45 protein-coding genes and 2 pseudogenes (1 of these 47 running past the window's edge) are annotated in these 57,671 nt (G+C 60.3%); 19 read left to right on the top strand and 28 right to left on the bottom strand.

Annotation, left to right across the window (positions count from 1 at the left end):
- Together UB23_RS05920 and UB23_RS05915 are read left to right on the top strand one after the other, a co-directional pair.
- Positions 1 to 1,553, top strand: partial view of a PqiB family protein gene (locus UB23_RS05920; protein WP_045058401.1) — the 3' portion only. Its footprint begins 103 nt before the window's first position; the window shows 1,553 of its 1,656 coding nt (coding positions 104-1,656); its start codon lies off the left edge, out of view; the stop codon is at positions 1,551 to 1,553.
- A gap of 17 nt (positions 1,554 to 1,570) precedes the next feature.
- On the top strand, positions 1,571 to 2,128 hold the full coding sequence (locus UB23_RS05915; RefSeq protein WP_045058400.1) for a PqiC family protein: 558 nt from the start codon (positions 1,571 to 1,573) through the stop codon (positions 2,126 to 2,128).
- Between the two features lie 129 nt (positions 2,129 to 2,257).
- On the opposite strand, the gene UB23_RS05910 is transcribed toward UB23_RS05915, so the two are convergent.
- Positions 2,258 to 3,109: a site-specific integrase gene (locus tag UB23_RS05910; RefSeq protein ID WP_412548503.1), complete on the bottom strand. Its 852-nt coding sequence runs from the start codon at positions 3,107 to 3,109 to the stop codon at positions 2,258 to 2,260.
- A gap of 427 nt (positions 3,110 to 3,536) precedes the next feature.
- Here UB23_RS05910 and UB23_RS05905 point away from each other — a divergent pair, with 427 nt between their 5' ends.
- The 3 genes from UB23_RS05905 to UB23_RS05895 all read left to right on the top strand — a co-directional run bounded on the left by UB23_RS05905 (position 3,537) and on the right by UB23_RS05895 (position 6,651).
- Positions 3,537 to 4,247 (top strand): HPP family protein, encoded by a 711-nt coding sequence (locus UB23_RS05905; protein WP_045058398.1) that lies wholly within the window; start codon positions 3,537 to 3,539, stop codon positions 4,245 to 4,247.
- Positions 4,248 to 4,389: 142 nt separating this feature from the next.
- Entirely contained in the window at positions 4,390 to 5,496 is a 1,107-nt protein-coding gene (locus tag UB23_RS05900; protein ID WP_045058397.1) for an enoyl-CoA hydratase/isomerase family protein, read from the top strand.
- A gap of 3 nt (positions 5,497 to 5,499) precedes the next feature.
- Positions 5,500 to 6,651 carry an acyl-CoA dehydrogenase family protein gene (locus tag UB23_RS05895; RefSeq protein ID WP_045058396.1) on the top strand — a complete coding sequence of 384 codons (1,152 nt, stop codon included), beginning with the start codon at positions 5,500 to 5,502 and terminating at the stop codon, positions 6,649 to 6,651.
- A gap of 86 nt (positions 6,652 to 6,737) precedes the next feature.
- Here the strand turns inward: UB23_RS05895 and UB23_RS05890 are convergent, their stop codons facing one another.
- The 7 genes from UB23_RS05890 to pssA all read right to left on the bottom strand — a co-directional run bounded on the left by UB23_RS05890 (position 6,738) and on the right by pssA (position 15,295).
- Positions 6,738 to 7,511, bottom strand: coding sequence for an enoyl-CoA hydratase (locus UB23_RS05890; RefSeq protein ID WP_045058395.1), 774 nt, complete (start codon positions 7,509 to 7,511; stop codon positions 6,738 to 6,740).
- 14 nt (positions 7,512 to 7,525) lie between these two features.
- Positions 7,526 to 8,653 carry an acyl-CoA dehydrogenase gene (locus tag UB23_RS05885; RefSeq protein ID WP_045058394.1) on the bottom strand — a complete coding sequence of 376 codons (1,128 nt, stop codon included), beginning with the start codon at positions 8,651 to 8,653 and terminating at the stop codon, positions 7,526 to 7,528.
- A gap of 122 nt (positions 8,654 to 8,775) precedes the next feature.
- Complete coding sequence (locus UB23_RS05880) at positions 8,776 to 9,969, bottom strand: acetyl-CoA C-acyltransferase (protein ID WP_045058393.1); 1,194 nt, start codon at positions 9,967 to 9,969, stop codon at positions 8,776 to 8,778.
- A gap of 11 nt (positions 9,970 to 9,980) precedes the next feature.
- The gene (locus UB23_RS05875; protein WP_045058392.1) at positions 9,981 to 10,742 is read right to left on the bottom strand and encodes an SDR family NAD(P)-dependent oxidoreductase; all 762 of its coding nucleotides are present in this window, start codon (positions 10,740 to 10,742) and stop codon (positions 9,981 to 9,983) included.
- A gap of 16 nt (positions 10,743 to 10,758) precedes the next feature.
- Complete coding sequence (locus UB23_RS05870; protein ID WP_045058391.1) at positions 10,759 to 12,423, bottom strand: AMP-binding protein; 1,665 nt, start codon at positions 12,421 to 12,423, stop codon at positions 10,759 to 10,761.
- Positions 12,424 to 12,681: 258 nt separating this feature from the next.
- Positions 12,682 to 13,698 (bottom strand): AraC family transcriptional regulator, encoded by a 1,017-nt coding sequence (locus UB23_RS05865; protein ID WP_045058390.1) that lies wholly within the window; start codon positions 13,696 to 13,698, stop codon positions 12,682 to 12,684.
- Between the two features lie 253 nt (positions 13,699 to 13,951).
- The gene (pssA, locus tag UB23_RS05860; RefSeq protein ID WP_045058389.1) at positions 13,952 to 15,295 is read right to left on the bottom strand and encodes a CDP-diacylglycerol--serine O-phosphatidyltransferase; all 1,344 of its coding nucleotides are present in this window, start codon (positions 15,293 to 15,295) and stop codon (positions 13,952 to 13,954) included.
- A gap of 168 nt (positions 15,296 to 15,463) precedes the next feature.
- Between pssA and UB23_RS05855 the strand changes: the two genes are divergently transcribed.
- The 4 genes and pseudogenes from UB23_RS05855 to UB23_RS30150 form a co-directional block, all read left to right on the top strand.
- Entirely contained in the window at positions 15,464 to 16,321 is an 858-nt protein-coding gene (locus tag UB23_RS05855; RefSeq protein ID WP_045058388.1) for an SDR family oxidoreductase, read from the top strand.
- A gap of 111 nt (positions 16,322 to 16,432) precedes the next feature.
- Positions 16,433 to 17,776: a cation:proton antiporter gene (locus UB23_RS05850; RefSeq protein WP_045058387.1), complete on the top strand. Its 1,344-nt coding sequence runs from the start codon at positions 16,433 to 16,435 to the stop codon at positions 17,774 to 17,776.
- A gap of 116 nt (positions 17,777 to 17,892) precedes the next feature.
- Entirely contained in the window at positions 17,893 to 18,180 is a 288-nt protein-coding gene (locus UB23_RS05845; protein ID WP_045058386.1) for a hypothetical protein, read from the top strand.
- A gap of 10 nt (positions 18,181 to 18,190) precedes the next feature.
- Positions 18,191 to 18,319: pseudogene (locus UB23_RS30150) on the top strand (hemerythrin domain-containing protein); the annotation flags it as partial.
- 55 nt (positions 18,320 to 18,374) lie between these two features.
- On the opposite strand, the gene UB23_RS05840 reads toward UB23_RS30150, so the two are convergent.
- From UB23_RS05840 to UB23_RS05825, 4 genes are all read right to left on the bottom strand, one after another.
- Positions 18,375 to 18,911 carry a hypothetical protein gene (locus UB23_RS05840; protein ID WP_045058385.1) on the bottom strand — a complete coding sequence of 179 codons (537 nt, stop codon included), beginning with the start codon at positions 18,909 to 18,911 and terminating at the stop codon, positions 18,375 to 18,377.
- 85 nt (positions 18,912 to 18,996) lie between these two features.
- Complete coding sequence (locus tag UB23_RS05835) at positions 18,997 to 20,919, bottom strand: hybrid sensor histidine kinase/response regulator (protein WP_045058384.1); 1,923 nt, start codon at positions 20,917 to 20,919, stop codon at positions 18,997 to 18,999.
- 85 nt (positions 20,920 to 21,004) lie between these two features.
- Complete coding sequence (locus UB23_RS05830) at positions 21,005 to 23,284, bottom strand: ATP-dependent DNA helicase (RefSeq protein ID WP_045058383.1); 2,280 nt, start codon at positions 23,282 to 23,284, stop codon at positions 21,005 to 21,007.
- Positions 23,281 to 24,963, bottom strand: coding sequence for a VRR-NUC domain-containing protein (locus UB23_RS05825; protein ID WP_045058382.1), 1,683 nt, complete (start codon positions 24,961 to 24,963; stop codon positions 23,281 to 23,283). The genes UB23_RS05830 and UB23_RS05825 overlap by 4 nt, the downstream gene beginning before the upstream one ends.
- Before the next feature lie 147 nt (positions 24,964 to 25,110).
- On the opposite strand from UB23_RS05825, the gene UB23_RS05820 reads away from it, so the two are divergent.
- Positions 25,111 to 25,335 carry a YgdI/YgdR family lipoprotein gene (locus tag UB23_RS05820; protein ID WP_045058381.1) on the top strand — a complete coding sequence of 75 codons (225 nt, stop codon included), beginning with the start codon at positions 25,111 to 25,113 and terminating at the stop codon, positions 25,333 to 25,335.
- A gap of 223 nt (positions 25,336 to 25,558) precedes the next feature.
- Here the strand turns inward: UB23_RS05820 and UB23_RS05815 are convergent, their stop codons facing one another.
- The 4 genes from UB23_RS05815 to UB23_RS05800 are packed head-to-tail and all read right to left on the bottom strand — an operon-like array spanning position 25,559 to position 29,328.
- Positions 25,559 to 26,644 carry a polyamine ABC transporter substrate-binding protein gene (locus UB23_RS05815; RefSeq protein WP_045058380.1) on the bottom strand — a complete coding sequence of 362 codons (1,086 nt, stop codon included), beginning with the start codon at positions 26,642 to 26,644 and terminating at the stop codon, positions 25,559 to 25,561.
- A 46-nt stretch (positions 26,645 to 26,690) separates the two neighbouring features.
- On the bottom strand, positions 26,691 to 27,032 hold the full coding sequence (locus UB23_RS05810; protein ID WP_045058379.1) for a cupin domain-containing protein: 342 nt from the start codon (positions 27,030 to 27,032) through the stop codon (positions 26,691 to 26,693).
- A gap of 28 nt (positions 27,033 to 27,060) precedes the next feature.
- Positions 27,061 to 28,467, bottom strand: a complete 1,407-nt coding sequence (locus tag UB23_RS05805) for an NAD(P)/FAD-dependent oxidoreductase (RefSeq protein WP_045058378.1) — start codon at positions 28,465 to 28,467, stop codon at positions 27,061 to 27,063.
- A gap of 48 nt (positions 28,468 to 28,515) precedes the next feature.
- A complete protein-coding gene (locus UB23_RS05800; RefSeq protein WP_045058377.1) occupies positions 28,516 to 29,328 on the bottom strand; it encodes a helix-turn-helix transcriptional regulator in 813 nt (270 codons plus the stop codon).
- Positions 29,329 to 29,601: 273 nt separating this feature from the next.
- Here UB23_RS05800 and UB23_RS05795 point away from each other — a divergent pair, with 273 nt between their 5' ends.
- On the top strand, positions 29,602 to 29,874 hold the full coding sequence (locus tag UB23_RS05795) for a DUF1652 domain-containing protein (protein ID WP_045058376.1): 273 nt from the start codon (positions 29,602 to 29,604) through the stop codon (positions 29,872 to 29,874).
- Between the two features lie 85 nt (positions 29,875 to 29,959).
- Here UB23_RS05795 and UB23_RS05790 read toward each other — a convergent pair whose 3' ends face one another.
- Positions 29,960 to 32,443: a UvrD-helicase domain-containing protein gene (locus tag UB23_RS05790; protein WP_045058375.1), complete on the bottom strand. Its 2,484-nt coding sequence runs from the start codon at positions 32,441 to 32,443 to the stop codon at positions 29,960 to 29,962.
- Between the two features lie 239 nt (positions 32,444 to 32,682).
- On the opposite strand from UB23_RS05790, the gene UB23_RS05785 reads away from it, so the two are divergent.
- The gene (locus tag UB23_RS05785; RefSeq protein WP_045058374.1) at positions 32,683 to 33,378 is read left to right on the top strand and encodes a pirin family protein; all 696 of its coding nucleotides are present in this window, start codon (positions 32,683 to 32,685) and stop codon (positions 33,376 to 33,378) included.
- A 76-nt stretch (positions 33,379 to 33,454) separates the two neighbouring features.
- Here UB23_RS05785 and pgm read toward each other — a convergent pair whose 3' ends face one another.
- The 4 genes from pgm to UB23_RS05765 form a co-directional block, all read right to left on the bottom strand.
- Positions 33,455 to 35,101 (bottom strand): phosphoglucomutase (alpha-D-glucose-1,6-bisphosphate-dependent), encoded by a 1,647-nt coding sequence (pgm, locus tag UB23_RS05780; RefSeq protein ID WP_045058373.1) that lies wholly within the window; start codon positions 35,099 to 35,101, stop codon positions 33,455 to 33,457.
- A gap of 108 nt (positions 35,102 to 35,209) precedes the next feature.
- Positions 35,210 to 36,610 (bottom strand): aminotransferase-like domain-containing protein, encoded by a 1,401-nt coding sequence (locus tag UB23_RS05775; protein WP_045058372.1) that lies wholly within the window; start codon positions 36,608 to 36,610, stop codon positions 35,210 to 35,212.
- A complete protein-coding gene (locus tag UB23_RS05770) occupies positions 36,607 to 38,061 on the bottom strand; it encodes a hypothetical protein (protein WP_082069132.1) in 1,455 nt (484 codons plus the stop codon). The genes UB23_RS05775 and UB23_RS05770 overlap by 4 nt, the downstream gene beginning before the upstream one ends.
- A gap of 566 nt (positions 38,062 to 38,627) precedes the next feature.
- Positions 38,628 to 39,650, bottom strand: coding sequence for a zinc-dependent alcohol dehydrogenase family protein (locus UB23_RS05765; protein ID WP_045058371.1), 1,023 nt, complete (start codon positions 39,648 to 39,650; stop codon positions 38,628 to 38,630).
- Positions 39,651 to 39,915: 265 nt separating this feature from the next.
- On the opposite strand from UB23_RS05765, the gene UB23_RS05760 reads away from it, so the two are divergent.
- The 4 genes from UB23_RS05760 to UB23_RS05745 all read left to right on the top strand — a co-directional run bounded on the left by UB23_RS05760 (position 39,916) and on the right by UB23_RS05745 (position 46,992).
- The gene (locus UB23_RS05760; RefSeq protein ID WP_045058370.1) at positions 39,916 to 40,845 is read left to right on the top strand and encodes a LysR family transcriptional regulator; all 930 of its coding nucleotides are present in this window, start codon (positions 39,916 to 39,918) and stop codon (positions 40,843 to 40,845) included.
- Positions 40,846 to 41,125: 280 nt separating this feature from the next.
- The gene (mexE, locus tag UB23_RS05755; protein ID WP_045058369.1) at positions 41,126 to 42,379 is read left to right on the top strand and encodes a multidrug efflux RND transporter periplasmic adaptor subunit MexE; all 1,254 of its coding nucleotides are present in this window, start codon (positions 41,126 to 41,128) and stop codon (positions 42,377 to 42,379) included.
- Between the two features lie 15 nt (positions 42,380 to 42,394).
- Entirely contained in the window at positions 42,395 to 45,574 is a 3,180-nt protein-coding gene (locus UB23_RS05750) for an efflux RND transporter permease subunit (protein WP_045058368.1), read from the top strand.
- Positions 45,571 to 46,992, top strand: a complete 1,422-nt coding sequence (locus UB23_RS05745) for an efflux transporter outer membrane subunit (RefSeq protein ID WP_045058367.1) — start codon at positions 45,571 to 45,573, stop codon at positions 46,990 to 46,992. Before UB23_RS05750 ends, UB23_RS05745 begins: the two co-directional genes overlap by 4 nt.
- A gap of 143 nt (positions 46,993 to 47,135) precedes the next feature.
- Here the strand turns inward: UB23_RS05745 and UB23_RS05740 are convergent, their stop codons facing one another.
- Genes UB23_RS05740 through UB23_RS05730 form a run of 3 tightly spaced genes read right to left on the bottom strand, consistent with a single transcriptional unit; the run spans position 47,136 to position 50,428 of the window.
- Positions 47,136 to 48,098, bottom strand: a complete 963-nt coding sequence (locus tag UB23_RS05740; RefSeq protein WP_045058366.1) for an HlyD family secretion protein — start codon at positions 48,096 to 48,098, stop codon at positions 47,136 to 47,138.
- 4 nt (positions 48,099 to 48,102) lie between these two features.
- A complete protein-coding gene (locus UB23_RS05735) occupies positions 48,103 to 48,303 on the bottom strand; it encodes a DUF1656 domain-containing protein (RefSeq protein ID WP_045058365.1) in 201 nt (66 codons plus the stop codon).
- Positions 48,293 to 50,428, bottom strand: a complete 2,136-nt coding sequence (locus tag UB23_RS05730; protein ID WP_045058364.1) for an FUSC family protein — start codon at positions 50,426 to 50,428, stop codon at positions 48,293 to 48,295. The genes UB23_RS05735 and UB23_RS05730 overlap by 11 nt, the downstream gene beginning before the upstream one ends.
- Before the next feature lie 150 nt (positions 50,429 to 50,578).
- On the opposite strand from UB23_RS05730, the gene UB23_RS05725 reads away from it, so the two are divergent.
- From UB23_RS05725 to UB23_RS05715, 3 genes are all read left to right on the top strand, one after another.
- Positions 50,579 to 51,634, top strand: a complete 1,056-nt coding sequence (locus UB23_RS05725; RefSeq protein WP_045058363.1) for a tetratricopeptide repeat protein — start codon at positions 50,579 to 50,581, stop codon at positions 51,632 to 51,634.
- Between the two features lie 233 nt (positions 51,635 to 51,867).
- Complete coding sequence (locus tag UB23_RS05720) at positions 51,868 to 53,370, top strand: ATPase domain-containing protein (RefSeq protein WP_045058362.1); 1,503 nt, start codon at positions 51,868 to 51,870, stop codon at positions 53,368 to 53,370.
- Entirely contained in the window at positions 53,367 to 55,037 is a 1,671-nt protein-coding gene (locus UB23_RS05715) for an ATP-binding protein (RefSeq protein ID WP_045058361.1), read from the top strand. The genes UB23_RS05720 and UB23_RS05715 overlap by 4 nt, the downstream gene beginning before the upstream one ends.
- 245 nt (positions 55,038 to 55,282) lie before the next feature.
- On the opposite strand, the gene UB23_RS05710 is transcribed toward UB23_RS05715, so the two are convergent.
- The 4 genes and pseudogenes from UB23_RS05710 to UB23_RS05695 form a co-directional block, all read right to left on the bottom strand.
- The gene (locus UB23_RS05710; protein ID WP_045058360.1) at positions 55,283 to 55,660 is read right to left on the bottom strand and encodes a response regulator; all 378 of its coding nucleotides are present in this window, start codon (positions 55,658 to 55,660) and stop codon (positions 55,283 to 55,285) included.
- Positions 55,661 to 55,737: 77 nt separating this feature from the next.
- Entirely contained in the window at positions 55,738 to 56,919 is a 1,182-nt protein-coding gene (locus tag UB23_RS05705) for a hybrid sensor histidine kinase/response regulator (RefSeq protein ID WP_045058359.1), read from the bottom strand.
- Positions 56,913 to 57,494 carry a chemotaxis protein CheB gene (locus UB23_RS05700; RefSeq protein ID WP_045058358.1) on the bottom strand — a complete coding sequence of 194 codons (582 nt, stop codon included), beginning with the start codon at positions 57,492 to 57,494 and terminating at the stop codon, positions 56,913 to 56,915. The genes UB23_RS05705 and UB23_RS05700 overlap by 7 nt, the downstream gene beginning before the upstream one ends.
- Positions 57,491 to 57,671: pseudogene (locus UB23_RS05695) on the bottom strand (CheR family methyltransferase); the annotation flags it as partial. The pseudogene UB23_RS05695 and the gene UB23_RS05700, both read right to left, overlap by 4 nt.

Genomic DNA, 57,671 nt, shown 5'->3' with positions numbered 1-57,671 from the left:
TACTGGTAGGTATTTCGCTGGTGGTGCACAGCATCCTGCAGCAAGGGCCGACCATCACCATCACGTTCAAGACGGGCGCCGGCCTCACCGCCAACAAGACCGAGGTCAAGTACCGCAACGTGGTGATCGGCCATGTCTCGGAAGTCGAACTCAGTGACGACCAGAAAAGTGTCAATGCCACGATAAAACTGGCCAAGCAGGCGGAAAGCTTTACCCGTGAAGACTCGAAGTTCTGGGTCGTGCGCCCGCGCATCGGGGCTGGCGGTGTGTCGGGTATCGACACCCTGCTGTCCGGCGATTACATCGGCGCTGATATCGGCCAGGCCAACACCCGGGCGAAGCGCTTCCAGGGCATGGAAAACCCGCCGCCGATCACCTACGGCGAACCGGGCAAGCGCTTTACCCTGCACACCCAGGACCTGGGCTCGCTGGACATCGGCTCGCCTGTCTACTACCGCAAGATCCCGGTCGGCCAGGTGGTGGCCTACGCCCTGGACCCCGATGGCAAAGGGGTGAACATCGACGTGTTCGTCCACTCGCCCAATGATGCCTATGTCACACAAAACACCCGGTTCTGGAACGCCAGCGGCATTGATGTAAGTGTCGGCGCCAACGGCTTTGCGCTCAAGACCGAGTCGTTGTCCTCGATACTGGTCGGCGGCATCGCCTTTCGCGCCCCTGAGTACAGCCCTGACGACAAACCCGCGGCAGAAGAATATGCCTACGAGCTGTTCCCTGACCAGCAGACCGCCCTCGCCCCGCCCAATGGCAAGGCGCAGTACCTGAGCCTGCGTTTCGATCAGGCGCTGCGTGGGCTGAAGGTCGGCGCCCCGGTGGAGTTCCTCGGTACGGAGTTCGGCAGAGTCGTTTCGGTCAACCTCGATTTCGATGCGCAGAAGCGCAGCTTTCCGGTGAATGTCGGCATCGTCATCTACCCGCAACGCCTCGGCACGGCGCATACCAAGATTCAAAAGGTGTTGAATCACGACTCCAACGACGAGGCCGCCGGTGTGCGCCTGATGGGCTCCTTCGTCGAGAACGGCCTGCGCGCCCAGGCCCGCAGTGGCAACCTGTTGACAGGACAGCTGTACATTGCGCTGGACTTCTATCCCAAGGCGCCAAAGGTCGCGTTCGATGCGACTGCCCGCCCCGTCAGCATTCCAACCATTCCGGGCAGCCTGGAGGAGATTCAGGGCAAACTGGAGGCGATGGTCGACAAGATCAACAAACTGCCGATCGAACGAATCGCCAACAACCTCGATGCCAATCTGGTCGAGCTGCGCAAGGGCCTGACCCAGTTCAATGCCAAGACGTTGCCCGGCGTCCAGAGCACCCTGGCCGACGTCAGCAAGACCTTGCAGTCGGCCAACTCGACATTGGCCGAGGACTCGCCGCAACGTGAGCAACTGTCCGAAACCCTGGACGATCTGGGCCGTACCTCGCGTTCCTTGCGCGACCTGGCGGATTACCTGGGACGCCACCCCGAATCGCTGATTCGCGGACGCCCCAATAATGCCGCGCCTATCGACCTGCAAGGGCCGCCGAGCAAATGACCACAGGAGCATCACCCATGGCTTTTCCGCTGAAGATCACCCTGCTCGCCGCGCTGTCATTGCTCGCCGCCTGCCGCAGTGATCCGATTCAGTTCCATACGTTGACCCCGGCGCAGTTGAACGCGAATTCGCAGTCCACGGCGCAGATCCAGATCGAATCACTCACGGTGCCGCCCCAGGTCGATCGTCCGCAGATCGTCGTGCGCCAGGGCAATACCGGGATCGCGATTCTTGAAACCCAATGGTGGGGCGCCAGCCTGGTGGATGAGTTACGCAGCGCGCTGGTCGACCAGATGGTCAACAGCAACCCCAGGCGCAATATCTCGGTGCGCCTTGAGGTGCAGCGGTTCGACTCGATTCCGGGTCAATATGGGCTGATCGACGTAAAATGGCGCCTGCGCGACGCAGGCGCCACTGAAAAGGGCACCCTCACCTGCCGCAGCACCTTGAAGACCCCTTCCGGGCCTTCGATTGACGACCTGGTTGATGCGCAGCAGAACAACGTCAAGCGTCTGGCCGCGCTGATCAGCCAGGCGGCAGGCAATCCGCAAACCACCTGCCCCACCAGCCTGTAAACACTGACAAATCCTGCGCCGGGCGTTGCCCCCACTGTATGTTCGGCACTGTTCAAGCGGGATATCAGGCTGCCAGGGCCATCGTTCAGGTGCACCCACTGTAGGAGCGAGCTCGCTCCTACAACGGCATCACAAATCGAAACGATCCACCGCCCGCCGCCGCTCGTTGTCGTCACGCACATCGTAGTTGGCGGTCGTCTGGATATTGCTGTGGTGCGCCAGCTTCTGCGCGATCGACAGGTCGTGCTCCTCGATCACCCGGGTGATGAACGACCGCCGAAAATCGTGGGGCATGATCTTCACGCCGACCTGCGCGCCACGCTGGCGGGCAATGTAATAGATCGCATGTTTGGTGATGCGCTCGCGCGTGATGTGGCTGCCTCGACGAATGCGGTTGAACAGGAACGGGTCATCCACCTCCCCCTCCTTGAGCTGCGAGCGGCGCAGTTCGAGCCAGGCGTCGAGCTTGGCAAAGGCCCAGGTGGGCGCATATTTGATCAACTGCTTGTTGCCCTTGCCCGTCACTCGCAGGCTGCGCTCGGCAAAATCCAACTGACTGAGGTCCAGGTTGACCGACTCCGACTTGCGCATCCCCGAGCCATACAGAATTGCAATGATAGCGGCGTCGCGCAGCCCCTGTGGCCTGGGGTCGGCGGCACACACCGCCATCAGTTCCTGGATCAGCGAACGGCGCAGGTTGCGCCCCTGGGACAGCCGCGTGCCGGCGATGCCCTTGACCGAGCGCATCTTCAACAGGTGTTCCTGGCTGATCAGGCTCATGCGCCAGGCTTCATTCATTACCCCGCGCACGGCGTTGACGTACAGCGATGAGGTGTTGGGCGCATAACCGTCCTCGCGCAGCGCTGCAACCAGCGCAACGACATCCTCTGGCTGTAATTGATGCCAGGGAATTTCCTCGACGTTCATGTCTTCGAAACCCAGGCGATCGGCGGCATCCTGCAGGACATAACGCATCGTCATTTGGCTGGAGGGTGCCAATCGCGCCAGGTAGACAGTGAGCGGATTAGCCTTGGAAGCGGGTAAGTCAGTCAAACGAAACGGCCTTGATTGAAATCGGTGTCATGGAGCAAAAAACAGCAATCGGCTGCCTTGCGGTGGTCAGGTGCGGGACGAATCACAAGCTCCATCATCTGACGTGCCCCGGTGGGGCTCCCAACCCTGCCGGCCGGGGCTGCAAAAGTCAAATCAGCTGTCATTTAAAAATCGCAACGCTCCAATTAAACTCATAATTAATGCATTCAACCTGCATTAATATGAATTTGTCAGTGACCGTATAGCGAGGCAAACTGTGCGCGTTCCTCCCCCAACAGAGGGAACACTTTCAAGGGCTTACTGGGTTTCCAGCCGAGCCTTTTTTTTCGCCTGCTTTTCACGGATCGTTTAATTCATGCTTGCTCGCTGGTTACCTGCCGCCATCAACACTCGCCCCACTGAATGGAGCCGCGCCGCGATTGGCATGGCCATAGGTACGATGTTCACCGTCTGGCTGTGCAGCCAGGTATTCGGCGTCGAAGTGGCCCAACACCTTATCGGGCCGCTGGGGGCTTCGGCCGTGCTGCTGTTTGCCGTGTCATCCGGTGCCCTCGCCCAACCCTGGGCGATCCTGGGCGGCTACCTGAGTGCTGCAGTGGTAGCTCTGCTGGTAGCGCACGTGCTCGGTCGCACGTTGACCAGCGCATGCCTGGCGGCGGGTGTTGCGCTGATCCTGATGTGCTGGCTGCGTTGCCTGCACCCGCCAGCCGGCGCCTTGGCCCTGACCCTGGTGCTGGCCGACCCTGCGACCATCGCCCTTGACTGGCAAGCTCTGGGGCCCGTCATGCTCGGGGCTGCCACCCTGTTGTTATGTGCCCTGCTCTACAACAACCTGACGCGCATCCGTTATCCCAAACGTGCAGGCGAGCCCCCGGTGGCAGTGACCGCCGGTCCCGCCGTGGTCGACAGCCAAGGCATCACCGCCCAGGATTTGAAGCTGGCCCTGGCAGACCTGGAGGCCTTCTACGACGTCACGCCCGAAGACCTCGAGCAATTGATCCATGCCAGTGAAGTGCACGCCCGGCGGCGTAGCATTGGCGACGTGTTCACTGAACGGTCCGCGTAGTCAGATTCCGCTCGCTGCATGCATATCTGCAGACTGGACCTGCAGATATCCCGGTTGTACATCACAAATTTGCACTGGTACGATCCTTGATCGCTCGCGTGCGAGCTTCTCTATAAAGAACAATAAAAGCAGGGAGTTAGTGATGACTGCTCAGGTTTCTTCTCCGGGGACTCAGTCCATGGATGCCACGCACAACGACGTGCTGGCCGAAGTACGCAACCACATTGGTCACCTTACCCTCAATCGTCCCGCCGGTCTCAATGCCCTCACTCTCGACATGGTGCGTAACCTGCAGCGCCAGCTCGACGCCTGGGCGCAGGATTCGACGGTACACGCCGTCGTATTGCGCGGCGCCGGAGAAAAAGCCTTCTGTGCCGGTGGTGACATCCGCTCGCTGTACGACAGCTTCAAGAACGGCGACTCGCTGCACCAGGATTTCTTCGTCGAGGAATATGCCCTGGACCTCGCCATTCACCACTACCGCAAACCGGTGCTGGCGCTGATGGACGGATTTGTCCTGGGCGGCGGCATGGGCCTGGTGCAAGGTGCCGACCTGCGGGTGGTCACGGAAAAAAGCCGCCTGGCGATGCCGGAAGTGGGCATAGGCTATTTCCCGGACGTCGGTGGCAGCTACTTCCTGCCTCGCGTGCCCGGCGAGCTGGGGATCTACCTGGGCGTCACCGGCGTGCAGATTCGCGCAGCCGATGCTCTCTACTGCGGGCTGGCCGACTGGTACCTGGACAGCAATAAAATCGCCATCCTGGACGAGCAGCTTGATCAGATGGCATGGCACGACACCGCGCTCAAGGACCTGCAGGGCGTACTGGCCCGGCTCGCGGTGCAGCAACTGCCCGAGGCACCGTTCATTGCGCTGCGCCCGGCCATCGATCACTTCTTCGCCTTGCCCGACGTGCCGAGTATGGTTGAGCAACTGCGTGCAGTCACGGTGGCTGACAGCCACGACTGGGCGCTGGCGACTGCTGACCTGCTGGAGACGCGCTCGCCGCTGGCCATGGGGGTCACCCTGGAAATGCTGCGCCGTGGTCGCCACCTGAGTCTGGAAGACTGTTTTGCCCTTGAACTGCACCTGGACCGCCAGTGGTTCGAGCGTGGTGACCTGATCGAGGGCGTGCGCGCCTTGCTGATCGACAAAGACAAGACGCCACGCTGGAACCCGCCCACCTTGCAGGCGCTGGGCGCCGGGCATGTGGAGAGTTTCTTTGAAGGCTTCGATCGGAGCGGGAGCTGAGCCATGCACGATATCGAATTGAGCGAAGAGCAAGTGATGATCCGCGACATGGCCCGGGATTTCGCCCGGGGTGAAATCGCGCCTCATGCCCAGGCCTGGGAAAAGGCCGGCTGGATTGATGACGCCCTGGTGGCGAAGATGGGCGAGCTCGGCCTGCTGGGCATGGTGGTACCCGAGGAATGGGGCGGCACCTATGTCGACTACGTGGCCTATGCGCTGGCGGTGGAGGAAATTTCCGCAGGTGACGGCGCCACCGGCGCCCTGATGAGCATCCACAATTCCGTCGGTTGCGGGCCCGTGCTGAACTTCGGCACCGAAGAACAGAAACAGGCCTGGCTGCCGGACCTGGCCAGCGGCAAAGCCATTGGCTGCTTCTGCCTGACCGAACCCCAGGCCGGTTCCGAAGCACACAACTTGCGCACCCGCGCGGAACTGCGCGATGGCCAGTGGGTGATCAACGGCGCCAAGCAATTTGTCAGCAATGGCAAGCGCGCCAAATTGGCCATCGTGTTCGCCGTGACCGACCCGGACCTGGGCAAACGCGGAATTTCCGCCTTCCTGGTGCCGACTGATACCGCCGGTTTCATCGTAGATCGCACCGAACACAAGATGGGCATTCGCGCATCCGATACCTGCGCAGTCACCCTGAACAATTGCACCATCCCCGAAGCCAATCTGCTGGGTCAACGCGGCAAGGGCCTGGCCATCGCCCTGTCCAACCTTGAAGGTGGACGCATCGGCATCGCCGCCCAGGCGCTGGGCATCGCCCGCGCGGCATTTGAAGCAGCCTTGGACTATGCCCGTGGTCGGGTGCAGTTCGACAAGCCGATCATTGAGCACCAGAGCATTGCCAATCTGCTCGCCGACATGCACACCCGGCTGAACGCGGCGCGCCTGTTGATCCTGCACGCGGCGCGCCTGCGCAGCGCCGGCAAGCCTTGCCTGTCGGAGGCGTCACAAGCCAAGCTGTTCGCGTCGGAAATGGCCGAGAAGGTCTGCTCTTCGGCGATACAGATTCATGGTGGGTATGGCTACCTGGAAGACTACCCGGTGGAGCGCTACTACCGCGATGCGCGGATCACGCAGATCTATGAGGGGTCGAGCGAGATTCAGCGGATGGTGATCGCCCGAGAATTGAAGAACTATCTGGTTTAGGGCCTGCAAGCACTGCGGGCAAGCCTTGCTCCCACAGTCACTGATAACCTGTAGGAGCAAGGCTCGCCCGCGATAGCCTTACGCGATTACTGGCCCTGGAACTGCGCCTCACGCTTGGCAATAAACGCCGCCATCCCTTCCTTCTGATCCTGCGTCGCGAACGCCGCATGGAATACACGACGCTCAAAGCGCACGCCCTCAGACAGGCTGACTTCGAACGCGCGGTTGACGCTTTCCTTGACCATCATCGCAATCGGCAGGGATTTAGCGGCGATCAACGCGGCGACTTTCAATGCCTCGGCCAGCAACTCATCCGCCGGCACGATGCGCGCCACGATGCCACAGCGCTCTGCTTCCACGGCGTCGATCAAACGTCCGCTCAGGCACATTTCCATGGCCTTGGCCTTCCCGACTGCGCGGGTCAGGCGCTGGGTGCCGCCCATGCCCGGGAGCACACCGAGGTTGATTTCCGGTTGGCCGAACCGGGCATTGTCGCCCGCCAGAATGAAGTCGCACATCAGTGCCAGTTCACAACCGCCACCCAAGGCAAAACCGTTCACCGCAGCAATGATGGGCTTGCGGCGATTGGCCACGCGGTCGCTGTCGCTGAACAGATCGTCGAGGTAGATCTGCGGATACGTCAGCTCGGCCATTTCCTTGATGTCGGCGCCGGCCGCGAAGGCTTTTTTTGAACCGGTGAGCACGATGCAGCCGATGTTCGAGTCAGCTTCCAGGCCATCGAGCGCCTGGTTCAGTTCGCTGACGATCTGCGCATTCAATGCGTTTAACGCCTGGGGCCGGTTCAGGGTGATCAGGCCAACACGACCGTGGATTTCCAGCAAAATCGTTTCGTAGTTCACAAATGGACTCCTGTTCAAAGGTTGCGCGAGATAACCATGCGTTGAATGTCGCTGGTGCCTTCGTAGATCTGGCACACCCGCACGTCGCGGTAGATGCGCTCCAGCGGGAAGTCGTTCAGGTAACCGTAGCCGCCCAGGGTTTGCAAGGCCGCAGAACAGACTTTTTCAGCCATTTCCGAGGCAAACAACTTGGCCATCGAGGCTTCGACCAGGGCGGGCTTGCCGCTGTCACGCAAAGCCGCTGCGTAGTGCACCATCTGCCGGGCAACGGCAATCTGGGTCGCCATGTCGGCGAGGCGGAACGCGACGGCCTGATGTTCGATGATCGGCTTGCCGAAACTTTCCCGCTCCCTTGCGTAGTCCCGGGCTGCTTCGAACGCGGCTCGGGCCATGCCCACCGATTGCGAAGCAATGCCGACACGACCGCCTTCGAGGTTGGCCAGGGCGATTTTGTAGCCTTCACCCTCCTCGCCCAAACGGTTGGCCACTGGCACCTTCACGTCTTCGAAGAGAATCTGGCAGGTGTCGGAGGCGTGCTGGCCGAGCTTGTCTTCGACCCGCGCGACTTTGTAGCCCGGTGAATCGGTGGGGACGATCAGGGCGGTGATCCCGCGCTTGCCTGCGCTCGGGTCCGTCACGGCAAACACGATCACCACGCCGGCATTCTGCCCGGAGGTGATGAACTGTTTGCAGCCGTTGAGCACGTAGTGGTCGCCTTCCAGGCGGGCACGTGTTCTCAGGCCACTGGCATCGGAACCGGCCTGGGGTTCGGTGAGGGCAAAAGCGCCGAGCATGTCGCCCCTGGCCAGGGGTTTGAGAAAGCGTTCTTTCTGCTCATCGGTGCCGTAATTGAGGATCGGCACGCAGCCCACCGAGTTGTGCACGCTCATGATGGTCGAGCACGCACCGTCACCGGCCGCGATCTCTTCCAGGGCCATGGCGTAGGCCAGGTAACCGGTGTCGCAGCCGCCCCATTTCTCCGGCACGAGCATGCCGAAGAAGCCCAGTTCGGCCATTTCGCCGATGGCTTCGGTGGGAAAACGATGCAGGCGGTCCCACTCGGCAGCGAACGGTTTCAGCCGTTCCTGGGCAAACTGCCGTGCCGCGTCGCTGATCTGGGATTGTTCGTCATTGGGAATCATGCCAAATCCTTGAATATGAAATACCCCGTATAGGAGCTGCCGCAGGCTGCGATCTTTTAATGATGATCTTCAAGGTCAAAAGATCGCAGCGTGCGGCAGCTCCTACAGGGGGTGTGCGGGTTTTAGTACAGGCATTCCACAGCCATCGCCGTGGCTTCACCGCCGCCGATGCAGATAGCTGCAACGCCGCGCTTCAAGCCTTTCTGGCGCAGCGCCGAGAGCAGGGTCACCAGGATCCGCGCGCCGGATGCGCCAATTGGATGGCCCAGTGCGCAAGCCCCGCCGTGCACGTTGACTTTTTCATGGGGGATTTCCAGTTTGGCCATGGTCACCAGGCTGACCACCGCAAACGCTTCGTTGACTTCAAACAGATCGACCTGGTCCAGGGACCAACCCGTCTTTTTCATCAACTTGCGGATCGCGCCCACCGGGGCGACCGGGAACAGGCCTGGGGTATCGGCAAAGGCAGCATGCCCGTGAATCACTGCCAGCGGCTTGATCCCCTGTTTTTCGGCAGCGGAGCGGCGCATCAACACCAGGGCCGCAGCGCCGTCGGAGATCGAGCTGGAGTTGGCCGCAGTCACGGTGCCACCGTCGCGGAACGCCGGCTTGAGTGAAGCAATCTTGTCCAGTTTGGCTTTCGGCGGCTGTTCGTCGTTACTGATTAGCACCTGTTCCTTGCCGACGGTAATGGTAAGCGGGACGATCTCGTCCTTGAAACTGCCGTCCTTGATCGCCTGCTGTGCACGGGTGGTCGAGGCAATGGCAAAGGCATCCTGGGCTTCTCGGCTGAAATCGTTGGTCTCGGCGCAGTCTTCGGCGAAGGTGCCCATCAGGCGTCCCTTGTCGTAGGCGTCTTCAAGCCCGTCGAGAAACATGTGGTCCATCACGCGACCGTGACCCATGCGGTAACCGCTGCGTGCGCGGTCCAGCAGGTACGGCGCGTTGGACATGCTCTCCATGCCTCCGGCGACGACCACCTCGGCACTGCCGGCGACGAGCATGTCGTGGGCCAGCATCGTCGCTTCCATACCCGAGCCGCACATTTTGTTCAGCGTGGTGCAGCGGGTTGATTTGTCCAGCCCGGCACCCAGCGCGGCCTGGCGCGCCGGGGCCTGGCCAAGGCCTGCGGAGAGGACGCAGCCGAACAGCACTTCCTCGACCAGAGCAGGGGCGATGCCGGCGCGTTCGACGGCGGCGCTGATCGCGGCAGCACCCAGTTGCGGTGCGGTGAGACTTTTCAGTTCGCCCTGGAACCCGCCCATGGGGGTGCGCACGGCGCTGACAATAACAATCGGATCGTTGGCAATAGTCATGACGAATTCTCCTACCTGGCGGCCATGCGCAAGGCACCGTCGAGACGGATCACCTCGCCATTAAGCATGCTGTTTTCAATGATATGCCTTACCAGCGCGGCATACTCGTCCGGTTTCCCGAGCCTGGGTGGAAACGGCACGCCAGCCGCCAGGGACGCGCGTACTTCAGGCGTCATGCCGGCCATCATCGGCGTCTCGAAAATGCCCGGGGCAATGGTCATCACGCGGATGCCAAAGCGCGCCAGCTCGCGAGCGGCGGGCAAGGTCAGGCTGACGATAGCGCCCTTGGACGCTGCGTAAGCCGCCTGGCCGATCTGGCCGTCGTAGGCAGCGGCCGACGCAGTATTGATGATCACCCCGCGCTCGCCGTCGCTATCCGCTTCAGTCTCGGCAATCGCCGCTGCCGCCAGGCGCAGCATATTGAAGCTGCCGATCAGGTTGACATTGATCACCTGGCTGAAGCTGGCCAGCGCATGCGGGCCGGTCTTGCCGAGGATTTTTTCGCCGCGCACGATACCGGCGCAGTTGACCAGGCCATTGAGGCCGCCGAAGGCTTTCACCGTGGCTTGCACTGCGGCTTCGGCGGCGGCCTCATCACTGATGTCGGCGACCACACTCTGCGCGCCAAGGCGCTGGGCCTGAGCGGCGACGGCGTCGGCGTTCATGTCTACCAGCATCACTTTGGCACCGGCGGCCACCAGCATTTCAGCGGTGGCGGCACCGAGCCCGGACGCACCGCCGGTGACGAGAAAAACCTTGTTTTCGATCTGCATCACAGTTTCCTTGGATTCAAGCTGAAACGTTCTTCGCGGCGGCCTCTTGAGCCTTGGCGATTTCCTGGTTGCGCAAGATAAAGCGCTGCAATTTGCCGCTTGGGGTTTTCGGCAATTCGCTGACAAATTCGATTTCACGGGGGTAAGAATGCGCGGCCAGTCGCTTGCGCACGTGCTGGCGCAGTTCTTCGGCAAGCGCCGGGTCGGCGCGGTATTGCGCACTGAGTACAACGAAGGCTTTGACCAGCTCGGTGCGCTCCGGATCAGGCTTGCCGACCACCGCCGCCTCGACCACGGCCGGGTGCTCGATCAGCGCGCTTTCCACGTCGAACGGCCCGACCCGGTAGCCGGAGGTGGTGATCACGTCGTCACTGCGCCCGACGAAGCTGATGCTGCCATCGGGGTTCCACTCGACGGTGTCGCCGCTCAGGTAGTAGTTGCCGACGAACGCTTTGGTGGGCGCGCCTTCGTAACCGGCGAACCAGCACATCGGTGACTGGCTGCGATCGATGGCCAGGATGCCCGGCTGACCGACGCTCAGTTCCTGGCAGGCTTCATCCAGCACCACAATGCGGTGGCCGGGCGAGGCAAAGCCGGCGGCGCCCATGTGAATCGCGTGTTCCAGGCCGTGGTGATTGCACAGCACCATGCCCAGTTCGGTCTGGCCATAATGGTCGTGGATGACCACGTTCAGGTTGTCGGCGAACCAGCGGATCACTTCCGGGTTCAGCGGTTCACCGGCACTGCTGACAATGCGCAACCTGCCTTTGATGGACCGGGCGAACTCGTCGCCGCCGGCGATCAGCAGTCGGTAGGCCGTTGGCGAGCCCGTGAGGTTGGTGATTCCATATTTGTTGATGACCCGGCAGGTACTTTCGAGGGTGAACGGGCCGTCGTAAAAGGTAATCGGATGCCCCATCGCCAGTGGCCCGGTCACGCCGAAATAGATGCCGTAGGCCCAGCCGGGATCGGCGACGTTCCAGAATGCATCTTCGGGGCGCAAGTCGACCGCATCGCGGGTGTAACTCTGGAACGCGACGATGGCCTTCAGGGGCACGGACAGGGCTTTAGACGGGCCGGTGGTGCCAGAGGTGAACATCAGCAGGAAAGGGTCTTCGCCAGTGAGCAGCAACGGTTCGCAGACAGCAGGGTAATTGGCCAGCTCAGCCCAGAAGCTGAAATCGCCACGAACAATGCCCTGGCCTTTTGGTCCTGCGACGGTAACGATGGTCGGGCAGTTCTCGACGTCGGCGAGCTTGCTGCGATTACCCGCATCGGTCACCACCACCTTGGCACCGGAACTGCCCAGACGGTGCTCGATGGCCTTGGGGCCGAAGGCGGTGAACAGTGGTTGATAGACCGCACCGATGCGCCAGGTCGCGAACACCGTGACCAGCAGTTCGATATTGCGAGGGAGCAAGCCGGCAACCTTGTCGCCTTTGCGCACGCCCTGCTCCAGCAGGAAATTGGCGAAACGCGCGGCTTTGTCCTGCAAGTCGCTAAACGTATAAGTCGCGCTCGAACCGTCGCGCCCCTCCCAGAACAGCGCAATGCGCCCGGGCAGTGCGTGCCGGTCGCAACACTCGACGCAGGCATTGAGCGCCGTGAGGTCGCCGGCCAGTGCGGCATCGACGGTGTGCTGATAATCGAACTGTGAAGTGGCAGTCAGGTAGTCGTGCATTGCCAGAATCCCTCTGTATTTTTATTAGGTTGGGGGGAACCGTAATCAACAGGAGAAATAGTCGCTCTGTGCGCCGGGCGGGACAATGGTCAAAGCTATCAAGTTGTCTGACTGGTTTGGCCAAGGTTAGGTAGGCGTTGCGGCTGCAATGGCCTAATCGCGGGCACGGTCACTCCCACAGGAGCTGTGTGCTGACGCTAAAACTGTAGGAGCGAGCTTGCTCGCGATGGGGCCAGTCAGGCCACTACACAATCCCGCTCAGTCCGGCTCATTCAGTATAAGACTGCGGTAATGCCCGGGATTGGACCCCGACCACTTGCGAAACGCCTTGTAGAACGAGCTGGCATCGGCAAACCCCAGGCGCGTGGCGATTTCGGCAAAGCTGATCGCCGGGTCCGCCAGCCAGACGATCGCCAGCTCCTTGCGCACGCTGTCCTTGAGCCCCTGGTAAGTCTGCCCCTCCTCCGCCAAGCGGCGGCGCAAGGTCGAGGCCGACATGCACAATTGTTGCGCCAGTGCCTCGGTCTCCGGCCAGTCCTGGGCGGTGATCTGCCGCAAATCGTGCTTGATCCGGCTGGCCAGGCTCTGTGGATCGCGGTATTTCACCAGGATATTGGCCGGGGCATGGGCCAGGAAGCGCTTGAGCTCCTCGGGACTGCGGCGGATCGGCATGTCCAGGCAATCGGCGGCAAAAATCATGCGAGTGCGGGGTCGATCGAAGCGCAGGTTCTCGGAAAACATCACCTGGTAGTCGTCCAGAAAATCCGGTGCCGGGCAGCGCAGTTCAATCGCCAGGATCGGTATTCGCCGCCCGGCCAACCAGCAGGCGACGCCGTGCACGATCATCCAGTAGGTAAAGTAGGTGAACGCGCGCTTGGCGGGTTGCTCATCCTCGATCAGCACGATTTCCGCCAGGCTCTGCTGACGCACCAGTTGCGCAGGCAGGTGCTGGAATATCAGCGAGAGAAAGTCCAGGCCGCAGGTCAGGCCCGTCATCAGGCTGGGCTGGGCCATGGCGCTGCGGCAGAGGAATTCGAAACTGCCGGAGCGCAGTGGGCGCGGATCCATGCCAAAAAACTCATCGTCGCCCCGTCGGGCCAGCAGCCGCCACAGCCGTGCATAGGCCGTCGCCGGCACCCGGGCATGCGCGGTACCGAGTAACGCCGGGGCAATGCCGACCTTTTCCAGTACTTCGGCGGTTGCCACGCCGGGCGCACAACTTTGCAACAGGGCTTCGCGCACCAGTTGGATGGAGATAGTGTCTTTTTCCGACATTAAATCAGGCAGGCCAGGTTGTTATTCGAATATCGCCATCTTACATGCAGGAGGCAGCTTGCTGGCGATGGTCGTTAACGATCACGCGGGGTGCCTGATGCCCCGAGGCGGCCTCTGGTTTTTCGCGAGCGAGCTCGCTCCTACACAGATTTGTAGGAGCCAGCTTGCTCGCGATGGGCGATAACGATAACGCGGGAAACCTGACACCCCGTGACGCACTCGGGTTTTTCGCGAGCGAGCTCGCTCCTGCAAGTTACAGGATCCGGTACAGCAGCCTCTCGATCCGCACGCGGCTGACGCGCTTGAGGAACTTGGCCACCGCTGCCGGGTATTCCACCAGCGTTTCCAGGTCCTGGTATCGGCCAATGCGCGTGGTGTGCTGGAAAATCTGCCCAAGCTCTTCCCTGCGCGGCGCCAGCAGCTCACCTTTGGGATCATCGATCAGCAAGGCGTTTTCCAGGTCGAGACGGAACGCCCGCGGGTTCAGGTTATTACCGGTGAGCAAGGTATAACGCTGGTCGACCCACATGCCCTTGAGGTGGTAAGTGTTATCGCCGTCCTTCCACAGGTGCAGGTTCAACTGGCCGCTGTCGATATAACGCTGATGACGCTTGGCGAAACGGCGCAGGCTGATTTCGTACAGGTATGGCAACGCCGCGATCACCTTGAACGGCTCGCTGGGTGGAATGTAGAAATCGTTGGCTGTCTTGTCCCCGACCACGATGTCGATCTTCACGCCCCGTGCCAGTGCCCGATTGATTTCCCGGGTCACGGCCAGCGGCAGGTTGAAATACGGCGTGCAGATGGTCAGCTGCTGCTGGGTGCTGGCGATCAACTCGCCAATCACCCGGCTCAGCGGATTGTTCTTGCCCACGCCGAGCAGCGGGCTGACCGACAGCCCGCCTTTGTCCGTAGTCCCACTGGTGGTGTCATACGTCGCGTGCTTGAGGCGGCTGCGCAGGTCACCGATATCGTTGCGCAGGCTGCGGGTGGTTGGCAGATTGGGCAAATCCAGGCGATTGACCGCCTTGGAGGCGATCAGGCCGTGCTGCACCAGGTGCTGCATCGAGTCCGCCAGGTCGCGGTTGTGCAACAGGTGATAACGGTCATAACGGTACTTGTCGAACTTGTGCAGGTAAACGTTGTTCAGACTGGCGCCGCTGTAGATCACGCAATCATCAATTACAAAACCCTTCAAGTGCAGCACGCCGAACAGCTCACGGCTCTGCACCGGCACGCCGTACACCGGCACTTCGCTGGCATGGGTGCGTGTGGTTTCCTGGTACCACGCCGAGTTGCCCGGCTGCTTGCCGGCACCGATCAGGCCACGCTGGGCGCGCAGCCAGTCGACGACCACCACAACATCCAGTTCCGGGCGTGCCAGTTTGGCGGCATGCAGGGCATCGAGGATCTCCTGGCCGGCTTCATCCTGTTGCAGGTACAGCGCGACGATGTAGATGCGTCGGGTTGCACTGGTGATCTTTTCCAACAGGCAGCGACGAAACTCGGCGGCGCCCGAGAGGATGGTGACGGCCTCGGCGGTCAGCGGGAAACTGCGCAGTTTTGGCAGCAGGGAGCGTTTGAAAAGCGACGGCATAGGGCTCGCAAAGGGTCGAATCCGAAGAGTCGCAGAGCTTACACCATGGCGTCGCGCCTGGCACAGCGTGTTGACCGTTCAACCCTTTCACCGAAAATCCAACCGAACCCACGCCAAAAGCCCAGGGTCCACCCTCTGACTCTTTCGCCTTGAGATTGGAGATTCACGATGAACGACTATCCAAAACCGCCCTTCCCCAAACAGGCACAACCCGTCCCCGGCTCCCAGAAAAAAATGGATCCCTACCCGGACTGCGGCGAGCAAAGCTACAAAGGCTCAGGCCGGCTGGAAGGCAAGATTGCCCTGATCACCGGCGCCGACAGCGGCATCGGCCGCGCCGTGGCGATTGCCTTCGCCCGCGAAGGCGCGGACGTGGTCATTGCCTACCTCAACGAACATGAAGACGCCGAGGAAACCGCCCGCTGGGTCGAACAGGCCGGCCGCCAGTGCCTGCTGGTGCCAGGCGACCTGGCGCAAAAAGCCCAATGCCAGGCGGTGGTCGACAAGACCGTCGAACGCTTCGGTCGCATTGACGTGCTGGTCAACAACGCCGCGTTCCAGATGACCCACGAGAATTTCGAAGACATCCCGGACGAGGAATGGGTGATGACGTTCGACGTCAACATCACCGCGATCTTCCGCATCTGCCAGGCGGCGTTGAAACACATGAAGCCCGGCAGCTCGATCATCAATACCAGCTCCATCAACTCGGACATGCCCAAGCCTACCCTGCTCGCCTACGCCACCACCAAGGGAGCTATCGCCAACTTTACCGGCGGCCTGGCGCAGATGCTCGGGCCGAAGAACATCCGGGTCAACAGCGTCGCACCCGGGCCCATCTGGACGCCACTAATCGTCTCGACCATGCCCGACGAAGAAGTGCAGAACTTCGGCGCCGAGACCCCGTTGGGGCGTCCCGGGCAGCCTGTGGAGGTCGCGCCGATCTATGTGCTGCTGGCCTCGGATGAAGCCAGCTACATCACAGGTCAGCGCTACGGGGTTACCGGTGGTAAACCAATGCTGTAACCGTCGCGCAGCCAGTCCTCGGGCTGTGCCTGCTGACCATCAACCGGCGCGCGAGCGTCGGTTGAGCATACTCCACGCTGTTTCAAGGCCACCTTCCTGCGGGACGCAAGCATGAGCTTTACCATTTGGATGGCCGTCCTGGGTGCCGTGTTGCTGACCCTGGCATTGACGTCGTCCTATCTGCGCTGGAAACCCGTTACCACCTCGGCGGTATGCCTGGCGCTGGGCGTTGGCATCGGCCCCACGGGCCTGGGCGTATTAAAACTGGATGTGGACGATGCATCAGTGTGGATGGAACACTTGACCGAAGTGGCGGTGTTGTTTTCCCTGTTCGTTTGCGGTTTGAAGCTGCGCGCTCCCTTCAGGCAAAAGAACTGGCGAGTGGCACTGGGCCTGGCGGGCCCGGTCATGATGCTGAGCATTGCCGGGGTTTGTCTGCTGCTGCACTTCGCGTTCCAGTTGCCTTGGGGTGTCAGCGCACTGGTTGGCTCGATCCTGGCGCCGACCGACCCTGTGCTCGCGTCTCTGGTGCAGGTTAACGATGCCCGCGACGACGACAGCGTGCGGTTCGGGCTGTCCGGCGAGGCCGGCCTGAATGACGGGGTCGCCTTCCCGTTCGTGATTCTTGGATTGCTCCTGCTGCAACAAGACGGTAATCCTGGCTGGCTCGGTGATTGGGCGCTCGGCCGATTGCTCTGGGCAGTGCCGGCGGGGCTGTTGATCGGGTACTGGATGGGCCGTGGAATCGGCCGGTTGACCTTGTCCCTGCGCATTGCCAACGAAGACAGCACACTCTCCCCCAACGACTATCTGGCCCTGGCCCTGATCGCATTGGCCTATGTCGGCGCCGAGTGGGTTCACGCCTACGGCTTCCTGTCTGTTTTCGCCGCTGGCCTGGGGTTGCGTCAGGAAGAGGTCAAGTCCACGGGCGATGCCCAGGTGCCGGCCGAACACCTTGTGCAGCCAGTGGTCGGTCACCAGAACGTAGATCCGCAGCAAGCGGTGCATGGCGACACCGATAATCTTGAAGATTCCCAAGTGGCCGCCGGCATCATGATGGGCGACATGCTGGCATTTGGCGGTCTGGTGGAGCGCGCCATGGAAGTATTCCTGGTGACCTTGCTCGGCGTGGTGCTGATTGCGCACTGGGACTGGCGCGCGCTGCCGATAGGTGGCGCATTGTTCCTGCTGATCAGACCGCTGAGTGTTCTGGCCATGCCCTGGGGCGGTCTGCTCGAAAGTCGCCAGCGCCGGTTGATCGGCTGGTTCGGGATCCGCGGGATCGGCAGCCTGTATTACCTGTTCTACGCCCTGAACCACGGACTGGACCCGTCAGTCGCGGCCTTGTGCACCAACCTGACGTTGTCGGTGGTGGCGTTGAGCATCCTCGTGCACGGGATCAGCACCCAACCCATCCTTGCTCGATACGAACAGCGTAAAAAACGAAAAAACTGATTTTTTGATCAGGCTTTTATCGTCGGAATAATCGAAATTTAACGCTCATAAATTTGAAATCCTTGGCCGGTGCCGCTGCCTATTAATCATTAACATTCCGAACAAAGGTGCCGGCCATGATCCACTACTCCACCCGTGATGAAATTTCAGCCTGCCGCGAGTTCGCCCTGGCACGCAACCGCCAGCTATTTGAAGAAGCCGAGACGCTGAATCAAGCCGCCTTCGCCCTCCTCGAAGGCAGCGAGCTGGATGGCGAGCAGTTCGACCGCTACCAGGCAATGCGCAGAAAAGCCGACTTGAAATTCGAAGAAGCCATTGAGCATCTGCGCCTGTTGAACGAGGACTTCCCTTCGATGCCGATGGCGGTCGCCAATACCCAACCCGCGCATGAATCCAGAGCTTGATATCTAATGCGAACAGGGTAGGTTCCCTGAAGCCCGGGAGCTGTTGGGCAAGGCTGAGCTGCAAGAGCTTGGGGCGCAGATGGAGAGTTTGAAAGCGCAGTACAAGAAAGAGATGAGCGCCGCTAATCTGGCGGCTTGATAGCCAATGCTAGGCTGTGGCGAGGGCAGGCCCCTCGCCACATCCCAAAGGCTGATCAACCACCAGGATTGGTCACCTGAATAAATACCGCATAAGTGCCCAGCAATACCCAAAACGTCGCAAAAATCCACGGGGTTCGCACTGAAAACAGTAGCGACTTGCGGTACCCCTTGTGCGAAGACTCCATCTCGCTGAATAAAGGCGATTCATCGTAGGCCAGGCCCATGAGGGGTTCACTTCTCAACAGTTCGCTCTGTTTGAAATGCCAGTGATCGATGATGTCGTACGCCGCCCTGATGCCGGGCCAGGCATTCAGGGAACTCAGCAACCCCAGCAGCGCCAGGAATGGCGGCACGACCAAGGTGAACAGCTTGCCCCACTCGGGGTTGAGGTTTGCCATACAGGATGCAAACGCAATGACCAGGAACGACTGCGCGGCCAGGTAGGCATCCGTGCGGTTGGCCAGGATGCTGGTCTCATACTGGATTTCCCTGCGGTAGAAATCCAGGCGTTCCTTGGGCGAACCGAACATTTTGGCATTGTGTTCGGTCAAGGCGTCTTCAGCCGGGGCTTCGGTCAATATTCTGGGCACGGGGGTTCTATCAGGTCGGAAAAAGAATTAGAAGATCCGGCTTGAAACTAGTTCAGCCGAATTTCGTTCCCTGGCCTGCACGCACTTACTTTAAGGTCGAGGCAATGATTTCTACCAGGTTGAGCTGGTTGAATGGCTTGGACAGGCGCGGCAGATTGGCAGCGAAACCTTCCAGTCGCTCGGCGAAGCCGGTGGCGATGATGATGGGGATGCCGGGGTTGATCTCCTGGATGGCATGCGCCAGTTGCGCGCCGCTCATGTGCGGCATGGCCATGTCAGTGATCACCAGGTCGAATGGCTGATCGGCGCTGAACAATTCCAGCGCCTTCGCTGCGCAGTTCGCACCTGTGACCTTATGGCCAAGGTCCTCCAGCAGTAGACAGGTGCTGGTCAGGACCAGGCTGTCATCGTCCACCACCAGTATGCTTATCCGTGAAACAGGCGCAGACGCTTGGGTTTCGGCCTGCGGTTGGGTTGTGCCGCTGGCAGCAGCCACCGGCAACCACAACTCGGCCGTGGTGCCTTTATCCTTGTGGCTCTTGAGGATGAAACGGCCACCCAGCTGTTCGATAAACCCGTGCACCATCGACAGGCCCAGGCCGGTGCCCTTGCCAAGCCCTTTGGTGGTGAAGAACGGGTCCATTGCCGAGGCGAGCGTGGCGTCGTCCATGCCTTCGCCGTTATCACTCACGCTCAGGCAGATGTATTGCCCGGCCGCCAGAGACAGAGTCGATTGCGCATGAATCTCCACGGCCTGGGCACTGACCAGAATTTCGCCGCCCTGGGGCATGGCGTCGCGGGCATTGGTTACCAGGTTCATCACGGTCAATTCAAGCTGGTTCATGTCGGCGAGGGCCGGCTGGAGTCCCGGCGGGAAATGGGTTTCCAAACGCACGGACGGCCCCAGCGCGCTGCGTAACAGTCCGGTAATCCCCTGCACCATTTCCGCAACCTGGACCGGCTCGGTCTTGAGCTCCTGGCGTCGGGCAAAAGCCAGCATACGCTGGGTCAGGGAAACCCCGCGCAAGGCACCTTGGGTAGCGTTGTCCACCAGGCGGGTGATTTTTGGTTCGTTGACTGCGCGTTTGCGAATGATCTCCAGGTTGCCCAGGATGACCGTTAGCAAATTGTTGAAGTCGTGGGCGATCCCGCCACTGAGTTGACCGATCGCCTGCATTTTCTGCGCCTGGAACAGCGCTTCGCGGGTTTGTTCCAGAGTGCGCTGTGCCGTGGTGGCCTCGGTGATATCACGCGTGATCTTGGCAAAACCCAGCAAGGTTCCGGTCTCACCCCAGATGGCGTCGACCACCACATGCGCCATGAACCGCGTACCGTCTTTGCGCATACGCCAAGCCCTGTTCTCGAACCGGCCTTCGCGCACCGCCGTGTCCAGCGCCCGTTGCGGTTCACCGGCAACGCGATCTTCAGGGGTATAGAACATCGAAAAATGCTGGCCCAACACCTCCTCAGGGGCATAGCCCTTGATTCGTTGAGCCCCTGGGTTCCAGTTGGTCAGGCGCCCTTGAGGGTCGAGCATGTAGATGGCGTAGTCAGTGACTGACTGCACCAGCAGGCGGAACTGTTGCTCGCTTTGCTTGAGGGTTTCCTCGGCCATCTTGCGGTCGGTGAGGTCGCGGGTGATCTTGGCAAAACCGAGCAATTGACCATCGGCGTCACGAATCGGGTCGATCACTACATGACACCAGAAGTGCGAGCCATCCTTGCGCACGCGCCAGCCCTCGCCTTCGAAACGGCCGTCGCGGATCGCAGTATCCAACGCTCGTTGGGGCAGGCCGGCGCGACGGTCGTCCTCGGTGTAAAACCGTGAAAAGTGCTGACCCAGGATCTCCGCCTCTTCATACCCCTTGAAACGCTTGGCCCCGGAGTTCCAACTGGCGATTGTGCCATCGGGATCGATCATGTAGATCGCATAATCGACCACGGCATCGATCAACAAGCGAAAGCGCTTCTCTTCGATGGCACCGGCTTTCCTCCGATCCTCGCTCATTCAATCCTCACGTGAATTTCGTTTTCGACGAGTATGGGACATCCGGCGAAATTGAAAAGCAGCAATCACAGGCAATCAATTGCCTTTATCCGCCAGCATGACAGGCGGCGGGACCTAGCGCCCACCAGCGTGGCAGCAATTGCTTGACCTTGCCCTGCGCGAAACGGTCATCGATCAGCATGACGACGCCTTGATCCTGCTGGGTGCGTATCACCCGTCCGGCCGCTTGAACCACTTTCTGCACGCCGGGATAGAGGTAGGTGTAGTCATAACCGGCGCCGAAAATCGCTGCCATACGATGCTTGAGTTGTTCGTTGATCGGGTTCAACTGTGCCAGGCCCAGGGTGGCGATGAAAGCACCGATCAAGCGCGCGCCGGGCAGGTCAATGCCCTCGCCAAACGCGCCGCCCAGCACCGCGAAGCCGATGCCCTGGCTGTCGGCGGTGAACTGGTCGAGAAAAGTCTGGCGCTGCCCTTCCCCCATGCCTCGCGATTGCGACCACAGGTTGATGTGCGGATGGGCCTCGGCCAGCCGCTGCGCGACTTGCTGCAGGTAGTCAAAGCTGCTGAAAAACGCCAGGTAATTGCCGGGACGCTCGGTGAATTGCCGGGCCATCAGCTCGACGATGGGCCCCAGGGACGCCTGGCGATGGACAAACCGCGTGGAGATCTGGCTGACGATATGGACTTGCAACTGGTCGGCGTGAAACGGCGATTCGACATCGATCCACACGGTGTCGGGCGGCGTGCCCAGCAGGTCGGCGTAATAGTGACGGGGGCTGAGGGTCGCGGAAAACAGCACGGCCGTGCGCGACGCTGTCAGGCGTGGGCGAATGAAACCGGCAGGCACCACATTGCGCAGGCACAGGGTCGAGAGGTTGTGCTTGCGCTCAAGGTCGCGCTTGCTGATATCGAAAAGGTACTGCTCATCGAAGAGTTCCGCCACTCGGCCAAATTGCAGCATGTCGAAATAGAAGTTCTGCAGGCCACTGTCGACCCCTTGGGGATGGTCGTTGAGGTAGTCGCCAATGCTCGCGCTGCAGGAAAACAGCGCCTGCAGGAGTTTTTCCGGAGCACGGTCATAAGCCTGATAGGCGCCCAGTTGCTGATTATGCAGGGCATTCCATTCACGATTGACTCGCTGCAGCGACTTCTTCAATGCCTCGGGCGCGGTTTTGCGCACCGCGTTCAGGGCCGATTGGTCGAGGCTGGCGCTATACATCTGGCGGCCCCGTTCGACCAGGTTATGCGCTTCATCCACCAAGGTCGCGACTCGCCAGTTATTGGCCTGGGCCAGGCCGAACAACAGTGCGCTGAAGTCAAAGTAATAGTTGTAGTCGGCAACCACCACATCGGCCCAACGCGCCATTTCCTGGCTCAGGTAATAAGGGCAGACGTCGTGTTCCAGCGCCACCTCGCGCAAGGCGGCCTGATTCAGCAGGGTCAGCTCGCTGGCAGCCTGGCGCGCGGCCGGCAGGCGATCGTAAAAGCCTTGCGCCAATGGGCAGGACTCACCGTGGCAGGCTTTGTCGGGATGCTCGCAAGCCTTGTCCCGGGCGATCATCTCCAGCACGCGCAACGGCGGCGCGTCGGCGCTGTCGATGATCACCTGCGCCGCGTCCAGTGCCAGTTTGCGCCCCGGGGTCTTGGCCGTCAGGAAGAAAATCTTGTCCAGTTGCTGAGGCGCCAGGGCCTTGAGCATCGGGAACAGTGTGCCGACGGTCTTGCCGATGCCGGTGGGCGCCTGGGCCATCAGGCAGCGCCCGGTGCTGACCGCCTTGAACACCGACACGGCCAGGTGGCGTTGCCCGGGACGAAAGCTGGCGTGGGGAAACGTCAACGCCTGCGCGGCGAGGTTGCGTGCCTCGCGATGGGCCACTTCCTGCTGCGCCCAGTGCAGGAACAGTTGGCAATGGTGCTCGAAAAACTGCTCCAGCTGTGCAGCACTGAATGCCTCGACCAGGCAGGTTTCCTTTTCGCTGACGATGTCGAAGTACACCAGGGCCAGGTTGATCTGCTCCAGGCCGGCTTTCTGGCACATCAACCAGCCATAGATCTTCGCCTGGGCCCAGTGCAACTGCCGGTGATTGGCGGGTTGCCTGCTCAGGTCGCCGCGGTAAGTCTTCACTTCCTCCAGGCAGTTTTGTACTGGATCGTAGCCATCCGCCCTTCCCTTGACGCGCAAGGTCCGGTAATGGCCTTCGAGCGCCACCTCGGACTGATAGTCCCCGCTGCGACGCGAAGCAACCGTGCGGTGACCGACGATGCCTTCCAGGGCAGTAGGCGACGGCGTGAAACGCAGGTCCAGGTCGCCGACCTTGGCGGTAAACTCGCACAACGCCCGCACTGCGATGCTATAGCTCAAGCGCCCTGCTCCGCCCACTGCACGTAACAGACGGCAATGGGCATCTGGTGCTCATGACAAAACTCCAGCCAGCGCAGTTGGTTGTCCTGCAGGCGGTCGCCGGGGCCTTTGACTTCGATCATGCGGTAGGTCTTGTCCTGCGGCCAGAACTGGATCAGGTCCGGCATGCCGGTGCGGTTGGCCTTGATATCCAGCAGCAGGCGATTAAACCAGTGCCGCAGGTGCTCGGCGGGCAGGCACGCCAGCGCCTGGTCGAGCAACTCCTCGCTCAACGCGCCCCAGAACACGAAAGGCGACTGCACGCCCCATTTACTGGCGTAACGCTCGCGTATGGTCTGCAGGTAGCGACCGTCTTCCAGTTCGGCCAGGCACGCGGCGAACAACTCGGCGCGCCGCGAATGAAAGTCTTCGTAGAGCAAGTCCGCCGGACCGCGCTGAAACGGATGGAAGAACGCGCCAGGCAAAGGCGCAAAAATCGCCGGCCAGCACAGCAAGCCGAACAGCGAATTGATCAGGCTGTTTTCTACGTAGTGCACGGGCGCCGTCGCCTCTGCCAGATGCACTTGAACGTAGCGTTCCACCGACAGTTCATCCGCCGATACTGCGGGATCAAACCTGGGCAATTGCAGGTCCAGGCGCAGCATTTGTCGCGGCGACGCCCGCTTCATGGGCGGTCCGCCGAGCTTGCGGCGCAGCCTGGGCAGTATCCTGAGCACATGCTGCTGCTCAGCGGCGCTATGCGGTAACTGCTGCGCATGCAGGGCCAGGTCCAGGGCCAGCTGATATTCGGCGCAGCGCTCCAGCACGCGAATCAGCCTGACTCGCGCACCTGGGTAAGTGCAGTGACGATAAAGGGTCACGGCGTTGACGAAATCTGCAATGCGTTCGCAGTGCTGGCCCATCTGGAACATCAACTTGCCGCGGCGCCTCGACAGCCAGGGGTTGGTCAGCGTGAGACTGTTGATCTGTTCGACGATCTCCGACAGCGCTTCACCCGCTTCGAAGCGCATCTGGCAGTCGTGCAGGTAAAGACAGGCATCCACGTCCTCGCGACTGCACAACCCGCGCGAGTCGGCGCCGATTTCGATTTTCTCGTAGGTGAAGATGCCCAGGTCGGCCAGCACGAATTCGGACCAGTCCTGGTAAAGATTGCCGAAAAACATCAGGCGCAGGCGATCGCACAGGCCCATGATGGTCAAGGTGAACAAGCGATCCCCGAGGGGCGCGCACCATTGGTTGAAGCTCTGGGCCCCGGGGTGCAGCTCAATCAGGGTCGGCAACCAGTCGTTCTTCTTGCCCCTGGGCTGAGTGATCGCGCTTGCAAAACACTGCAGCACTTCGGTCTTGAGCAACACCGGGAACAGGGTTTCGATGGGCAGCGCACTGTGCTCGTCGATCCAGCCCAGCGTGATCAGCCGCGCGGCAGCCTGGGCAATGTCGCCTATTTCGACGTACTGCAATTTGCTGGCGCGAAAATGAATGCCCTTGCGCATGATCAGCCTCACCAGCAGTGCCCGGGATTCACGGGGCAGCTGGGTGAATTCGCCAATGAAGCGCTGCTCCTCGTCACTCAACACGTCTGCATACCGATGCTCAAGCCAATCAAGCACTTGCATGAAGTTGTTAAGGTAATAGAACGGATCGTCGAGGGGGTTAGCAGTCACAGAATCAGGCGCCATGGCAATACAAGTACTGGTTATGCGTACAGATAACAGCTCTGGGCGGTTAGGCGCAAATGGAAAAAGATAAGCGGCTGGCGAACTTTTCAGCGTTCCACTGCACCAACGCCGATAGGGATACGCTTTTTTGCAATTCGAGAGGTGAATATGAACATCAAGACCCTGGGCCTGCCACTGGCCGTTGCGGCCCTTCTGGCGCTGGCAGGTTGCTCCACCGCCACGGTGGTGACCCTGCAGAACGGCACTCAGTACCTGACCAAGGACATGCCGAAAACCGAAACAAAGGATGGTTTTTACGAATTTGAAGATATTTCCGGGTCGAAGGTAAAAGTCCGCGCGGCGGAAGTGGCCACGGTCCGCGAGGAAGATTAAACAAGAGCAAAGAGCAAAGAGCAAAGAGCGAAGAGCGAAGAGCGAAGAGCAAACAGGGTGATTGTGGCCGATGTTTGCTCTCTGTCGAGTCGGTTACTTGCAGCGGCTTGTGCTGGCTTTGGAGTAGTAATTAACCAGGGAAACGCACACAAACACCTGTCAGGAATGACAGGCCGTTTGTGTGGGGGTGGGTCGATAAACCCCTCAGGTAATCGATTCGCGCTTAACTCCCCGTACGAATCTTGTTCCACACCCGCGTACGAATCCGGTCGATGTTCAGCGGCATGGCTTCCAGCGCAAACAGCTTGCCCATCATCTCCTCACTCGGGTAAACCTTGGTATCGTTCTTGATCGCAGGGTCAACCAGGCCGTCCGCCTGCTCGTTACCATTGGCGTAGTGCACATGGTTGGTAATGCTGGCCATGACGTCCGGACGCAGCAGGTAGTTCATGAAGGCATAGCCAGCCTTTTCGTCGGGGGCGTCGGCGGGCATGGCTACCATGTCGAACCAGATCGCCGCGCCTTCCTTGGGAATGGCGTAGCCGATTTCGATGCCATTGTTGGCTTCCTTGGCGCGGGTCTCTGCTTGCAGGATGTCCCCGGAGAAACCGACCGCCACACAGATATCGCCATTGGCCAGGTCGCTGGTGTATTTGGATGAATGGAAATAGCTGACATAAGGCCGAACCTTGATCAGCAGCGCTTCAGCCTTCTTGTAGTCTTCGGGGTTTTTACTGTGGTGTGGCAGGCCCAGATAGTTCAGGGCGGCCGGCAACAGTTCCGGGCCGTTGTCGAGTATCGCAACGCCACATTTCTGCAGTTTTTGCATGTTCTCGGGCTTGAAGATCAGGTCCCAGGAATCCACCGGCGCGTTGTCCCCCAGCACTTCCCTGACCTTGGCCACGTTGTAGCCGATGCCGGTACTGCCCCACAGGTAAGGAAAACCATGCTCGTTGCCGGGATCGTTGGTCTGCAACGCCTTGAGCAGCACCGGGTTGAGATTCTTCCAGTTGGGCAGCTGGCTCTTGTCGAGCTTCTTCAGCGCCCCGCCCTGGATTTGCCGAGCCATGAAGTGGTTGGACGGAAACACCACGTCGTAACCGGATTTGCCGGTCATCAACTTACCATCGAGGGTTTCGTTGCTGTCATACACGTCGTAGCTGAAGCCGATGCCGGTTTCTTTCTGGAAGTTCTTCGTGGTGTCGGGCGCAATGTAGTCCGACCAGTTGTAGATCTTCACAGTCTCGGCCGCCTGGCTGAGGCTCGCGACCAGTGCAAGGGGGGCCAGGGTCAGGGTCTTTCGCAGCATGAGTCGATTCCTGTTTGGGTTGTTGTTTTGGCAGGCAATCAAAGGATCAGAAAATCAGGACGTAAGTCTTGCGCACGGTCTCCTGGATATCCCAGGTGCCGAGGCTGTTCGCGGGCAACATCAACGCATCGCCGGCTTCTATGTGCAGGGTTTCGCCGTCGTCCGGGGTGAAGGTGCAGCGGCCCTGGATGAAATGACAGAATTCCTGGGCCACGATCTGCCGGCGCCAGCGCCCCGGCGTGCATTCCCAGACGCCGGTTTCCACCCCGTCGTCGCGCTCGACACTGGTGGTTGAGGCTACAGCCACTGGCGTGCCGAGGGGCACGGCGACCGGGTTGGATTCTTCCAGTGCCAGGATGGCAGTGTTCTTGAATTGGGTGATGCTCATGGGGAGTACCTGTCGTTGAAAACGCTGTTTAGTGCATGAAACTTTCCATGAAACCCGCCACGCCACTCGCCAGCTTGCGCCGCCAGGGCGCGCTGGTCGGGTTAGCCAGGGTCTGGTCTTCGTGGACGAAGCTGCGGATGATCGCGTTGTAGCCCAGCCACCGACAGGGCTCTGGCTCCCAGGCCCGTAGGGCGGCCAGGCCGGCCTGGGGAATGACCCAGGGCTGGCGAACCAGTTCGGTGTCGCGCTCCAGGATCAGGTCGGCCAAGGTGCGCCCGCCCAAATTGCTGGCGCCCACGCCCTCCCCGCCATAACCACCGGACAAGGCAATGCCGCTGGATTGATCGCACAGCATGTGGGGCTTGAAACGTCGGGACATGCCCAGGTTGCCACCCCAGCCGTGGGTAATCCGCACGTTCTTGAGCTGAGGGAACAGCTCGCCGAACAGATACCGGCGCAACTCCACTTCGTGGGTTGTCAGGTCAAAGTTGTGGCGCAGCTTGCCGGCGAACTGGTAGCCACCCCGGGCGCCAAACACCAGGCGATTGTCGGCGGTGCGCTGGCCATAGGTGACCTGACGGCTGCTTTCGCTGAATGCCTGGCCGCGACTGAGACCAATTTCATCCCAGGTGGCGGCGGATAATGGCTCGGTGGCAACGAGCAAGCTCTGCACAGGTAATTGATACCGCCCAAGCGGTGGCAAGGTAACGGAGTAACCTTCTACGGCCGGCACGATCCAGCGACTGCGCACTTGTACCTTGTCCGTACGCAACGACCCCGACTGCCAATGGCTGACCGGGCTGTTCTCGTAGATCCGCACGCCCATGCGCTCGACCGTGCGGGCCAGGCCGCGAACCAGTTTGGCAGGGTGGATGGTGGCCACATGAGGGGCGTAAATGCCGCCGTATGGCTTGGCGAGGCGAATCTGCTGCGCCAGTTGCTCGGGGCTGAGCCAGCGGTAATCTTTTTCAGTCAGGCCTTGTTGGTAAAGGCCGTCCAGGTAACGCCGCAGGCTGGTCTCCTGTTCGGGGTAGCGGGCCGCGCAATACAGGGCGCCACCTTTGCGGTAATCACAGTCGATAGCCTCGCGTTCGAGGACGATCTCCACTTCGTCAGGGATAGCGTGCAGCAAGTCGAAGGAGGCGCGGCGATCTTCGGGGGACAGGTTCGCCAGCAGCCGGTCTTCACCGAGCAGATTGCCCATCAACCAGCCACCGTTGCGCCCGGATGCACCGAAACCTGCGGTTTGCGCCTCGATGATGGCGATGTTCAAACCCGGTGCCAGGCGCTTGAGGTAATACGCTGTCCAGAGTCCGGTGTAGCCGGCGCCAATGATGGCCACGTCGACATCCAGGTCTTGTTCCAGCGCCGCACGCGCTGTCAAAGGATCATCGAGCTGATCCATCCATAAACTGATAGTGCGCCATGCTGGCATGCTGGACTCCGCCACTGAACTTCAATGACGTGATCCTAGTGCGTGGTCTCAGTGGTTGTCTTGCGCGCGTGCACGCAAAGAAATTTGTTTGACGTAGGCCTTCGGCGACTGCCCGGTGTGCCGGCGAAAGCTGCTATAGAAGGCCGACAGCGAGTTGAACCCGGCGGCAAAGGCCAGTTCATCGACCCGCAGCGGTGGCGTGGCCGAATCCAGCGCGGCCAGCAGGTGCTGCAATCGCGCCTGATTGACGTAGCGATAGAAGCTCTGGCCAAGCACCTGATTCAACAGGTACGAAATCTGGTTCCGGCTGTACCCGCACTCGTCAGCCACCCGCTGCAGGTCGAGTTCTGGATCTAGGTAAGGTTGCTGACGCTGGAAATACTGTTGCAGGTCTTCGGCCATGAAGCTCAACTGCCGGGGTGACAAGCCGAGTCGACTGACGGCCGGGCGGTCGCCGGTTGGCTTGTTGCCGGATTGTTCGTGCACCAGTGAAGCGTACTCGTTGACCCGCCATATCAAGCCGTCGCGCACGGTTATCGCTTCGCTGGCGCGGAATGACACCAGACCCTCGCCGCCGCGCAGGGTAATGCGGTACTGGATAAAAGCGGTATCGCCGTCGATGCGGATCCTGTCGCTATGTTCCAACGCTTCGTCGGGGTCGCGGGGCATGCTGCTGCGCACGTATTCGCGCAATTCGGCCAGCTCCATTACCCGATTCTGGAAGAAATCGCTGTACTGCACCTGCGGGTGGTAAAGGGCCATTACCCCGTCCAGGTCCCGGTGCTTCCAGCGCAAGTGGTAACGCATGACCGTTTCGCTGGTGGCAAGGGTCTGTTGCGGTCCGTCATCGTCGGTGTGCATAAACGGCTCAATGAAAAAACCCGAGCTTGCCCAAGTTCCGCCTGCGCTTCAATGGTCAGGGAAGGTGCCATGAGTGCGAATCGCTGCCGGCTATTGCGCCCAAGCGTGATCTGCATCAAAAAAATGCCAGCCAATCGCCAAACGGTTTGAAAAAGCCACAGGATTTTCACATCCGGATGCTACTTTTAATGGCAGTCACCGGTTGAGCCATTGAAGGCTCTTCCCTCCTAACATGAGCTAACGGAAGCGCTCGATGAAGAAGGCGGGCAATACATGAATAAAGGGTTTAGCAAGGTCACCTTCCCAAACGCCTGCCAGCTGATGCGCTGGCATTTTCATCCCATGGGCTTTGAGGCGAGCATGGACGCGCCGGGGAGCATGATTGCCCGCCTGTTTGATCGGGTCAGTGGCGAGACCATGATTGCCATAGCCGGTATCCCGTGCGCTACGGTGATGAATGCTGCGGATGTGGAGCGCATCATTGAAGCGGTGGAGGACGAGCTTGAAGCGTTTGTTCCGCCGGTTTCGTTTAGGAGTTATGCCTGAAATCTTTGGCGCTCAAGAGCAGGGTCGTTTTACCGCCCAGCAGGAGCAAGCTCCCTTACCACAACAAAGTCCCTCTCCACAGGTGTCATGCCTTTTCAAGCTGGGTCTTGTTTGCCCGATGATCGGCGAAGAACGCCTTGCCCTTGCCGACCCGATCAGAAGCCTTGGGCAAATTGGCTGCCTGGGTGTCCTGGGCATCGACGTACCAGTAACAGTGGCTCACCGCCCGGGTAATGCCGACGTAGGCCAAGCGCAGGATCTCGTCCTTTTGCGCATTGTCGTAGGCCTCGTTGTCGCCCGCCTTGCCTAACCCCGCCATACGGTACACCTGATTCTTGTAGGGGGAGCTGGTCAGGTGCTGGCAGTCGCCCAGCAGGAACACGGCGTCGGCCTGGAGGCCTTTGGCACTGTGATAAGTCAGCTGTTTCAACCGGCGCGCTTCATACGGCAAGTTAGAATCTACATTAAGTACAGGCTGAATATGCTGTTCAATCAACAGCTTATCGCTGCTTTTTCGATACAACATCAAGATCGAATGGCCTTGACGGTAGTGTTCCATCAGCCGGTTGGCCATGCCCTGATCATCCCGATCGAGCACATTTACCGGTAACAGCGCCTTGGGTGCACCGCTCGCCTTGGCTTTCTTTCCGGCAATGGCTGGAGCAGCCCGCACGATGTGTTCGGCGGCATCGATGATGTGCTGATGGCTGCGATAGTTGTCGCTGAGCATGACCTTGGTGGTGCTCGGCGACGCAAACTCCTTGTTGAAATCCATGAAATAGCTGGGCGAACTGCCCCGCCAGCCGTAAATGGACTGCCAATCATCGCCCACGCACAACAACGAAGAACGCTGAGCGCCTCGGCCAACATGCATGGCGGGACCGCGACTGCGGATCTCGGCCAGGCTAGCGCGAATCCAGGAGACTATCTGCGGGGAAACGTCCTGGAATTCATCGATCATCAAGTGCGCCAGCGGGCGCAGCAGGTCGTTGCTCAGCAGCTTGAGGTTTTCCGGCGAATGCTCGCTGAACAACGCGAACATGCGGTTATAAGTCATGATCGGTGGTTTCTGGTCCAGCAGATGATCTTCCAGGGCTCTCCAGTACAGGCTCAACGCCTCGAAGAAGAACCGGTCGGGATCGTCCTTGGCAAAGCTCATCTGACCCACGGCCGTCGGGACATCCAGGCCAAGGTTCTCGATGAACCCGGCGGCGGCGACAAAACAGTCCAGCAGCGGCGCGGAAGCCAACTCACCCTTGACCTTGTAATCGAAGCCAGGACCGGTGCTGGCATCACCGGCAAGCGACGCTAGCACTCGTTTGGAAGATTGATAGGTATCTAACCATATCAATGGCTTACGACAGAAAGCTTGAAACAACGTGCGCTTTACCGCCCATTCCGCCCGTACCGACAATTTTGACCCTGCACGGCTAACCTGTGGGTTTTCCTGTGGATCAAAACCCAACACCACCCAGGCATCCAGTGTCGGAATGTAGCCGTGACAATGGAAGGTCGAGCCATTGATGTCGAACGTCTGGCGCTTGGGCTCGATGCCCTTGATCGGCCATGCACCCGCGCGAAACCACAGGTCTTCGATGGTATCGCACAGTTCTTCATCACGATTGGCCGCCAGTTGGGTCACCGCCACGCGTTTCTGCACGTCAGGGTGATCGCGCTCCAGCTCCTTGAGTTGCAGGGCATGCCGGGACAGTGGCGTGATCAGGTCGCGAAAGCGCGCATCACGGGTATGCAGGCTGTGGTAGCAGGCGTTGAGCTGCTGGCGCTGGGCGTCATTGATGCGCAGGTCGAACGGGTTGCTGTCGACCTCTTCGTCCTGGCCGGTGGCGCGCAGGCTCAGGTTCTCGAAGGCCTGCAGGCGTTCGAATCCAGGCAAGCTGCGCACCAGGGGCAGGATTCGTGAGTGAAACGTACGCACCAGGTCGCGCGCCTCCTTGAAACTCAGCGCCCGCCCCCACAGTGCACACATCTCGATCAGCTTGTTGATGAAGTCCTTGCGTGACTCCCGGGTAAAAGTCACCACGGTCATCGAGTCGAGTTCGAAGCCCAGATAGTGGGTCAACAGCAGTATGCGCAACACCAGGGTCGTCGACTTGCCTGCTCCGGCACCGGCAATCACCGAGGTCGACGGAGTGTCGCTGAAGATCATCTTCCACTGCGCAGCACTCGGCTGGGCATGGGCTGGCAGTAACCGTCCGACATCGGTCTTCATGCGCTTTTTCAACTCGGCGGTCAATGGCAGGCGCCAGTCGTCGAACAGGTAATCGTCGACGTTGGGCGGGCGATGCTCGGTGCTGCGCGAGTCGCGAATCAACAGAACCTGCCGCCCCTCTTCAAGCCCTTCGAGCTTGCCTTCCTTATACCCGTAATCCACCCCGGCACTGTGCCCGCTGCGAAACCCATCCGCCTGCCCGTGCAACCACGACGCCCGGTGCTGGGCACGCAGGCGCGTCAGGCCGTGGCCAAAGAACCGGGCGGCCAGGCGTTTGAGCAATGGCATCTCTGCCAACGGACGAAGTTCAGGAGGAAGATCGGGGTTGTGTTGCGGCACGCGGATGGACTCCAGGCTGTGAGGCTGTTGGGCGCTATGGTGTCTTCATTTGGCCTGGAGTTCTAGCGAAATGCTTGCGAGTCATTGGGTTAGGCGATGAATTGAAGCCTGGCTGGGAAGATGTCCACTCGTAAATATATCGAGCAATTCGATTATATTGAGGCATTATTTACGCTTTTTATCGATGTGTGACTGATGGATGATGATCGCCATAAATCACCTTTTGGCAGGAGACGATCATGCTTGAACTCAGACCCTTTATCTCCCTTGGCGGCGCTCATCATGGCTGGCTGGACGCACATCACCATTTTTCATTTGCCGAGTACCATGACCCCAAGCGCATGAACTGGGGCAATCTGCGGGTCTGGAATGATGACGTGATTGCCTCGGGCACCGGTTTTCCGAAGCATCCGCACCGGGACATGGAGATTATTACCTATGTCCGTGAAGGCGCAATTACCCACGAAGACAACCTTGGCAACAAGGGGCGCACCGAAGCCGGTGACGTTCAGGTCATGAGTGCCGGCACGGGGATTGCCCATAGCGAGTACAACCTGGAAGCGACCGAGACGCGGATTTTCCAGATATGGATCATCCCCAACGAAGCTGGATCGGCGCCATCCTGGGGCGCCAAACCATTTCCCAAAGGTCAGCGCGAAGGATTTGTAACCTTGGCCAGCGGCAAGGCGGGAGATGATGAAAGCCTGCGGATTCGTGCGGATGCCCGCCTGGTCGCGGCCAACCTCAAGGCCGGGGAAACAGCTGAATATCGTCTGGACGGCGGCCGCCGTGCCTACCTCGTGCCAGCCACCGGGCGTATTGAAGTCAATGGCTTGCAGGCACAAGCTCGAGACGGTGTGGCGATTGCAGACGAGCAGGTGCTGAGAGTGACTGCCATTGAAGACAGTGAAGTGGTGCTGGTGGACCTGGCTTGACCGGCAAGGCCATCAACGAAAAAAAGGGGCGAACCTCGACGGTCGCCCCTTTCGCTGTTGCGTGGCCCTATCCTGATTACTTCGAGGAAATAGCGCCGTCCACCAGTGTCTGCGCTTCCGCAACCAGTAGCTTGAGGTGCTCGTCACTGACGAAGCTCTCGGCGTAGATTTTGTAGATGTCTTCGGTGCCGGACGGGCGCGCGGCGAACCAGCCGTTTTCGGTCATGACTTTCAGTCCGCCTATGGCCTGGTCGTTACCCGGTGCATGGCTGAGGATGCTCTGGATTGCTTCCCCGGCCAGTTGGGTCGATGTCACTTGGTCAGGCGACAATTTGCTCAGCAAGGCTTTCTGTTCCGGGTTGGCCTTGGCGTCGACCCGTACCGAGAACGGTTCGCCCAGCTCATCTGTCAGGGCGCGATAAGCCTGGCTCGGATCACGCCCAGTGCGGGCGGTCATCTCTGCAGCCAGCAATGCCGGGATCAGACCGTCCTTGTCGGTGCTCCAGACGCCACCGTCCTTGCGCAGGAACGAGGCACCGGCGCTTTCTTCGCCGCCAAAGCCCAGGGAACCGTCAAACAGGCCGTCCGCAAACCATTTGAAGCCGACCGGCACTTCATACAATCGCCGACCCAGGCGCTTGGCCACTCGATCGATCAGGCCACTGCTGACCACGGTCTTGCCCACGGCAGCGTCGGCGCGCCACAGTGGACGGTTCTGGAACAGGTAATCTATCGACACAGCGAGGTAGCTGTTGGGTGCCAACAGACCACCCGACGGCGTGACGATGCCGTGGCGATCGTGGTCCGGATCGCAAGCGAATGCCACGTCGAAGCGTTCCTTGAGGCCGATCAGGCCTTGCATGGCATGGCTGGACGAGGGGTCCATGCGAATCTGGCCATCCCAGTCGACCGTCATGAAGCGGAAGGTCGGATCCACTTGTTTGTTGACCACTTCGAGGTCGAGTTGGTAGTGATCGGCGATCGCTGACCAGTAACGCACCCCTGCTCCACCCAGCGGATCTACACCCAGGCGCAGCTTGGCGGCGCGAATGGCATCGAAATCGATCACGTTGATCAGGTCGGCGACATAGGTATTGAGGTAGTCGTGGCGATGGGTGGTCTCGGCCTTCAGGGCTTGCTCGTAACTGATGCGCTTGACGCCGGCGAGCTTGTTGCCCAGCAGTTCATTGGCTTTGGCTTCGATCCACTTGGTGATGTGGGTGTCAGCCGGGCCGCCATTGGTGGGGTTGTACTTGTAGCCCCCGCTTTGTGGCGGGTTGTGCGACGGCGTAATGACGATGCCGTCGGCCAGGCCCGAGGTACGGCCACGGTTGTAGCACAGGATGGCGTGGGAGATGGCCGGCGTTGGGGTGTATTCGTCACCCTCGGCAATCATTACGGTGACGCCGTTGGCGGCGAGTACTTCCAGGGCGCTGGCGCCCGCCGGAGTGGACAATGCATGGGTATCGATCCCGACGAACAGCGGGCCGTCGATGCCCTGCGCCTGGCGATACAGGCAAATGGCCTGGCTGATCGCCAGGACGTGCCATTCGTTGAAACTCAAATCGAACGAGCTGCCGCGGTGCCCTGAGGTGCCGAACGCGACGCGCTGGGTGGAGATGGCGGCGTCGGGCTGGCCAGTGTAGTAGGCCGTTACCAGTCGCGGGATATCGACCAACAGTTCTGCCGGTGCAGGTTTGCCCGCAAAAGGATTGAGTGTCATGCAAAACCTCTGGAATCTATTGGTTCGGGAATTGAATCGCAGTTTACTGGCAGTTTGACCACAACGCGATCAGATCGATCCCCCACGTGCACGACACCCCTGCTTTGCTTAATCCAGCGACTCCAGGCGCAACGCGTCACCGAGCAAGCCGATGGCGGCCGACAGGTCATGATCGCCGCCGAAGGTATGGCTCAGACGCATGTGCTGCGCATGCAGTCCCTGCAAACTGAACAACTCGCCGGGGGCAATCAATACCTGGTGTTGCAGCAAGCGATGGAACACCCGGCGCACATCCACCTGGCGCAATGAGCGTACCCAGATCGTTGCGCCGCCCTGGGGCTCGACAAAGCTCAGGGCATCGCCCAGTCGTTCGTTCAGCAACTGGCTCATCTGTACCGAGCGATCCTTGAGCAGGCGACGCAACACCTGAAGGTGCTGATCAATCCGCCCGTTGATGTACAGGCGTGCGATGGCTTTCTGGCGAATCGGCGACAATCGGAACGAGCGCAACAGAAATTGCCGTTGCAACTGCATGCGCAGGTGCCGCGAAAGCACATAGCCAAAGGGCGCCTCAGGCCCGATGATTTTTTCAAACGTTGAATAGACCAGCAGCCGATCAGGGTCCAGCAGGTCGCGAAAGCGCAGGCCGTCCGGATCGAAGCCGAGTTCGCCGTGGCAGTCATTTTCCAGGACCCAGCAGGCATGCCGCTCCAGCAGCCGCGCAATGGCGCGCCGGTTGTCCTCGGACGCCAGGCTGGCGCGGGGCATATTCAACCGCGAGGACAACAGCACCAGTTGCACCGGATTCAGCTGCAGCGCCCGTTCAAGCGTGTCGACATCCAGCTCGCCATCGGCTTGTACGGCCAATTCAACGACCTTGACGTCGGCCGACTCGAACAGGCGCAGCACGGGCCACTCGCAAGGCGATTCCACCACGACCGTGGAATGCCTGAGGCTCAGCACCTCGATGAGGATCTCCAGCACGCCACGCAGATCCGCGCCGATGTACACGTCTTCGGCGTGCCAGCAGCGCTGTGGCGAGGTGGTATACCGCGCCGCCAGTGCCGCCCGCAGTTCCAGTTCGCCGCAGGGCTGCGCTGACGATTGCGGCTGCCGCGGGTACTGGCGTAGCAGTTCCCGCTCGAGCAGCAGCAAAGGGCTGTCCAGGGGCTGCAACAGGGTCGGCTCGTCGGCGCTGAGCACCAGCATGGACGGGTTTCGGGCGTTGACGTAAACGGTTTCCAGCAGATCGTGACCATGACCCAGGGTGTCGATGGACGACACCGGCACTGCGTAGTACCCCGACTTGGCCAAGGAGTAAACCCGCCCCTCTTTCTCCAGTAGCGAGTAGGCAGACTGGACGGTCGAGATCGAGACGCTCAAGCGGTCGGCCAATTGGCGCAAGGAAGGGAGGCGCACCCGGGCGTCCCTGGCCGACTCATTGATCAGTTGGGTCAGGTAGCGGTAAACCGCCTGGTAGGCGAAGCCGGTTTCTCGCACGCCATTCAACGCCCCGTTGACCAGTCACTCGCTTGGGTGTTGCCCGTATCGCAGCTGATCGAGGACGCGCCTGGTGCATCTTCAACTGCCCGCTCCATGCGATAAAGCTTGCCAATCAACGCGAGCGGCAAGCCGCTGACATCCACCATCCATTGCAGGATCTGCTCGGGCACAGCGTGGCCTTGCATGGCTCGGTGCAAATCCGGCACGGCGATCAGCATCCCGGGATGGCACCGGCGCAGGAAACCCTCCAGCCTCGCGCCCTTGTCGACGAAAGGCGCGAACAGCAGGCACACCAGCTGCGCTTCGCTCAGGCCAAGATTCTTCTGCGCATATGCAGTGCCCAGGGCACGCTGTTCGGCATCCGTGGTGATTTGGCCAAACACTTGCGCAGCCTGCTGGCACAAGCCATCCGATAGCTGCTTGCGGCGCATCATGACCAGTGCTCGCTGGAAGAACTCGGCGACCCCTGATTCATAGCTGTCGCCGTGCATGAAACAGGCCTGTAAACCGCGTACATGAGCGCTCAGTTCAAGGCTGACGAGCTCATTATCGCTCGCGTAGGCCATCAGTCCGTCGGGCTGGAAGCCCAGGAATTCGGTCAGCAGCGGCCAGCGCTGCTCAAGATTGCTGACCAGCATGTCGTGTATGTCGATGAAGGTCGCGCGCCGGCAGGTTTCGAACAGTTCAGCGGGACGCCAGTGCGGCTGCATGAGCTCGGGCTCAAACCCCTGATAGTACTCCGGGCCGAGCTCATCGAGCAGCGTGAACAGATCTTCGTAGCCGTGTTCAGTGTACCGCGACGGCAAGAGGCCGGCCTTGGCGGTCGCCCGCTTGAAGCCGTACAAAAATTGCTTCTGCTGGCGTGGTGTCTCGCTACTGACCAAGGCGTCTACCCCACCATCCCACCGCGCGATCTGGCCATAGAACTCGCCCGTGGCGAGAAATCCGTTGTCCCAGAGATCAAGGGCATCATCGCTGTCGCGGCGATGTCCGACCATCAGCAGGTTCAGGCGGCTGACCTCGCGCCCGGCTTCGGATATTGGCGCTGGCTGAGTGAACGGCAGCACCTCACGATTGTCGGCCCTCAGCACTTCGACCCGCGGGTCGTCATAAAGGAACAAAGCGCTGTAACTGTTGTGGATGTTGTCCAGCGCGGTGGCGCTGACGCCGCTCTGCTGCAACGACGCGACACGCAGCTGGAAGGTGGCCGGTGCGCGGCCGGCGATGCTCAACTGTGCTGCACGCAACAGCGCCAGGGTGTAACAACTGTCCCGGGACCCGGTCTGAATCACCAATACCTTGTAATCGGCAAGGCGCTCCATGCCACCTGCGGCAACTACCAGGCGCTGAATTAACAGCTGTAACGCCGTGCGTTCGGCGCGAGAGAAAAAACCCAGTAACCGTTGCAATATCTGTTGGTAGACATGGTTCATGGCTTGATCATGGATGCTAGTCATATTTATATACCTGGTGCTGGAAAATCGATATCACGACCCGCGCAAATAATTTTTGCGCAGCGCTTTGCCCGTTCCATTCTGACGACGGAGATTTATTACCAAATGCTAGCATTTAAAGGGACAAGACATTATTTGAAATAAATGAGCCGCGCCCAAGGCTTCATCACCGATAGTTTCAAAGAAACCGCTCAAAAGCCTTGAGTTAGAGGGCTTACTCTGCGTCCTAGGAAATATCCCACAATGTCTGACAGATAATTACTACGAGAATTTAGGAATAAAGCTACAAGTGCGTTTTTGATCACTGAAAGACGATCAACAGATTGTTTGGCGCATATCAACGGACTGTACTGAAAAGTAACAACTTGACACTCAGTCATGACACATTCCTTGAGATGAAAGCAATCGTTCAATTATCAAGGCTTACTGGCTGATTAGAAGATACAGATGGTGGGGAAAAACCAGTTCAGTTGCTGAACAGGCTGCCCGGAAGAGAAACAGGAGGTTTGTTTAAAACCCGAAAACAAAAAAGTCCGTGTGGGTCACGGACTTTTTCAGGGGGGGGGACGTCAGGCCGGTTCGACTTGAAGCGCGACCCGTTCGCGGCAAGGGCATTCGTCCATGTAGCGGTGGGCTTCGACGAACTCGGCAAACGGGAACACCCGAGTCTTGAGTGGCAGCAGCACGCGGTCCGCCGTCAGCTGGTTGATATCGCGCAGGGCACGCTGCAGCGACACCTGGTCCTGGACGATGCCCAGTTCCGGCTTGCCGGTGAAGTTACCGATGCAGTGGACGAAGAACTGAATGTTCTTCTGGAACGCTGCACAGGCCGGGAACGGCGTCTGGTTGCCCCCTTGCAGACCGTACAGCACCAGGCTGCCACGGGGTGCAAGGACATCGCCGAGCATTGACATCTGCGGGCCACCCAAGCCATCGAACACCACGTCAACGCCACGGTTATCGGTGATCTTGTTGATCTGCATCAGCAGATCCTGTTCCTCGGTGACGATGACTTTTTCCGCCCCGAGGGACAGCAGGTTTTCCCGCTCTTCGGCATTCTTCGTCGCCGCGATAACCCGTACGCCCAACGCCTTGCCCAGTTGCACAAAAGACGGACCGGCACAGTGGCTGGCGTCAGTGACCAGGGCGAACTGGCCGGGTTTGACCCGTGCCAGGTCGACATAAGCAAAATAGGCGATCAACAGCGGCGTGTAGTGCACGCTGGCTTCAACCGGGCTGAGTACATCCGGGTAACGGGTCAGCGCAGTGCGTGGCAGTACAATCTGTTCGCCGTACACCGGGTAATCATTCGGGCTCTGCGCCGGGAAGCTGGCAACCTTGTCGCCCACTTCCAGGTCGTCGACGCCCTCTCCGAGCGCCGTGACCACGCCAGACATTTCATGCCCCAGGCCCGAAGGCAGGCGAGCATGAGAGGGAGCCAGGTTCTGGCGCCAGAGAATGTCGTACCAGCTGATGCCAATCGCCTCGACGCGCACCTGCACTTCGCCCGGCGCGGGCAAAGCAGCCGCATGCTCTTCGCATTTGAGCACCTCGGCCGGACCAAACTTGTGAAAACGGATCGTGCGTGACATCGCAAACCTCGTCAAAGAAACCTCTAATGCCCCGAACTCTATATGGGCTTTGTAGCCAAGACTATCAGTGGCTATTAATAGTCGACATGCCTGTCATTGATTCCGCACCCTCGAAAGGATCAACGGTTGGCCAGGACATGGGCGAACTGCATCGGTAAAAATGAATTATTCGGTGCAGAGTACCAGCCTTTCCCCGTAAGATTCATGCCGGTCATTGTTCTCATATGACCGCCCCCGTCAAGCCTTGACTCTGCCAGGACTCCAGATGAATCGTAATGACCTGCGTCGTGTCGACCTGAACCTGTTGATCGTATTCGAAACACTCATGCACGAGCGCAGTGTGACCCGCGCTGCGGAGAAATTGTTCCTTGGCCAGCCCGCGATCAGCGCCGCGCTCTCGCGCCTGCGTGGGCTGTTCGATGATCCGTTGTTCGTGCGCACCGGACGCAGCATGGAGCCTTCCGCACGGGCGGTGGAGATCTTCGCCCTGCTCTCCCCGGCACTGGATTCGATTTCCACGGCCGTCAGCCGCGCAGCAGAATTCGACCCAGCCACCAGCACGGCGGTATTTCGCATAGGGCTGTCGGATGATGTCGAATTTGCCCTGCTGCCGATGCTGCTCAAGCGCCTGCGCGCCGAATCCCCAGGGATCGTGCTGGTAGTGCGCCGCGCCAACTACATCCTGATGCCGGCCTTGCTGGCTTCGGGCGAGATCTCCATCGGCGTCAGCTACACCGCCGACCTTCCGGCCAACGCCAAACGCAAGGTGCTGCGCCGCAGCATGCCCAAACTGCTGCGTGCCGATACGGTGCCGGGCCCCCTGAGCCTGGACGACTTCTGCGCCCGCCCCCATGCCCTGGTGTCGTTCGCCGGTGACCTCAGTGGCTTTATCGATGAAGAGCTGGAAAAACTTGGGCGCAAGCGCCATGTCGTGCTCGCGGTACCGCAGTTCAACGGCTTGAGCACGTTGCTGTCCGGGACGGATATTGTCGCCACCGTGCCCGATTACACCGCCGATGCTCTGACTGCCGCCGGCGGCGTGCGCGCCGAGGACCCGCCTTTGCCGGTGCGCAGTTTCGAGCTGCACATGGCCTGGCGTGGCTCGCAGGACAACGATCCTGGAGAGCGCTGGTTGCGCTCGCGGATCCAGATGTTTTTCGGGGATCCGGACAGTCTTGAGCTACCGGGGCATTAAAGGCCGAAAGCCTGTTTAGATGAGCGGCAAAAAGCAAGACTGCCTTCGCCCGACCCACGACTACCGACTCATTGTCGGGCAGAGACCAATCCTTACACGTCCCGCAACAAACAATTACCATCAGGCATATTGATAGCCACCTAACGAAAAGCGCATGCTAGGGGGCTGAATTGATTCTTATATCATTCCGAATGATAGTTACCTTCGCTTCATTCGATTCGTGCGATACAACCCCGCCGATCATCATCCGTCCATTCTTAATACATTGGCGGATGCATCCATGGAACAGTCACTCAAACATTTGCGCTTCCCGTTGGCCATGCTGGCCGTACTGGTGATGAGCGCCTGCGGCAAGACGCCGGAGACAGCGGCCGCCATGCCAGCTGCCAAGGTCAGCGTGGCCAAGGTGCTGGAACAGCCAGTCAACGAATGGGACGAATTCACCGGGCGCCTCGAAGCGCCGGAGACCGTGGAAATTCGTCCGCGGGTTTCCGGGCAGATCGATGAAGTAGCCTTCACTGAAGGCGCGCTGGTCAAGAAAGGTGACCTGCTGTTCCAGATCGACCCGCGTCCGTTCCAGGCAGAGGTCCGCCGCCTCGAAGCCCTGGTTGCGCAATCGCGTGCCAACGCCACCCGCAGTGAAAACGAAGCCCAGCGCGGTGAACGCCTGCGCAGCAGCAATGCGATTTCCGCAGAGCTGGCCGATTCGCGTACCAGTGCTTCGCAAGAAGCCCGCGCAGCCGTCGGCGCCCTGCAAGCGCAACTCGACCTGGCGAAACTGAACCTGAGCTTCACCCGAGTCACCGCGCCCATCAGCGGTCGCGTCAGCCGTGCGGAGATCACCGCCGGCAACCTGGTGACGGCCGACACCACGGCGCTGACCAGCGTGGTTTCCACCGATAAGGTCTATGCCTACTTCGACGCCGACGAGCGCGTGTTCCTCAAATACACCCAGCTGGCGCGCCAGGGCAAACGCGGTGCAACCACTCCGGTGTACCTGGGCCTGTCCAACGAAGACGGCAACCCGCATCAGGGTGTAATGAACTTTGTCGACAACCAGGTCAACCCGAAAACCGGCACCATCCGTGGTCGCGCGGTATTCGACAACACTGACGGCGCCTACACCCCGGGCCTTTATGCGCGGCTGAAACTGGTCGGCAGCGGCACCTACTCCGCCGTGTTGATCAACGATGAAGCGGTCGGTACTGACCTGGGCAAGAAGTTCGTGCTGGTGATGGATGGCGACAACAACACCGCTTACCGCGCGGTCGAGCTGGGGCCGAAGATCGAAGGGTTGCGCATCGTGCGCAGCGGCCTGAGCAAAGATGACACGGTGATCGTCAAGGGCCTGCAACGTGTGCGTCCCGGTTCACCGGTCACCCCTGAAGTGATTCCGATGGCCAGCGAGCAAACCCTCGCGGCACTCGCCCAACAACGACAAGCGCTGGAAGCCAGCAACCTGCCACAAGTCGCACCTGCCAAGGTCGCGCCGGGCTCGGTTGTGAAAGTGGCTGCCGCGACTCCACGCGGTTAAGGGACGACAACTCCGATGAATTTTTCCCAATTCTTCATATCCCGGCCGATTTTCGCAGCGGTTTTGTCGCTGCTGATCCTGATTGCCGGTGCGATCTCGCTGTTCCAGTTGCCCATCAGCGAATACCCGGAAGTGGTACCGCCGACCGTCGTGGTGCGCGCCAACTTCCCTGGTGCCAACCCCAAAGTCATCGGCGAGACCGTGGCGGCTCCCCTGGAGCAAGCCATCACCGGCGTCGAGAACATGCTGTACATGTCCTCGCAGTCGACCGCCGATGGCAAGATCACCCTGACCATCACCTTCGCCCTGGGTACCGACCTGGATAATGCGCAGGTGCAGGTGCAGAACCGCGTCACCCGTACCGAGCCCAAACTTCCCGAGGAAGTGACGCGTATTGGTATCACCGTAGACAAGGCTTCACCCGACCTGACGATGGTCGTGCACTTGACCTCGCCGGACAAACGCTACGACATGCTGTACCTGTCCAACTATGCCCTGCTCAACATCAAGGATGAGCTGGCGCGCCTGGGCGGTGTGGGTGATGTGCAGCTGTTCGGCATGGGCGACTACTCCCTGCGGGTCTGGCTCGATCCGAACAAGACGGCTTCGCGCAACCTCACGGCCACCGATGTGGTTACCGCCATTCGCGAGCAGAACCGCCAGGTGGCAGCCGGTGCCCTGGGCGCCCCGCCCGCACCGAATGCCACGGCGTTCCAGTTGTCGGTCAATACCCAGGGTCGCCTGGTGTCCGAGGAAGAGTTCGAGAACATCATCATTCGCTCCGGGGACAACGGTGAGATCACCCGCCTCAAGGACATCGCCCGGGTTGAATTGGGTTCCAGCCAATACGCCCTGCGTTCACTGCTGAACAATCAACCGGCAGTAGCGATTCCGATTTTCCAGCGTCCTGGTTCCAACGCCATCGAAATCTCCAACCAGGTCCGCGACAAGATGGCGGAGCTGAAGAAAAACTTCCCGGAAGGCATGGACTTCAGCATCGTCTATGACCCGACGATCTTCGTGCGAGGCTCCATCGAGGCGGTGGTTCACACCCTGTTCGAAGCACTGATCCTGGTCGTACTGGTGGTGATCCTGTTCCTGCAAACCTGGCGCGCCTCGATCATTCCGTTGGTGGCGGTGCCGGTATCGCTGATCGGTACCTTTGCGGTTATGCATTTATTCGGCTTCTCGCTCAACGCCCTGTCGTTGTTCGGGTTGGTGCTGGCCATTGGTATCGTGGTGGACGACGCCATCGTGGTGGTGGAGAACGTCGAGCGAAATATCGGACTGGGGCTGACCCCCGTCGAGGCCACCAAGCGTGCCATGCGCGAAGTGACCGGGCCGATCATCGCCACGGCACTGGTGTTGTGTGCGGTGTTTATTCCGGCGGCATTCATTTCCGGCCTCACCGGGCAGTTCTATAAACAGTTCGCCCTGACCATTGCGATCTCGACGGTGATCTCGGCGTTTAACTCGCTGACCCTGTCGCCGGCGCTGGCGGCGGTATTGCTCAAGAGCCATGACGCACCCAAAGACCGCTTCTCCCGGGGGCTCGACAAGTTGTTCGGTGGCTGGTTGTTCCGTCCATTCAACCGCTTCTTCGACAAGGCCAGCCATGGGTATGTCGGCACGGTGGCGCGGGTTATCCGCAGCAGCGGTATTGCCCTGATCCTGTATGCCGGCCTGATGGTGCTGACGTTCTTCGGTTTCGCCAACACGCCGACCGGTTTCGTACCCGGCCAGGACAAGCAGTACCTGGTGGCATTTGCACAACTGCCGGATGCGGCGAGCCTGGATCGCACTGAAGACGTGATCAAGCGCATGTCCGACCTGGCCCTGAAACAGCCTGGCGTGGACAGTGCGGTTGCCTTCCCTGGCCTGTCGATCAATGGTTTCACCAACAGCCCGAACGCCGGCATTGTGTTCGTCACGCTCAAACCGTTCGACGAGCGCAAGGACCCAAGCATGTCTGCCGGCGCCATCGCCGGTGCTTTGAACGGCCAGTTCGCCGGGATCCAGGAAGCCTACATGGCGATCTTCCCGCCGCCGCCGGTACAAGGCCTGGGCACCATTGGCGGTTTCCGCCTGCAAATCGAAGACCGGGGCAACCTGGGCTACGACGAGCTGTACAAGGAAACCATGAACATCATCAACAAGAGCCACAACGTGGCGGAACTGGCCGGCCTGTTCACCAGCTACACCGTGAACGTGCCGCAAGTCGATGCAGCCATCGACCGGGAAAAAGCCAAGACCCACGGCGTGGCGGTCAGTGACATCTTCGACACCCTGCAGATCTACCTGGGTTCGTTGTATGCCAACGACTTCAACCGCTTTGGTCGCACCTATCAGGTCAATGTCCAGGCCGAACAGCAGTTCCGCCTCGAACCGGATCAGATCGGCCAGCTCAAGGTGCGTAACAACAGGGGTGAAATGATCCCGCTGGCGACCTTCATCAAGGTCAGCGACACCTCGGGGCCGGACCGCGTCATGCACTACAACGGCTTCATTACCGCTGAGATCAACGGTGCGGCAGCCCCGGGCTACAGCTCCGGACAAGCGGAAAAAGCCATCGAAAAACTGCTCAAGGAAGAACTTCCGAACGGCATGACGTACGAATGGACCGACCTGACCTACCAGCAGATTCTGTCCGGCAACACCGCGCTGTTCGTGTTCCCACTGTGCGTACTGCTGGCGTTCCTGGTACTGGCGGCGCAGTACGAAAGCTGGAGCCTGCCTCTGGCGGTGATTCTGATCGTGCCAATGACCCTGCTGTCGGCGATTGTCGGTGTGATTGCCTCCGGCGGCGACAACAACATCTTTACCCAGATCGGCTTGATAGTGTTGGTGGGGCTTGCCTGTAAGAACGCGATTCTGATCGTCGAGTTTGCCAAGGATAAACAGGAGGAAGGCATGAGCCCGCTGGCGGCGGTGCTCGAAGCCTGCCGCCTGCGTCTGCGGCCGATCCTGATGACCTCCTTTGCGTTCATCATGGGTGTGGTACCCCTGGTGTTCTCCAGTGGTGCTGGCGCCGAAATGCGGCACGCCATGGGTGTCGCGGTGTTCTCCGGGATGCTTGGGGTGACCTTCTTCGGCCTGTTGCTGACGCCGGTGTTCTATGTGCTGATTCGTAATTTCGTGGAGCGCGGCGAACAACGCAAAGCGGCCAAGGCCCTGAAACTGGAGGCGCAACAATGAGCCTGAAAGCCTTCCTGCCGAGCCTGCTGGTGCTGGCTCTTAGCGCCTGCGCCGTAGGCCCGGACTATCAGACGCCTGCGACGGAGCCGGCCCATATCACGGCGGCGACCGAAGGTACTGGCGGCCAGAAAAACTTCGACCGCTCGCGTTTCGAAGGCATCTGGTGGCAGCAATTTGAAGATCCGACCCTCAACCAGTTGGTGGTCCAGTCGCTGCAAGGCAACCGCGACTTGCGAGTGGCTTTTGCGCGCTGGAAAGCCGCCCGGGCGATTCGTGACGATGTCAGCAATGACGCCATGCCCACCATCACCAGCCGCGCCAGCAGCGACCTTGGCAAGGGGCAGATTCCAGGCCAGACCACCAGCCGGGTCAACAGCGAACGTTACGACCTGGGCCTGGACATGGCCTGGGAGATTGATCTGTTTGGCCGCATCCAGCGCAACCTGGAGTCGGCCGATGCTGAACAGCAAGGGATCGAGGCCGATCTGTACCAGCTGCAAGTCACCATGATTGCCGAGCTGGTCGATTCCTACGGTCAGCTGCGCGGCGCACAGCTGCGAGAAAAGATAGCCCTGGCCAACCTGAACAATCAGCAGGAGTCGCGCAAGATCACCATCAGCCTGCGTGATGCCGGCGTCGGTGATCAGCTTGATGTCGAGAGGGCCGATGCACGCCTGGCATCGGTTGAAGCCAGCGTGCCGCAGTTGCAAGCCGAGCAGGTGCGGCAGAAAAACCGCATTGCCACTCTCCTCGGTGAGCGCCCGGACAAATTGAGTGTCGATCTAGGCCCCAAAGATCTGCCCGCCATCGCCAAGGCTTTGCCGATCGGTGATCCGGGAGAGCTGTTGCAACGCCGTCCCGACATCCTGAGTGCCGAGCGCCGGCTGGCGTCGGCCACTGCGCGGATTGGCGTGGCCAAGGCCGATCTGTTCCCCCGGGTCAGTCTGAGCGGCTTCCTTGGCTTTACCGCCGGGCGTGGTTCGCAGATCGGCTCCGCAGCGGCCAACGCCTGGGCGCTGGGCCCAAGTATTACCTGGGCGGCGTTCGACCTGGGCAGCGTGCGCGCCCGTTTGCGCGGTGCCGATGCTGATGCCGAAGGCGCGCTGGCGACCTATGAACAGCAGGTGCTGCTGGCACTGGAAGAATCGGAAAATGCGTTCAGCGACTATGGCAAACGCCAACAGCGCCTGATTTCGTTGATTCGTCAGAGTGAATCAAGCCGTGCGGCCGCCGACCTGGCGCAAATCCGTTACCGCGAAGGCACGGCCGACTTCCTCGTGCTGCTCGACGCGCAGCGTGAGCGCCTGGCAGCAGAAGATACCCAGGCCCAGGCCGAGGTCGATCTGTATCGCGGCATCGTCGCGATCTACAAGGCCCTCGGCGGCGGTTGGGCACCGGAGACGGTCGCCAGTCAGTAACAGCTTCAAGAGCCCCTTTGGTTGGCCGCAACCAACCGATTGTTTAACCCCGCGCCTCATCCGGTCGTGGGGTTTTTTTTGCGCGTTTGGCAGGTAGGTGGGAGGCACACTCAAGGCGGCCCACCCATCAATTGCGCAAGCTTTTATCGCTCCTGTTGTCGGGTGTTCTCCAGCACGGTCACGGTCGCGGTTGTCCCCGCCCGGAGGCGGTTTTTTGCCGCATAGGCAGGATCAATCCTTATGCGCACCGGCACCCGCTGTGCCAGTTTTACCCAGGTGTAACTCGGGTTGATGTTGGCCAGCAGACGCCCACCTGGCAGGTTTTCCCGGTCGGCGATGGCGAAGGCGATGCTTTGCACCGTGCCAGCGAAGGTCTCGCCGCTCATCAATTCGATCTTCACGGGGTCGCCCTCCTGGATGCGCGGCAATTTGGTTTCCTCGAAATAACCCGCGACATAAAAGGAATCGCTGTCCACCAGCGCCAGTAACGCGCCGCCCGCCGGGGCATAGTCACCCTCGCGGGTCAGCAGGTTGGTCACATAGCCACTCACCGGTGCCACCACGCGGGTGCGTTGCAGGTCGAGTTCGGCCTGGGTCAGCGCCGCAATTGCCAGTTGCACATTGGCCTGGGCCAAGCCCAGGTTAGCCTGGTTGCGCAGCAACTCGGCCTTGGCCACCGCCACCTCGGTACTGGATTTCTCCCACTCCTCACCCGAGATCGCGAACCCTTCCTTGAGCTTGCGCCGGCGTCTTTCCTCACTCTCACGCTGCTTGAGCAATGCCTCGCTGGACACGATCGCCGCCTCGGATTGCCCCAGCGTGGCCTTGGATACTTCTACCGCACGCCTGGCATGTTCAACGGCCAGGGTGTATCGCGCCGGATCGATCTCCAGCAGCAGCTGGCCCTTGGCAACATGTTGATTGTCCTGCACGCCAAGGCTGACGATGCGCCCTGCTACGTCGGCCGACAAGGTGACCACGTCGGCACGCACCCGCGCGTCACGGGTCCAGGGCGCACGCGTGTAGTGATTCCAGGCAAACCAGCCGAGTAAGAAGGCCAGCAGCACTACGGCGAGGGTGGTTAGACGGGGCAGTAATTTTTTCAAGGTGTCAGGCTCCCATCACCAGTATCAGGGCGGCACACACGCACACGTACAATGCGCCTTCGAACAGCGCCTCGTGCCAGACAAAGCGCAGCACCCCCATGCGCCGCAGGGCCCAGTCCAAGGCAAGGAAAACCGGCAGGGCCAGCAGCAGGGCCTGGGCGATTGGCGGCAGATAGACGCCGCCTACTTCCAGATCAATGGGCAAAATCAGCTACTCCTTCCACGTCCACCGTTTGAAAATGCGCCGAGTGGCGCTCCAGGAACGACACCACAATCAACAGCGCAACGCGCATACGGAACACGCTCCACAAATGTTCATGGGCGCCCGAATGCAAAGTGTCCAGGTAATCACCGAGTTGGTGCAGGCTACCGAGCACGGCAGTCAGTTCAATACCCTGGCGCCCTGCGATCAGACGCCCGGTCTCGCGCACGGTGGCCAGCAAGCGACTTTGCACTTCTTCGTCCAGCAAACTGTTGCCCTGCCCCTGCTGTCGCAGCTGGTTCAATGCCACGCCTAACGCCATGCAGCCCAGGCTGAACTCGAAAAATGCCCTGGAGTCTTTGTCGCTCGCGGCGGGCAGCAGCCCCAGCATCATGGTGACCCTGTCGACCATGCGGCTCTCGAAGGCGAATTGCTGTTCGTCGCTGGCCGCGGCCTTCAACAAGGCATACACCTGCGCCCGATTCTCGAAGTACAGCCGGCGGATGCGCAAGGCTGGCCGGAAGGGAAAAATCAGCGCATAGACACTCAATGCCAGCGCCGTGGCGCACATGTACGCGCCAGCAAATTCGAACCACTGGATGGCCGTATTCTGGCCGATCCCCGCGTTCTGCGGCCCCAGCAGAAGGAAGGTGGATAACCCCAGGCCGATCCCGGTGCCGGTAGTGGGCGGGCTGGCCAAACCCACCGCCACGGCATACAGCAAGGGCACCAGCAACAGCGCGAGCATTTCGAAGTCACTGATCATCGGCACCAGCATGAACTGATACAGCGCTGACACCACCAGTGCCAATCCCAGCCCTCGGGCATAACTCTGCGCGGCCAACAGCGGCCGCGGGAATGTCGCCATCAATGAGCAGAGAATGCCCACCAGCACCATCCCTCCGCGGGCGCCGTCCCAACCCGTCTCGATCCAGATCAGACCGGCCACCACCAACGCTGTAAAGGCCCGCACCGCGTTCATGGCCGCCAGGGTGAAATCCAGGTGCAACGGGTTATTCTGCCCGCGGAACACCGAGCTGGCGCGGCGCTCCTCCTGAATCGCATCGCTGAGCTCCAGAATCTGCCCCAGCTGCTCAAGCAGGCGTGCCTGTTCCCAGCGCAGCGACCAGGCCAGCGAGCGCAACGTCGCCGGCATGGCCTCGGTCAGTTGCTCGGCGCGATAGGCAAGCTCATCGAAGCGGTGCTGCAACAAGATGAAATGCTGGCGAGACTCGGCCGCGAGCGAACGGCCCTGCAAAGCAAGTTCGTCGAGGAATGTCAGTTCTTCGGCGCGAATCTGCAGTATTTCTTCCGGCAGTTCGCCCTCCCAACGTTCAGTCAGCAGCAGCCGCTGGTGCCGCAGAGCAGTCAGGCGTGACGTCAGCAGCACCAGCTGGTTACCCAGCAGTTGCACCAGAGCGTTGGCACTGCGCAGCCGCGGCGCGTCGAAATACAGATGACGCCGCACGCCTTCCAGGGCGCTGATTTCGCCCAACAACTGCATTTGCCGACGATGGAAATCGTCCTCGCTTTCCTCGGTGCGGATAACAGCGGCGGCGTGGGTGGCGAGCAGCTTGATGACCTGGTCGATCCGGGTGAAGTAATCCCGGGCGACTGACTCCGGGCGCGCCGTGAGCAGGCTCACCACGCAGACACACGCCACCGCCAGCAAGGTCTCGGTGACACGGGTTACCGCCAGCAGGAAGATGCCATCCGGCTCGGGTACGGCGAGCAAGGCCACTACCACCGCGGTGTAACCGCTGAGCACGAAGGCCTGGGAACTGGTGTAGCGCAACAACGTCCCCCCTGCGGTGCACAGGGCCAGCCACAAGGCCAGGGTCAGAATGAATGGCAGCGGCGCCTGGGGGAAAATCGCCATGATCAGCACGGCGACCACGGCGCCCAGGGTGGTACCGATGACCTGGCCGAAACTGCGCGCCAGGGTCATGCCGCCCAGGGGTTGGCTGACGATGACCACCGCCATGATCGACCATTTTGGCTGGTCCAGGTCGAACAGGAACGCCAGGTACAGCGTGAGCAGGCCGGCGGCGATGGTTCTCAAGGCGAACAACAACACCCCTGGCCCGGGGTTGAACATTGCCTTGAAATATTGAAGCAGCGGCTGCATGGATGCGCTCGACCAGTCTTGTCCCTGCAAGCGTAGTCACTGGGGGCAGTCTGTCGATGCATTTCATTAGCACGCGTCAGGGTTTGACTCCAGGCCCTGCCTGACCGAAGCTGACGGCTTTGCACAAGCTTGTCAGCAATGGATTCCTGCATGCCCCAGTCTCGCCGCTACCTGATCATCAGCCTCTGCGCGCTGTTCGCCGTTGTGCTGGCCTGGTTCTTCCTGCGCAGCACCACCCCCGACGTCCCGCCTGCGATCAAGCGGGGTTACAGCGAAGCGCTGGAGCAGGCCCGAGCCGGCAAACCTGGCGCTGCGCGGGTGCTCTATCAACAACTGGCGCGCCCCGACATCTCCGATAAACGACGAATCTGGCTGCACGCCGAACTGCCTAACTACCCAAGCTCGGTCGCCCTCAAACTGGCGGATGCCGACTTGCAACACGAATCGGCGAAGGTGCGCGTGGCTGCCGTCAAGACCATCAGCGCCCTGGTGCCCAATGGCCAGCGCAGCCTGTTGATCGGGCCATTGCTCGATGACCGCGAACAGCAGGTGCGTTATGCCGCGGTAAATGCCTTGCTCGGCCTGTCCCCGGATGAGCTTGGCTTGTATTTCGGGCCGCTGGAACAGGCCATTGATGCCTGGGAGAAGGATCTGCAGGCGCAACCGCCCAGCGCTGACAATTATTACCAGCTAGCTCTGCTGCATCTGCATAACGGTGACCTGAAGGAGGCGCAGCAGGCGCTGGAGAACGCTCTGCAACTGGCCCCCACCAATCTGCCGGCGCTGGTGATGCAAATCGACGTACTGGACAGGCAAGGCCAGAGCGACGCCGCCCGGCTGCTGTTGGCCAAGCAGTTGAAAGCCCAGCCGGATTCGGCTTACCTGCAGCATGCTCTCGGAATGTGGTTGCTGCATCACGGGCAGAGTGAATATGCCGTTCTGGGTTTGGCCAAGGCGGTAGAGCTGGAACCTGATAACAAGGACTACCGCTACGACCTGGCTACCACGTTGCACGATGAGCAGGAACTGGAAGCGGCGCAGAAGCAGTTGCAGGAAATAGTCCAGCGCCATCCCGCCGATCGTCGGGCCCGGGTGTTGTTGATCAATTACTGGAAGGAAAGCGGGCAGTTGCAGAATGTGCAGATTCTGCTGGCTCAGCTTGAGCAGATGAACCCGGATGATCCGGCGTTGCAGCAGGGGCTTTGAGGCAAGTTGGGTCCAGTAGAAGCAACGTTAGCTTTGCTCTCAAAATCCTGCATACCCAACAACTTGCCAAAGCCCTAAATCCTGAATAACCCACAACTCGTTGAAGCCCAAAATACGCCAAAACCGCAAATAGTGTGGAACCGCCGTGATGGCACAAGGTCAAGTGATCAGGCAGTCCGAGCAGGCACTTCAGGCCTGCGGCCTCGCTTCCCCTAGTCATGAGAGGGCTTTTTTTGTCTACATCTAACGAGTTGTTCAGCGCAAAGGCCGCTACCGGTATCGAAGGTCTGGATGACATCCTGGCCGGTGGCTTGTCCCGCGGACACGTTTTTTTGCTGGAGGGTGAACCCGGTACTGGCAAAACCACCGTTGCTTTGCATTTTTTGATGGCCGGCGCTCGAGCCGGCGAGCGCTCGTTGTACATCACACTTTCGGAAACCGAACGAGAGTTGCGTCAGGGCGCGTTGTCCCACGGTTGGGAACTGGACGAAAACATCCACATCTTCGAGCTGACACCTCCGGAAAGCCTGCTCAACGCCGAACATCAGCAAAGCCTGCTGTATTCCTCCGACCTGGAGCTTGGCGAAGCGACCCGGCAGATTTTTGAAGTGGTCGAGCGCGTCAAGCCGACCCGCGTTGTACTGGACAGCCTCTCCGAGATCCGTCTGCTGGCCCAGAGCTCGCTGCGCTATCGTCGGCAGATCCTCGCCATCAAGCATTACTTCGTGCGCTACGACGCCACCGTAGTGCTGCTGGATGACCTCACTACCGAATCCCTGGACAAGACCGTGCACAGCGTCGCGCACGGGGTCATTCGACTGGAAGAGTTGACACCCAACTACGGCGCCGAACGCCGGCGCATTCGTGTGGTGAAATACCGCGGCCAGAAGTACCGCGGAGGTTTCCACGACTTCACCATCATGGGTGACGGCGTGCATGTATTCCCCCGTCTGGTGGCCGCCGAACACCGCGGCAAGTACATCCGCACCCAAATGACCAGCAGCATCAAAGAGCTTGATGCCCTGCTCGGCGGCGGCATCGAAACCGGCTCCAGCACCCTCATCCTTGGCCCCGCCGGTACGGGCAAATCGCTGATTTCGATGATCTTTGCGGCAGCGGCTGTGCTGCGCGGGGAAAAGGCCGCGCTGTTTATCTTCGACGAAGAACTGGGGCTGCTGTTCGAGCGCATGAATAACATGGGCATTGACCTCAAGGCCCTGCAGGACACCGGCAACCTGATGATCGAGCAAGTCGACGCGGCCGAGCTGTCCCCCGGCGAATTTTCCCACCGGGTGCGCCGTTACGTGGATGAACGCGGAATCAAGACAGTGGTCATCGACAGCATCAACGGCTATCAGGCCGCCATGCCGGAAGAAAATGCCCTGGTCCTGCACATGCACGAGTTGTTGCTGTACCTCAACCGTCGGGGCGCCGCGACGTTCATGACCGTTGCCCAGCACGGCCTGGTAGGCGACATGCAGGCCCCCGTCGATATTACCTACCTGGCTGACACGGTGATCCTGCTGCGCTATTTCGAAGCGTTGGGCAAGGTTCGCCGCGCGATCTCCATCATCAAGAAGCGCACCGGCAGCCACGAATCCACCATCCGTGAATACCGTATCAGCGGCAAGGGCATGACCATCGGCGAGCCGCTCGATGCTTTCCAGGGTGTTCTGCGCGGCGTACCTACCTACATGGGCGCCCGCAAGCCGTTACTCGGGGACGAAGCCCCGTGACGGCTCAGGTAGCAAAGTCCGAGCGCGCGATCATTCTCGCGCCATTGGGACGTGACAGCCAGATCGCCCTGATGATGCTCAACGAAGCCGGATTTACCGGGATCATCACCCGCGACCTGACGTCCCTGTGCAGTGAGCTTGTTCTGGGTGCCGGGCTGTTGCTAATTTCTTCTGAGGCCTTGTTGGGCGGCGATCTCGAACCCCTGGTGGGCCTGATCGAGCAACAGCCGGCATGGTCGGATCTGCCCATCGTATTGATGACTTATCATGGTGGCCCTGAGCAAAACCCCGCTTCGCGTTTCAGCCCGCAACTGGGCAACGTGACCTTCCTTGAGCGCCCTTTTCATCCGGTGACCTTGATCAGCCTGGTCACCACCGCCTTGCGCGGGCGCCGACGACAGTACGAAGCCAGGGACCGGCTGATCGACCTGAGTCAGAGCGAGCTACGCCTGCAGAATACCCTCGAAACCCTGGAACAGCAGGTAGAGGAACGCACCGCGCAGTTGCGCCATAACGAAGAAGTCCTGCGCCAGTCGCAAAAAATGGAAGCCGTGGGACAGCTCACGGGTGGCATTGCTCACGACTTCAACAACATGTTGACCGGGATCATTGGCAGCCTGGAGCTGTTACGCCGGCGTCTGGCCCGTGGTCGCACGGACGACCTGGACGGCTTGATCGACCTGGGTGTGACCTCGGCCAATCGCGCCGCCGGCCTGACCCACCGGCTGCTGGCGTTTTCACGCCGCCAGTCGCTGGATTCCAAACCCGTGGAGATGAACGCCCTGGTGGTCTCCATGGGCGAGCTGTTGCAGCGCAGCATTGACGAAAGCATTCAGCTGGACATGCAGCTGGATCAGCAACTGTGGGTGGCCGAGGCCGATCCCAATCAGCTGGAAAGCGCCCTGCTCAACCTCGTCATCAATGCCCGGGACGCCATGCCCAACGGCGGCAAGCTGGTGGTCAAGACTCGCAACGAACACCTGGATGCGACCTTTACCGACGCCCATGCCAATCTGGCGCCGGGCGACTACGTGATGCTCAGCGTCACGGACAACGGCTGCGGCATGCCACAAAGCACCATCAGCCGGGCCTTTGACCCCTTCTTCACCACCAAGCCCATCGGCCAGGGCACGGGACTGGGCCTGTCGATGATCTATGGTTTCAGCAAGCAGTCTCGGGGTCATGTGGCCATTAGCAGTGAAGTGGGTGCGGGCACTACCGTGAGCCTGTACCTGCCGCGTTTTGGCGGTGATGTGCCACAGTATTTGCCGGTGGATGCACCTCATGCGCCCTACGCGCGAAACGGCGAGACAGTGTTGATCGTTGAAGATGATCCGGCGGTGCGAGTGCTCGTCAGCACGGTCCTGAGCGATCTTGGCTACGCCTATGTGGAAGCCGGCGACGCAGACAGCGCAGTACCGATTCTCGACTCGACGCAACGCATCGACCTGATGATCAGTGACGTCGGGCTGCCTGGCATGAACGGGCGGCAGCTGGCGGAGATCGGGCGGCAGTTCCGGCCGGATCTCAAGGTGTTGTTCATTACCGGTTACGCAGAACACGCGGCGGTGCGTGGCGGGTTTCTTGACCCTGGGATGCAGATGATCACCAAGCCCTTCACCTTCGACCTGTTGACGGCGAAGGTGCGGGAGATGACCCATATTTGAGCCTGCAGGCTTTTTTGACCGGTTTTGGCTTGGCTTGACCCGCTTTGACCGGGTTTGACCGGGTTTGGCCGGTTTGTGACCGGTAGGAGCTGCCGAAGGCTGCGATCTTTTGATTTTGATTTCGGGATCGAGGGATCGCGCTGGATTATTTCAGATCAAAAGATCGCAGCCTCGTTTCACTCGACAGCTCCTACGCAGCTCCTACGCAGGTCGTACGCAGCTGCTGCGGGGTGTCTTCGCAGCTTCTACGACAGCATGTCCCGCATCAATTCCTGCAACACATCCAGATCGAATGGTTTGCCCAGGATGGGTGCCTTGCGGGTAATCGGGCTGTCGGTCTCGCGGATTTCCTGCGGGTAGCCGCTGATGAAGATCACCTTCAGTTCCGGTCGCAATTTTACTGCGGGCTCGGCAATCTGCACGCCGGAAATGCCACCGGGCAGGCGGAAGTCGGTGATCATCATGTCCAGGTGAGGTTTGCTCGCGAGGATAGCGAAGGCCTCCTCGCCGTTCTCAGCCTGCAGCACGCGGTAGCCCTCGCCCGATAAATAAGCGGACAACACCATCAATATCGAGGGGTCATCCTCGACGACAAGTACTACATCTTGCGCATCTTCACTCATGGGAAGCCTTTGTTCGGTCAATAGCTGCTGATACGACCGTGGGGTCGACCAGAGGTTGCGTTTATCTGCCTGATTTCCTACAGCGGCAGACAAACGCGAAACAGGGCGCCTTCGCCAATCCGGCTTTCGACCGTAATGGTACCGCCGTGGGCCGTCACAATCTGTTCTGAAATAAACAGGCCCAGGCCCAGGCCGGCGACGGCATGCTTGGCCGTGACGCGCTCGAATTGCTGGAAGATCCGCTTCTGGTTTTCTTCACCGATGCCGATCCCTTGATCCTGCACTTCTACCCGCGCCTGACCGTTCTCACTGTACACCTTCACGGCGATCGGGCTTTTGGCGCCGTACCGTAAAGCGTTGGTCAACAAGTTTGAGATCACTTGTTCGATACGAAATTCATCCCAATTGCCCTCTATCGGTTCATCGGCATCCAGGGAAACCGACGACTCGGCCGCGTCGATTTGCGGGGCGAAGTTTTGCAGCAAACCACGCACCAGCGCCGAGAGATCGAAGCGGCTTGGGCGGATCGACAGTTTCCCGGTACGAATCCGCGAAACATCCAGCATGTCTTCGATCAGGCGGATCAGGCTTTTTATCTGCCGTTCGTCGCGATCGACCATGGCGTGCATCTTGTCCAGGGTGAAAGCGGCGGCGTTTTCCCGGGCCAGGTGCATCTTGCGCAGCTGGGTTTCCAGGATCAAGCCATTGAGCGGCGTTCGCACTTCGTGGGCGACGATCGACATGAAGTCATCGCGCATGCGCACTGCCTGCTCCAGTTCCAGCTGGGTACTTTGTAATTGCTGCAGCAGCGCTTCCTGCTCGCGACGGCTTTGCTCAAGCGCCTCGACCTGTTGCTTCATCGCCTTGCTCTGGCGATACAGGTCGACGAACACATTGACCTTGCTCTTGACCGCATGGATATCCAGCGGTTTGTGCAGGAAGTCCACTGCCCCGCTTTCGTAGCCCTTGAACGCGTAATTGAGCTCGCGACCGGCGGCGCTGACGAACACGATCGGAATGTTCCGGGTCTTTTCCGTGCCGCGCATCAACTCGGCCAGTTCAAAGCCGTTCATGCCGGGCATCTGCACGTCGAGAATGGCCATGGCGAACTCGTGCTGCAGCAGCAGGGACAGGGCTTCGTCGGCGGACAAGGCCTTGTAGACCATGCGGTCTTCACGCTTGATCAGCGCTTCGAGCGCCAGCAGGTTCTCCGGCAGATCGTCGACGATCAGCAGTTTGGCTTGAATATTACTTAGCATGCGATTCGTTCCAGCTCGACAAGCAGACGGCCGATGCCGTGAATGGGAAGAATGTGATCCGGCTGGTGGGTGGCCAATGCCGCCAACGGCATGGTGGCCACCTGCGCCTCTTGTGGATCCTGGACGATGGTCAGGCCGCCCCGGTCCTTGACCTGTGCCAGGCCGCTGGCACCGTCCCGGTTGGCGCCGGTCAACAGCACTGCAGCGAGGTTGACGCCATAGGCATCGGCCGCCGATTCGAACAGGTAATCGATGGCCGGGCGCGAGTGGTGCACGCGATCTTCCAGGCTCAGGGAGAAGGTCCGGTCCTGTTCCACCGAGAGGTGATAACCGGGCGCCGCAAAATACAGCGTGCCCGGCACTACCGGCGTCTTGTCACTTGCTTCCAGCACCGGCATCGAGACCCGGCGGGCGAACACTTCGGCCAGATGACTGCGGCGCGCATCCGGCAGGTGCAACACGACGATGATCGGCAGCATGAAGCCTGCGCGCAGCGGGCTGAGAATGTTCAGCAAGGCTTCGACCCCGCCTGCCGAGGCACCGATCACGATGGCTTCAATCGAAGAATGGCTCATGATTTGCGGTAGATCCGTTCTTGTTTGACCAAGGGTTCGAACTGCTTGCCGAAGGCTGAAAACTCCGGTGTCTCCTTGCTGCCCAGCACCAGGAAGCCGCGGTGGCACAGGGACTCGTGAAACAAGCCGAAAGCCCTATCCTGTAGTTTTTTATTGCAATAAATCAACACGTTACGG

Origin of the sequence: Pseudomonas sp. ES3-33 (assembly GCF_000952175.1) — a bacterium.
GTDB classification, from domain to species: domain Bacteria; phylum Pseudomonadota; class Gammaproteobacteria; order Pseudomonadales; family Pseudomonadaceae; genus Aquipseudomonas; species Aquipseudomonas gregormendelii.
The sequence above is the reverse complement of the archived record's forward strand: the minus strand, read 5'-3'. Positions and strand labels throughout refer to the sequence as shown.

What these genes read in the sequence shown, in the direction of transcription:
- UB23_RS05915 (WP_045058400.1), top strand. Translation starts at nt 1,571, where the DNA reads ATGGCTTTTCCGCTGAAGATCACCCTGCTCGCCGCGCTGTCATTGCTC.
- UB23_RS05910 (WP_412548503.1), bottom strand. Translation starts at nt 3,109, where the DNA reads ATGACGATGCGTTATGTCCTGCAGGATGCCGCCGATCGCCTGGGTTTC.
- UB23_RS05905 (WP_045058398.1), top strand. Translation starts at nt 3,537, where the DNA reads ATGCTTGCTCGCTGGTTACCTGCCGCCATCAACACTCGCCCCACTGAA.
- UB23_RS05900 (WP_045058397.1), top strand. Translation starts at nt 4,390, where the DNA reads ATGACTGCTCAGGTTTCTTCTCCGGGGACTCAGTCCATGGATGCCACG.
- UB23_RS05895 (WP_045058396.1), top strand. Translation starts at nt 5,500, where the DNA reads ATGCACGATATCGAATTGAGCGAAGAGCAAGTGATGATCCGCGACATG.
- UB23_RS05885 (WP_045058394.1), bottom strand. Translation starts at nt 8,653, where the DNA reads ATGATTCCCAATGACGAACAATCCCAGATCAGCGACGCGGCACGGCAG.
- UB23_RS05880 (WP_045058393.1), bottom strand. Translation starts at nt 9,969, where the DNA reads ATGACTATTGCCAACGATCCGATTGTTATTGTCAGCGCCGTGCGCACC.
- UB23_RS05875 (WP_045058392.1), bottom strand. Translation starts at nt 10,742, where the DNA reads ATGCAGATCGAAAACAAGGTTTTTCTCGTCACCGGCGGTGCGTCCGGG.
- UB23_RS05870 (WP_045058391.1), bottom strand. Translation starts at nt 12,423, where the DNA reads ATGCACGACTACCTGACTGCCACTTCACAGTTCGATTATCAGCACACC.
- UB23_RS05865 (WP_045058390.1), bottom strand. Translation starts at nt 13,698, where the DNA reads ATGTCGGAAAAAGACACTATCTCCATCCAACTGGTGCGCGAAGCCCTG.
- pssA (WP_045058389.1), bottom strand. Translation starts at nt 15,295, where the DNA reads ATGCCGTCGCTTTTCAAACGCTCCCTGCTGCCAAAACTGCGCAGTTTC.
- UB23_RS05855 (WP_045058388.1), top strand. Translation starts at nt 15,464, where the DNA reads ATGAACGACTATCCAAAACCGCCCTTCCCCAAACAGGCACAACCCGTC.
- UB23_RS05850 (WP_045058387.1), top strand. Translation starts at nt 16,433, where the DNA reads ATGAGCTTTACCATTTGGATGGCCGTCCTGGGTGCCGTGTTGCTGACC.
- UB23_RS05845 (WP_045058386.1), top strand. Translation starts at nt 17,893, where the DNA reads ATGATCCACTACTCCACCCGTGATGAAATTTCAGCCTGCCGCGAGTTC.
- UB23_RS05835 (WP_045058384.1), bottom strand. Translation starts at nt 20,919, where the DNA reads ATGAGCGAGGATCGGAGGAAAGCCGGTGCCATCGAAGAGAAGCGCTTT.
- UB23_RS05825 (WP_045058382.1), bottom strand. Translation starts at nt 24,963, where the DNA reads ATGGCGCCTGATTCTGTGACTGCTAACCCCCTCGACGATCCGTTCTAT.
- UB23_RS05820 (WP_045058381.1), top strand. Translation starts at nt 25,111, where the DNA reads ATGAACATCAAGACCCTGGGCCTGCCACTGGCCGTTGCGGCCCTTCTG.
- UB23_RS05815 (WP_045058380.1), bottom strand. Translation starts at nt 26,644, where the DNA reads ATGCTGCGAAAGACCCTGACCCTGGCCCCCCTTGCACTGGTCGCGAGC.
- UB23_RS05810 (WP_045058379.1), bottom strand. Translation starts at nt 27,032, where the DNA reads ATGAGCATCACCCAATTCAAGAACACTGCCATCCTGGCACTGGAAGAA.
- UB23_RS05805 (WP_045058378.1), bottom strand. Translation starts at nt 28,467, where the DNA reads ATGCCAGCATGGCGCACTATCAGTTTATGGATGGATCAGCTCGATGAT.
- UB23_RS05800 (WP_045058377.1), bottom strand. Translation starts at nt 29,328, where the DNA reads ATGCACACCGACGATGACGGACCGCAACAGACCCTTGCCACCAGCGAA.
- UB23_RS05795 (WP_045058376.1), top strand. Translation starts at nt 29,602, where the DNA reads ATGAATAAAGGGTTTAGCAAGGTCACCTTCCCAAACGCCTGCCAGCTG.
- UB23_RS05785 (WP_045058374.1), top strand. Translation starts at nt 32,683, where the DNA reads ATGCTTGAACTCAGACCCTTTATCTCCCTTGGCGGCGCTCATCATGGC.
- pgm (WP_045058373.1), bottom strand. Translation starts at nt 35,101, where the DNA reads ATGACACTCAATCCTTTTGCGGGCAAACCTGCACCGGCAGAACTGTTG.
- UB23_RS05770 (WP_082069132.1), bottom strand. Translation starts at nt 38,061, where the DNA reads ATGACTAGCATCCATGATCAAGCCATGAACCATGTCTACCAACAGATA.
- UB23_RS05765 (WP_045058371.1), bottom strand. Translation starts at nt 39,650, where the DNA reads ATGTCACGCACGATCCGTTTTCACAAGTTTGGTCCGGCCGAGGTGCTC.
- UB23_RS05760 (WP_045058370.1), top strand. Translation starts at nt 39,916, where the DNA reads ATGAATCGTAATGACCTGCGTCGTGTCGACCTGAACCTGTTGATCGTA.
- mexE (WP_045058369.1), top strand. Translation starts at nt 41,126, where the DNA reads ATGGAACAGTCACTCAAACATTTGCGCTTCCCGTTGGCCATGCTGGCC.
- UB23_RS05750 (WP_045058368.1), top strand. Translation starts at nt 42,395, where the DNA reads ATGAATTTTTCCCAATTCTTCATATCCCGGCCGATTTTCGCAGCGGTT.
- UB23_RS05745 (WP_045058367.1), top strand. Translation starts at nt 45,571, where the DNA reads ATGAGCCTGAAAGCCTTCCTGCCGAGCCTGCTGGTGCTGGCTCTTAGC.
- UB23_RS05730 (WP_045058364.1), bottom strand. Translation starts at nt 50,428, where the DNA reads ATGCAGCCGCTGCTTCAATATTTCAAGGCAATGTTCAACCCCGGGCCA.
- UB23_RS05725 (WP_045058363.1), top strand. Translation starts at nt 50,579, where the DNA reads ATGCCCCAGTCTCGCCGCTACCTGATCATCAGCCTCTGCGCGCTGTTC.
- UB23_RS05710 (WP_045058360.1), bottom strand. Translation starts at nt 55,660, where the DNA reads ATGAGTGAAGATGCGCAAGATGTAGTACTTGTCGTCGAGGATGACCCC.
- UB23_RS05705 (WP_045058359.1), bottom strand. Translation starts at nt 56,919, where the DNA reads ATGCTAAGTAATATTCAAGCCAAACTGCTGATCGTCGACGATCTGCCG.
- UB23_RS05700 (WP_045058358.1), bottom strand. Translation starts at nt 57,494, where the DNA reads ATGAGCCATTCTTCGATTGAAGCCATCGTGATCGGTGCCTCGGCAGGC.